Consider the following 57,671-nt stretch of genomic DNA (forward strand, 5'->3'; position numbering starts at 1 on the left):
CATCGCCGCCATGTTCGCGCGCGTCTCGGCCGGATCGACCTGGCGCAGCACGTCATTGCCGCCAAGACCCAGCATCACCAGGTCGGGCTTGGTCTTCATCCGGTCGAGCGTATAGGCCAGCCGCCGCCGCCCGTCGGCGCTGGTATCGCCCGACACACCGGCATTCACCACTGTCGCATCGATACCCTGGCCGCGCAGCCGCGCCTGGATCGCATCAGGCAGGCTTTGTCCGCGCTGGAGGCCGTAACCCGCATAAAGGCTGTCCCCGAAAGCGAGCACGACGCGCTTCGGCCCGGACACCGGCACGCTGGGCGACGTCGGGGTAGAGGGCACGGGCGTGGCGGCATTGGTCGTGGGCAATGGCTCATCGTTCCGGCTGTTGCACGCCGACAGCAATGCGGCGGCTTGGAGAAGCGCGGCCCCGGCCACATATGGCATCTTCATCATCTCTGGCTTGGAATCCCCGCAACTATGGTCGCAGGCAATATGGTCATCCGGGCCACGGATGTAAGGCTGACGCTGGGCGGGGCCGCGCCGGTCGAAATCCTGAAGGGCATCGACCTGGAGCTGGCGGATGGCGAAAGCCTGGCGCTGCTGGGCGCCTCGGGATCGGGCAAATCCTCGCTGATGGCGGTGCTGTCCGGGCTGGAGCGCGCGACCTCGGGACGTGTCGAAGTGGCGGGCACCGATTTCGGGGCACTGGACGAGGACGGTCTGGCCATCGCACGGCGCGGCCGGATCGGCATCGTCCTTCAGGCCTTCCACCTTCTGCCTACGATGACCGCGCGCGAGAATGTCGCGGTGCCGATGGAGTTGGCCGGGGAAACCGACGCCTTCGCCCGTGCCGAAGCCGAACTGGCGGCGGTCGGGCTGGCGCATCGGCTCGACCATTATCCCGCCCAGCTATCGGGCGGCGAGCAGCAGCGGGTCGCCATCGCCCGTGCGCTCGGCCCGCGTCCCCGGATCGTCTTCGCCGACGAACCGACCGGCAATCTCGACGGCGCCACGGGCGTGCGCGTGATGGACCTGCTGTTCGATCGCCGCGCCGCGACCGGCGCGACCCTGGTCGTCATCACCCATGACCCTGCGCTCGCGCGACGCTGCGACCGGGTGGTCGAACTCGCCGATGGTCGGATCGTCGCGTGAGCAGTTGGGCGCTGGCCTGGAAGCTCGCCCGGCGCGAGCTGTCGGTCCGCTTCCGGGGACTGCGGCTGTTGTTGCTTTGCCTGTTCCTGGGCGTCGGCGCGCTGGCCGCGATCGGCAGCCTGGGCGATGCGATCGGCGGCGAACTGGCGGCGCGCGGGCGAGTGCTGCTGGGCGGAGATCTGGAATTTGCAGTGTCGCAACGCCGGGCCGATCCGCCCGAACTGGCGGCGATGCGGGCGGCCGGACGCGTCTCGGAAACCCAGCGGATGCAGTCGATGGCGGTCACGGCGAAGGGGACGACCGCGCCCGTCCAGTTGAAGGCGGTCGACGCGGCCTACCCGCTCTACGGCCAATTGACCCTGACCGATGGGCAGGTTGTACGAGCACCGAACGCCAAAACCGTGTGGATCGGTCGCGGACTGGCAGAGCGTCTCTCGATCAAGACGGGCGACATGCTTCGCTTCGGGACGGCCCCGTTCCGGGTCGGCGGGATCATCGCGGACGAGCCCGATCGGCTCGGCGAGGGCTTTACGCTGGGGCCGGTGGCCATCGTGTCGCGCGGCGGGCTGGACCGCACCGGGCTGATCCAGCCCGGCAGCCTGTACGAGAGCAGATATCGGCTTGCCACGACCCATGATCCGTCGCGGATCGCCAAGGCGTTCGAGCGGCGCTTTGCGACCGCCGGATGGGAAACGCGGACCCGCGACCGGGCCTCGCCCGGGGCCAGCCGCTTCGTCGCGCGCATGGCCGAGTTCCTGACTTTGGTCGGACTGGCCGCACTGGTCATTGCGGGGATCGGGGTCGGCAATGGCGTCAGTTCGTATCTGGAGGCGCGACGCTCGACGATTGCGATGCTGAAGGTGCTGGGCGCGACATCCAGGTTGGTAGCGAAAGTCTATCTGCTGCAACTGCTGGCGGTCGCCGGGGTCGGCATTCTGCTCGGCCTGATGGCGGGGATCGTCGCGGTGCCGCTGGTCGGGATCGCCGTCGGAGCCGTGTTGCCGGTATCGCCGGGGCTGACCATCGCGCCGGGGCCGCTGGCGCTGGCGGCGGCCTATGGCCTGCTGATCGCGCTGGCCTTTTGCGCGCGGCCTCTGGTCGCAGCGGGCAGGGTTCCGGCCGCGGCCCTGTTGCGCGGCGTTCTGGGCTCGCGGTCCGGTGGGGGATGGCGGGGAAGCCTCTGGGGTATGGCCGCGGGCCTTCCTGTCGTGGCACTGGCGCTGTCGACCACCGAACGTCCGGGCTTTGCCGCCGCCTTTCTGGGCGCGACCGCCGGGACGCTGGGCATGCTGGTCGCGATCGGCGTGGCGGTCCGCGCCGTCGCACGTCGCCTCCCCCGGCCGCGCCGCCCCTTGCCGCGACTGGCGCTCACCGCGCTCTATCGCCCCGGTTCGCGGACGGTATCGCTGGTCGTCGCCCTCGGCCTCGGCCTGACCCTGTTCGTACTGCTCGCCAGCATCCGCACCAGCATCGACGGCAATATCCGCCGTTCGGTGCCGGCCCGGGCACCCGCCTTGTTCGCGCTCGACGTGCCGCCCGAGCGTGAAGCTGAATTCCGCAACACGGTCACCTCGGTCGCCCCCACGGCCCGCATCGCCACGGCTCCATTGATGCGCGGCACGATCACCGCCTATGGCACGACGCGGGTCGCCGACCTCAAGTCGATCCCCGACGGCGCATGGGCACTGCGGGGCGAGCGTGGGCTGACCTTCGCCGCGACCCCGCCCCCCGGCAGCACGCTGACCGCCGGGCGGTGGTGGAACGGAGCGGAGCAACGCCAAAGCCTGGTGTCGATCGACGAACGGCTGGCCAAAGCGCTGAACCTGCGGATCGGTGACCCATTGACCGTTTCGGTACTGGGGCTGGAGCGCACGGCGCGGATCGCATCGTTCCGGCGGATCGCATGGGACACGCTCGGCTTCAACTTCGTGATGGTCTTCTCGCCCGGCGCGCTACAGGACGTGCCGCACAATCTGGCGGCGACCATCGACATGCCCGCCGCGCAAGGCTCGGCCGTCACGCGTGCCTTGCTGCCCCGTTTTCCGTCCACCTCGGTCGTCGAGGTCGGCGGAGTGCTGAAGCAGATCCAGGACGTCGTCGGGCAGATGGCGACCGCCATCACCGTCGCGGCCGGGATCGCGGTGCTGGCGGGGATCGCCGTGCTGCTCGGCGCGATCGCGGCGGCGCGGGCGCCGAGGACCTATGATGCGGTCATGCTGAAGGTACTGGGCGCGACACGGGCACAGGTGCTGGCGATGCAGGCGATCGAATATGCGCTGCTCGCGGCCATTGTCGGGCTGGTGGCGCTGGTGCTGGGCGCGGGCGGCGGGTGGTTCGTCGTCACCCGCATCTTTGAGTTCGAATGGCTTCCCGACTGGAGCGTCATCCTCGCCACGCTGACGACCGGCGCGGTGGTGACGGTGGGCATCGGCGTGGCCGGAACCCTGCCGGTGCTGCGGGCAAGGCCGTCGGCGGCGCTCCGCGCGCTGTGAGGCCTACCAGCCCATGCTGCCCGGCCCGCCCTTGAACGGCCCCGCCAGATCGGCCGTGATCCAGCCGCCATAGAAGCCGCCCGGCTGCGGCCGGACCTGCTCGCCATCGATCGTGCAACGGTCGAACGGCGCGGCGTAGAAGGCGAGATGATCGCGCAGGATCGCAAAGCCCGGCGTCGGGTTCGGATAGCTCCACGCGACATCGCGGAGCAGCGTGCCGCCCAGATCGACATGCCAGTAGATCGCCTCGCCCTTCCATTCGCAGAAGGACCGCCGATATCGACCGGCGCAGCACGCGCCGGTCGATATCGGCGGGCGGCAGATACCAGCTGGGCGGGTGGCTGGTCTCCAGCGTCCGGACGGCCGCGCGGGTATCGGCGATCACGATACCGCAATGCGCGATCCGGACATGGCGCGCGCTCGGCTGGGCGATGGCGGGGCGCGGATAGGTCCAGACGCTTTGCTGGCCGGGGCCGACGGGATCGGGCTTGGGCTTGGTCATGGCACGATAACGTGGCGAAACACCTCCGGCTCCTCGACGGACGGATCGACCATGCCTCCCTATAGCGTGGCGGAATAGAGCGCATGATGGGTCAGGATGAACAGCCGGCCCGGCTTTCCTCCCGCCTCTTCCTTGCCCAGCACTAGTTGCAGCGGCCTTTCGGGCCCATCGATCCGGCGCAACAGCGAGCCGTCGGGATTGTAGACGAAGACCTGCCCGTTCGCGACATAGAGCCTGCCCGCCGCATCTCGGACCGCACTCTCGCCGCCGCGCTCGGCCAGCACCCGCAGATCGGTGACGCGCCCGCCCTCGCCGACCCGTCCGGCATAGGTCCGGTTCTCCGAGCCGTTGGTCAGCACCACCTCGCCCCCGACCGGCGCGGGCGCAAAGCCATAGGCGTCGAGCGTGTCGGACCAGCGCCAGCCCTGATGATCGTCCGGCCCCTGGTTCCACACACGAAAGGCGGGCAGCACCAGCGATCCGTCGGGCGAGACATATTCCTGCGTCTTGGCCGCGCCCATCTTCGCGGCGAACATCTCGGCCATGGTCGGATAGCTGTAGCTTTTGGGATCGATCCGGTCGGCAAACTCGCCATTCTCCCAGACATTGACCGGCAGCAGCGTCTGCGCCCCCGAATGCGCCCGGACGGGGGTCGGCGAAATCACGGTCACCGCCGCCGGAGCAGACGGGTCGATGCTGTACACACTGCCGTCGCGTCCGGCCGAGGACTGGACCAGCAGATGGCCGGACCGATCAACCGCCAGATTGACCGCATCCAGCGGGGCATCCGCGACGATGTTCAGCCCCTTCGCCTCCGACCAGGTATGGATACGCTGGAAGAAGCGATCGATGAAGTACAGCGTGCCCGTCGCATCGACGGCCGCCCCGGCGACCGAGTAGAAGCCGTCCGCCAGCTTGCTGACACCGGGCGACACCGGCACCGCCGACGCCGTCGCCGCGCTGGCGGGAGCGGGCGGCACGTCGAGGCGGGCGAACTCGCGCTCGCGCACCTCCGTTTGGCGCGTCATATCCTTGATCGCATTCTCGAACGGATATTTGCTCGCGCGGACAAAGGTGCCGCAGCCCTTGGCGTCGCAGCTGGCAAAACCGCTCTCGGCATTCACATGGACGTTGCGGAAACGGATATCGCCGGAGTCGTACAGCTTCACTGCCGCATCCATCGGCTTGGCGGTGCGGGTGACACGATAGCCGTGATAGTTGGCGAACAGGATGTTGCGGCTGTGGCGGAATTCGGTCGACACGGCGTTGACGCCGTCGCGCACCTCCTGCTCGGTCTGCGGGGCCAGGAATTCCCAATTGGCGACATGATCGAGCACGATCTCGGCACGGTAATGATGCTCGGCCGACAGTTGATAGACATGCCCCGGCGTCGTCGTGTTCGAGACGTAGAACCCCGCCGAGGCCAGCGTATTGGGCGACCAGAGCGCATTGAACGTGCCGCCGCCGCCGTCCGTCACCCAGATGCTGGGATGTTGCCCGTCGAACCGCGCCCGCTGGTCGCCAAAGCCGATCGGGCTGCCCGGCGTCAGCACCGTACCGCCGCCGCCCTGGATCTTTACGTCATCGACCAGCGATGCCTCGCCCGCCTTCCACAACAAGGCGGTGGCGCGCGGATTGACCCCGCCGGTCCACAGCCCCATGCCCGAGACGATCCCCGCTCCACCCTTCGCACTTTCGATCAGCGCCTTGGCCGATCCGACCCCGCGATAGCCGGGGGCATCGTCCGCCAGATAGATATGCGTCAGGCTGGGGTGCAGCGCGATAAGCACCGTGTCGGGGCGCAGCCGCAGCGTGTCGCTGACCCGGTAGCGCCCCATCGGCAGATAGAGGACGCGGTGCGTGTCGATCGCGCGTTGCAAGGCAGCGGTGTCGTCGGTGGTGTCGTCGCCCTTTACGCCTAGATCGCGGACATTCACCCAGGCGCCAACCGGCGGAAGCGCGGGGATGGCAGGCTTGGCTCTCGCAGGCGTCCGGCCCAGCGGGCTGATCTTCACATCGGTCGCGAAGTCGCCCATCTGCCCCAGCTCAGGCAGTTTCAGCCCATAGCCGAAATCGGCGACGCGGTAGCGCGGCCCCGCGCCCGCCACCACCCGCCCGCTGTCGCGAAACTTCGCGAAGACCGGCGTGGCGATGCCGATCGCGTCGTCGAAGCCGATCTGGGTAAAGACGCTCTTTTCCGAGGAGATGACCACGCCCGCATCGCGGACATTCTCGAACCGCACCTGCTTGCCCCAAAGCGAGTCCGAATAGCCTCTGTCGATCTCGATCCCGACCGGCGTGTCGCGGATGGCGACGTTGACCAGGGTCAGGTCGACCTCATGCTCCCGGATCGCCGCCTCGCGCTGGCCGGTGAAGTCGCTGTCGATCAGCGTGAATTGCCAGGCGGGCGAGGTCTTCTCGGTAACGATACCATATCGGCCGCCGAAAAAGCGCAGATTCTGCGCGGCATTGCCGGCCTGATAGACACCGGCAAAGCCCGATCCGATATGAAAATCGACATGGCGGATATAGCCATGCTGGGCGACGCGAAACCGCACCCCGACCGCACCCGCATTGCCCTCTCCGATGCGGAAATTGACATTGGCGAGCGCGGAATAGAAGGTCGAAGAGGTGGCGTCGTACAGCGTCGGATCGAACGGCACCGTCGTCGGGACAGGCACCGGCGGCTTGCCCGATCGATACTGGTCGTCGCCTGCAAAGGTCATCATCGCCGCGATGCCCGAGCCGAAGCCTGGCGTCGCATCGGCCAACAGGATCTCGGGCCGGGTCGGACCGACCCCGAACAGGCGAACGCCCGACCGCACGATGATCGTGCGGCTGATCCGATAGCGGCCAGAGGGCAGGAAGACGATGCCGCCATGGCCGCCCTTGGCCGCTTCGTCGATGCCCTGCTGGATCGCAGCGCTGTCATCGGCGCGCCCGTCGCCGACGCCGCGAATGGTGATCGCGCGCGGATCGGCGGGGGCGGTGCGATAGATGGAGGTCGAGGATCGGGCGGCAGCGGGGGCCGCCATCAGGGGTGCAGCGGCCATCACCACCGCCGCGCTCAGCAGCCAGTTCGTCTTCATTGCCCTCTCCTTGTATCGGTGGGCTTCAGCGTAGCGGCACGGCGACCTGCGTCGCCAACCTGGATCAGGCGTGGAGGCTGAGCGCCTGCGCCGCGATCGCCACCTCTGTCCGGTTGCGCACGTTCAGCTTGCGCATCAGCGCGGTCATGTGGGCCTTCACCGTCGCCTCGGCGATGCCCAGATCGAACGCGATCTGCTTGTTGAGCATCCCCGAATGGACGCCGCGCAGCACCTTCATCTGGGTTGGGGTCAGCCGCGCGAGCGAGGGCGCTTCGGCGCTCGCGCTCAGGGGTTGGCAGGCCGTCGGACGTGTCCCTTCCATCGTCATCCTCCACTATGCGGCCCGGCTGGGCCAAAGGCTGTCGGTCGTGTGCGCCGACATGATCCCGCGTCCTGCTCGATCCAATCTATGTGGATTCGGTTGGACAGGTTTTCATCATGCTCCCGCCGATTGCCCCGGATCAAGCCCTTTTCTATTGCCCAGACCCAAAAACCTGTCCTACAGATTACCGGTAAAGTCCGGCAGGTGAAAACGCCGCCATGGACCATGGAGGGGTGTCGATGCGCGATCCGCAGAGCTTGAACCACATCACGCGCTGGAACCAGATGACGTGCGGAGTCCGCCCGTGACCGGCGAGGATATCCGCCTGATCGCGTCCGCGCTGGCGGGCATCTTGCTCGCCGTCCTGATGATCGTGAAGGGGCGGCTGCATCCCTTTATCGGCCTGCTGTGCGGCGCATTCACGGTCGGACTGCTCGCCGGGCTTCCGCTCGCCGATATCGCCAAGGCGGTGCAGAAGGGCGTGGGCGACATCGTCGGCGGAACCGGCCTGGTCGTGGCGCTCGGCCTGTCGCTGGGGGCGATGCTGCACCTGTCCGGTGCGGCGGCGGCGCTGGCGCAGAGCGCATTGCGGCTGACCGGCGCTAAGGCGGCGCCCTGGGCCACTTTGGGCATCGCAATCCTGATCGGCCTGCCGCTGTTCTTCGAGACGGGCCTTGTCCTGCTGCTCCCGATCGTCGTGGCGGCAGCGGAGGCGATGAACACGCCCGATGGCGAGGCCCGCGATGCCGCCAAGCTGCGCCTCATCATGCCCGCGCTCGCCGGACTGGGCGTCGTCCATGCGCTGGTGCCCCCGCATCCCGGCCCGCTGCTGGCGGTCGAGGCGCTGGGGGCCAATCTGGGGCGGACGATGCTCTACGGCATCCTGATCGCCATTCCGACCGCGATCATCGCAGGGCCGGTGCTGGCGCGGATCGTCACGCCGGGTGTCCGCCTTGCGCCGCCCGTCCTGGGCGACCACCGGCTCGACATCGCGGTGCCGGGGCGCGGGGCCGCGTTGTTCATCGTGCTGCTGCCCGTGCTGCTGATCGCGACGGGCGAGTTGGGACAGCTTGCCACAGGCTTGAAGGGCGCCGCCTGGCTGGTCGCGGCGAGCAATCCGGTGATCGCGCTGCTCGTCACCAACCTGCTCGCCCTGCCCCTGTTGTTCGGGCGGCGGCTGCGCGAGGCGACGATCCAGGACGCGGTGTGGCATGAGACGATGGGCGCGGCGGGGGCGATCCTGCTGGCGATCGGCGCGGGCGGCGCGCTGAAGCAGGTGCTGGTCAGCGCAGGCCTGTCGGATCTGCTGGCCCGGCTGGTCACCATGTACGCCATCTCGCCGCTGTTGCTCGGTTGGCTGGTCGCGGTCGGTATCCGGCTGGCGGCGGGGTCGGCGACGGTCGCGACCATCACGGCGGTCGGCATCATGCCGGGGGTGGTCGCCGGGTCGGGCGTGTCGCCCGAACTCGTGGTGCTGGCCATAGGCGCAGGCTCGGTGTTCTTCAGCCATGTCAACGATCCGGGCTTCTGGCTGGTCAAGAGCTATGTCGGCACCAGCACCGCCGACACGTTCAAAACCTGGTCGATGCTGGAGACGGTGATCTCCGTCGTCGGCCTCGCGCTGGTGATGGTCTTGAGCCATATCGTCTGAAGCGGGGGCGACGATGAACGAAGGGCGGCTGGCGGACCGGGCCTATACGGCGATCGTCCGCATCATCAATGACGAGGGGCTGGCCATCGGCGACCGCCTGCCCTCCGAGGCGAGGCTGGCCGAGACGTTCGGCATGTCGCGCACCATCGTGCGCGAGGCGCTGGCCCGACTGGCATCGGACGGGATCACCGAGGCGCGGCGCGGCGCGGGCTCCTATGTCAAGCGCCGCCCGTCCGAGCGGCTGGGCACCCATATGCCGATGGACGAGCTGGCCAAGACGCTGGGCACCTATGAGGTGCGGTTCGTCCTGGAGGCGGAGACTGCACGGCTGGCGGCATTGCGCCGGTCGAGCGAACAGATGGAGGCGATCGAGCAGGCGCTGGCCGCACTACGCGCCGCGCTCCTGTCCGACGCGCCCGCGCATGACGAGGACTGGGTTCTACACCGCGCCATCGTCGAGGCGACGGGCAATTCGGCCTTCATCCCCGTCTTCGACCATTTGAAGGACGAGGTGATGCACATCCTGCGCGCCGGGGTCGACATCTCACGCTCGCGCCCGCCCGAGGTGATCGGCGCGATGATGGACGAGCATGACGCCATCGTCGAGGCCATCCGGGGCCGCGATCCCGACGGCGCGGCCCTGGCGATGCGCTGGCATTTGTCGCAGGGGCGCAAGCGGCTGATGCCGTGAGCGTCTCAGGCGCCCTTCACCCACCTGAGCGTCTGGGCGACCAGCGTTTCGGGCGGCAGTCCGGCATCCAGCCTCAACGCGCATTCGTCCGCCGTCGGCCGCTCCAGCGTCGCCAGCTGGCTGTCGAGCAGGCTGGGCGGCATATAATGGTCCTTGCGCCCGTTCATTCGCCTGGCAATCTCCTGGGCGTCGGTGTCGAGGAAGACGAAGTACAGCGGCACGCCTGCCGCTGCCCGCAGACGCTCGCGATACACCCTGCGGAGCGCGGAACAGGCGGCGATGGCCGTACCGCCGTTCCTCGCAGTCTTGCCGATCGCCGCGCCGAGACGATCCAGCCAGGGCCAGCGATCCGCGTCGGTCAGGGCATGACCGGTGCGCATCTTCGCGACATTCTCGGCCGAGTGAAACGCATCGCCCTCCAGCACCGGGCAATCGAGCCGAGCGCCGAGCCGCTCGGACAGGGTGGTCTTGCCCGTGCCGCTGACGCCCATCACCACGATACCATGGGCGCGTGCGCCTGTGCCGTTGCCGTCTTTCGCCTTCACCCGCACCCCTTGTCGTTAGCATCGGCACTGTCGGCCATGCCCGTTCGACCCTCGCTATCGCGCCTTGGACGACAAAGGCCATTACGACCTTTGTCGCAGTCGTGCCGAAGCGTCGCCTTGCCTATCCCAATTGCCCTGCCCCCAATCCGTTCCGCCCGATGAGGATGACCGCCATGACGCGCCCGCTTTCCCTTGCCGTTCTGGCGCTGCTCGCCGGAACCGCTGCGTCGCCGGTTTGGGCCGGTCGCCCTGCCTCCGTCTTCACCCGCGCGCCCGCCGATCCCCGCGCGGTGACGGTGCAGGCGAGCGGTAACGGTCGGAGCGACGACGGCGCGGCGATCCAGCAGGCGATCGACCAAGTGGCGGGTCAGGGCGGCGGCGGGATCGTCTTCCTGCCCTCCGGCCGGTATCGGCTGACCCATACGCTCTACATGCGGCCGGGCGTCCGCCTCTTCGGCGTGGGCAAGACACGCCCCGTCTTCGTCCTCGCCCCCGCCACCCCAGGGTTCCAGCAGGGCGTGGGGACCATGGTCTTCTTTACCGGCACGCTGCCCCCCGAAGCGGGCAAGGCCGCAGCACCGGTCCCCGTGCCACCGCCGACCAGCGTCCCCTTCGACAAGAGCATCGCCGACGCCAATTCGGGCACCTTCTATTCGGCCATGGCCAATGTCGATTTCGAGATCGGGGCGGGCAACCCCGCCGCGACCGCCGTCCGTTTCCACACGGCGCAGCACAGCTATCTGGCGCATATCGACTTTCGGTTGGGCGATGCGCTGGCTGGCATCTATCAGGTCGGCAATCTGGGACAGGATTTGCACTTCCATGGCGGGCGCTACGGCATCCTGACCGAGAAGCCGTCTCCCGCCTGGTCCTACACGCTGATTGACTCCAGCTTCGACGGACAGCGCGACGCGGCGATCCGCGAGCATGAGGCGGGGCTGACCCTGGTCAACACGGTGATCCGCAACGTGCCCGTCGGGATCGAGATCGACCAGGGCTATGGCGACTGGTTCTGGGGCAAGAAGGTCCGGTTCGAGCGGGTGGCGCGAGCAGGCATCGTCATCAGCAACGAGGACAATGCCTATACGCAAATCGGCTTCCAGGACGCGACCGCGAGCGACACGCCGATCTTCGCGCAGTTCCGCGACAGTGGGCGGACGATTACCGGCCCCGCCCGACGCTACCGGATGCGCGACTTTTCTTACGGCCTGGCGGTGCCGTCACTTGGCCAGACGGGGCGCTATGCGACCAAGGCGGATGCGGTACCACTGTCCGCGTCGGTATCCCGCGAGGCTCCCGCGATCCGCGCCCTTCCGCCGGTCGAGCGCTGGACCAATGTCCGCGACCTCGGCGCCAAGGGCGACGATGCGACCGACGACACCGCCGCGCTGCAACGGGCGATCGACACGCACCGCGTCCTCTATTTCCCCGCCGGCTTCTACCGCGTCAGCGACACGCTACGCCTGCGCACCGACAGCGTGCTGATCGGCCTCCACCCCAGCCTGACCCAAATCGTCCTGACCGATGACAGCCCGGCCTTTCGGGGCGTCGGCAGCGCGAAGGGACTGATCGAGAGCGCCAAGGGGGGCGAGGCCATCGTCTCCGGCCTCGGCCTGGCCGCAGGCGGGCGCAATCCGCGGGCCACGGCGTTGCTCTGGCGCGCGGGCGAAGGTTCCTTGGTGGATGACGTCAAGTTCCAGGGTGGACACGGCACCTTCCGCACCGATGGCAGCCGCTTCGATCCCTATAATGCCGACCACACCGGCGATCCTGACCCGAAGCAGCGCTGGGACGGCCATTATCCCAGCCTGTGGGTGACGGACGGCGGTGGCGGTACGTTCAACGGGCTGTGGACGCCAGACACCTATGCCTCTGCCGGAATGCTGGTGTCGAACACCGAGACGCCCGGCCATGTCTATCAGATTTCCGCCGAGCATCATCGCCGCGCCGAGATCGTGCTCGACCGGGTCGCGCATTGGGAGTTCCTGGCCCCGCAGACCGAGGAGGAAGCGGGCGAAAGCCGCGATGCCGTCGCCTTCGAACTACGCAACGTGCGCGACGTGCTGTTCGCCAATCTCCACGCTTACCGCGTCACCCGTTCGCTTCAGCCCGCCAAGGCCGCGATCGCGCTGTATGGTCGGAACGACATCCGCTTCCGCAACGTCCATGTGAATGCCGAAAGCGGCTTTGCGACCTGTCAAGCGGATGGCTGCGGCACCTATTTGCGGGCGAGCAAATATCCTTACGAAAATGCGATCCGCGACATGACGCGCGGGGCGGAGGTCCGCGAGCGCGAGTTCGCGACGCTGGACGTCACCCCCGCCGCCCTGCCCGCGCCCTCGCCCAGCCTGACGCCCGTCCGGCGGCTGGCGGACGGTTTCTATTCGCTCGGCGGCGGGGCGACCGATGCCAGCGGCAAGCTCTATTTCGTCGATCGCTATTTCCAGCGCATCCATGGCTGGAGCGAGGCGGAAGGCCTGTCGGTCGTATCCGACGCGCCGCTCGACCCGGTGAACCTGGCGGTGGATGGCTCGGGCAAGCTGCTGGTCCTGTCGTCCGCAGGGCCTGCCGCGACGGTCTACAGCATCGATCCCAAGGCCCCTGCCGCCGTGACGCTCCTATCGCCGAGCGCCGCGACACCGCCGGGCGCCCGGATCGCCCTGCCCGGCAGCCTCTGGGTCAATGGCGAGTTTCGCGATCAGTACGACCCCGCCACCGACCGGTTCACCACCCTGGCCGAGATGTTCGCTCGCGACATCGGCCAGCCCAAGCCGCTATCCTATGTCGCCCCCGATGGCAGCATCGCCCTGCCCGCCTTCCGCGTGTGGCAACAGGGGCCAACCGATCATCGCGGCTGGCGCTTTTCGGACACGCTCGACACCTATGGCCTGATGGCGGCGCGCCCCGGCACCCGGATCGCCATCGCCAACGGGTCGGAGGACCGGACCTATACCGGGCTGGTCGGTGCGGGCGGCGCAATAACCGAGCTGAAACCCTTCGCCCAGCGCGGCGGCGAGAGCGTCGTCACGGACACGGACGGGCGGGTCTATGTCGCGAACGGACAGGTCTTCGTCTATGACGCAGCAGGCACCGAACTTGGCCGGATCGACGTGCCCGAGCGCCCCTTGCAGCTGGTGTTCGGCGGCAGCGACGGGCGGACGCTGTTCATCCTGACCCATCACGGATTGTACGCCGCAAAGCCCTGACCAACCCACGATACCGACTATGGTCGTAGATGCCGCCCCTTCGTCCCTGCGGTAAAGCGGGCGGGAGACGGAGGGGCCAAAGATCACCGGCCACGCTCTGCGATTCGAGTGAGGGGATGGAGTGATGAGCATCGGCAATCGGCGCAGCCGCGCCTCGTGGAAATCCGGTAACGCTACCAGTGTTGCGGCCCTGGCGTTGGCGCTGATCGCCAGCCCCGCAATGGCTGCACCGGCACAGCAAACCCAAGCTCCCGACGTTGCGACGGGCGCTCAGGAACAAGCGGCCAGCGAGCGCGATATCGTCGTCACCGGCACCCGCATCACCGCCAATGGCTATAACGCCCCCACGCCGACCACGGTCATCGGCGAGGAACAGATCCAGGCCAACGCCCAGCCGAATATCTTCAACACCGTGGCCCAGTTGCCGTCCTTGCAGGGATCAACCGGCGCGACGACGGGCACCTTCAGCACGTCAAGCGGGCAGCAGGGCCTCAGCTCCTTTTCGCTGCGCGGCCTCGGTACCATCCGCACCCTGACGCTGCTCGACGGGCAGCGGGTGGTGGGCGCGAACGTCACCGGCGTTCCCGATATCAGCCAGTTTCCGCAATTGCTGATCAAGCGGGTCGATGTCGTGACCGGCGGCGCCTCGGCCTCCTGGGGTTCGGACGCGGTCGGCGGTGTCATCAACTTCATCACCGATACGCGCTTCACCGGGTTCAAGGGCAATCTCCAGACCGGCGTCACAACCTATGGCGATAACGGCCAGGTGCTGGCCCAGGCGGCGTTCGGCAAGGCGCTGGCGGGTGACCGGCTTCACCTGATCGTCAGCGGCGAATATGCCAAGGATCAGGGCGTCGGGCCGGGCAATTTCGGCGAGGATCTGGCGGGCAGCCGCGACTGGTACCGCGCGTCGACGCTGGTCGATACCGGCATCCGCAACGGCAGCACGCCGCAATTCCTCTACCGCGACCATGGCCAGGCCTATCAATACACCAAATACGGCCTGATCAGCGCCGGGCCGCTCCAGGGCACGGCGTTCGACGCCAACGGCAATCCCTTCCCCTTTCAATACGGGTCGAACGGCGTTCCCGCCAAGAACGCCGCGGGCAACGTCATCGGATGCTATGTCGGTTTCTGCGTCGGCGGCGACCAGTCGGGCCATGTCGGCTCGGGCACCTCGCTGCAATCCGCGCTGGAGCGGGTCAACGGCTATACCCGTATCGGCTATGATATCGCGTCCGACATGGAACTGTATGTCACCGCCAATATCGCGCAGGTGAAGACCAGCAACCAGCCCAATCCCGGTGCGTCCAAGACGGGACTGACCATCCAGTGTTCCAACCCCTATCTGCCCGCATCCATCCAGCAGCAATGCGCCGCCAACGGGATCACCCAGTTCAGCTATGGGTTGAGCAACGCGATCCTGCCGAACATCAAGGTCAACACCGATCGCCGCCAATATCGCTTCGTCGGCGGTCTGAAGGGCAAGGCGGAGGTGTTCGGCGGCAGCTGGACCTATGACGTCTATTACGAGCATGGCATCAACGTCACCGACATCGATGTCGACAATATCAGCCTGACCGGACGCTATAATCAGGCGATCAACGCGACGACGCTGAACGGCCAGATCGTCTGCGCCGATGCGGCCGCCCGGGCCAGCGGGTGCCAGCCGATCAACATCTTCGGCGGCGCGACGCCCTCGGCCGCCGCACTGGCCTATATCGTTCCCGCCAACGGTCCGTTCCAGCATACCCGCCAGACCCAGGATGCCGCGGCGGGCAGCATTTCGGGCAATCTGATCGACCTGTGGGCCGGGCCGCTGTCGATCGCGACCGGCGTCGAGTATCGGCGCGAGGCGTACCGGGTGAACGCCGATCCTTATGGCGCGGGGGTCTCGGCGATCAGCCCCAATTTGGCCGCCTATCCCGCCGACCCGTTCCTGAATTCGGCGACCGGCAGCAACTGGTATGCGGGCAATTACAAGAACGGCTCGGGCAAATATGACGTGTATGAGAGCTTCCTGGAGCTCAACCTGCCGCTGATCAATTCGGAGAGCCTGGGCCGCGCCAATCTGAGCGCGGCGGGTCGTGCCACCCATTATTCGACCTCGGGCGCGGTCTATGCCTGGAAGCTGGGCGGCACATGGGACACGCCGCTCGACGGTTTCCGCCTGCGCGCCGTGACCTCGCGCGACGTGCGGGCGCCGAACCTGTCCGAGCTGTTCGCCGCCCCCACGACCACGACGGTGCCCAACTTCACCGATCCGTTCCGCAATACCCAGGTGCTGATCATCCAGAACTCGCTGGGCAACCCCAACCTGCGCCCCGAAATCGCGCGCAGCACCGAGGCGGGCGTGGTTCTATCGCGGCCGAGCTGGGCACCGGGGCTCAGCCTGTCCTTCGACTATTACACGATCAAGGTGAACGACGTCGTCTCCAGCCTGTCGGCCGCACAGATCGTCAACCTGTGCTTTCAGGGCAATACCGAAACGTGCGGCGCGTTCAACCTTCAGAACACGGCCGGGCCGAACTTCGTCAACGTCCAGGCGTTCAACCTCGCCTCGATCAAGACCAGCGGCTTCGATATCGAGGGCAGCTATCAATGGCGTAACCCGATGGGGCTAAACGGCAATCTGACGCTGCGCGCGCTGGCCACCCATGTCATCAAGTTCGTGACCGACCCCGGCCTGCCCGGCACGATCCCGATCGACAGCGCAGGGGCCAATTCGGGTGCGACCCCAAGCTGGAAGTGGCTGGCGATCCAGAGCTACGACACCGACAAATTCAGCCTGCTGGTACAGGAGCGCTGGTTCAGCGATGGCGTGTTCGGCAACCAATATGTCGTCTGCTCGACCAGCTGCCCGGTTTCGACCGGCAACAACCCGACGATCGACCGCAACTTCATGAAGGGCGCCTTCTATGTCGATATCGGCGGTTCGCTGAACGTCACGCCGGCGGTCAGCATGTTCTTCAAAGTCGACAATCTGCTCGACCGCGACCCCGAGCCGTCGCCGCAGACCAATACCGGTCTGGACGTCAATCCGGCGCTGTACGACACGCTGGGTCGCTCCTACCGGATCGGCCTGCGCGCCAAATTCTGAAATGGACAAGGGGTGGATTTCGGCCTCCCGAACTCCACCCCTTTCCGGTTCGGCTATCAAAGCTTCAGGCTGATACCCGCGAAGAAGGTCCGGCCGAGTGCGTCATAGACGTTCGGGAAGGTATTGCCCGAATTGGCCCCGCTGCTGCCCGCCGAGCCGCCGACGATCGGCGGATTGATGTTGAACAGGTTGCTGACGCCGACGCGGAACGTGTACTGCTTGTTCACGTCGAAGCTGATGTTCGTGTCGATATAGGAATAGGACGGAATGCGGCTGGCCAGGATCGGCGTGCCCGCATCCGCGCTGACCGGCCCGACATAACGCCACCGCCCCTGGATCGCGATCCCGTTCAGGTCGAGTACGGCCGAGGCCTGATGCTTCCAGCGCGGGATCGGGTTGATCGAGACCGCCGCACAGCTGTTGCCGAACTTGCCCGCGCAGTTGATCGGGGTAGCCTGCGCGCCCAGATTGAAGGTGTAGCTGTCGACATAGGTGCCCGCCATGTTCAGCGTCAGGCTGTTGCCGTCACCCGGCAGGGTGAAGCGATAATCCGCCGATACGTCGATGCCGCTGGTTTTGAGCGTGGCGACGTTGATCAACTGCTCCGTCACGCCCGGGAACTGACCGTTCGCATTGGGCGAGCCCGACAGTTGGCCGGAGATATTGTTCCGTACGATCAGCGAGCAATAGGCCGAGATATTGTTGTTGAAACACTGGTTCACGATGTCCTGCGAACCATCGGACGCGATATAGTTGTTCACCTTCATCCGGTAATAGTCGACGGTGACGTTCAGGCCGCGCAGGAAGCGCGGCGAGAACACCGCGCCCGCCGTCAGCGTGTTGGCGGTTTCCGGGCGCAGCGCAGGGTTGCCCCCCGCGTTGATATTGGTCTGGTTCGCGGTCACGTCCTGAATGACGCCCGAGTTGACCAGCGTGGCGGGAGCCCCCTGGGCGATACATTTGGCGGCCAGCGTCGCATTGCCCTGCGGACTTCCATTGGCGCAGGGGTCGGTGGCCAGGACATCGGTGCCCGCCTGGGTGATCGGGCTGTTCAACTCGGCAATGTTGGGATCGCGGGTCGCCCGGTTGAAGATCGCCCGGAAGCGCACGCCCTCGACCGGGCTCCAGTCGCCGCCCAGCTTGTAGGTGACGGCATCCAACTTGTTGCGGCCCGCCACCGTGTTGTTGGTGTAGGAGGAATAGCGGACGCCGCCCTCGAAGTTCAGCGCGCGCACGAAGGGCCGGTCGGTGACCAGCGGCATCTGCAACTCGCCATAGATTTCCTTGACGTCGAAGGACGCATTCGGAACCGCCGTGCCCTGGCCGTAATAGATCAAATTGCCCGAGCCGTAATTGGCGTCGACCGACTGACTGCCCGTCTCCCGGCGATACTCCGCGCCCAGCGCAACCGCCGCGGGCTTGTCGGCCAGCGGGCTTTGCAAGAAGTTCAGGTCGCCCGACAGGCTGCCGCCGGTGACGAACTGGGTATAGCGATTGTCCTGCGCGCCGTTGGCGGTGATGAACGACAGCGCCGCCGCCGAAATCGGCTGAGACGTGAACAGGTTAACGGGGACGCAGCCATTGGCGGGATTGGCGCAGACGGGTGTGCCGTTCGCACCCACCGTCGCATTGATGGCCTGGGCGGTCCTGTTATAGTCGAGGTCGTTCAGCAGCGCCTCATGCCGCTTCGCCAGGCCATATTGCGCGAACACATCGTAATGGAAGCTGTCGGCGAAATCGCCACGCAGGCCCACAATGCCGAAATAGGTATCGTTGGTAAATTCCTGGATGCGGCCGCCCGTCTCCGTCACGCGGCGACGGATGCCGACATTGGCGGTGCCGTCGGCATTCAGGTTCTTCGGATCGCCAAAGATCAATGCGGAATTGGCCGCGTTGAGGAACGGGTTGTTGGGCGAGATAGTGAAGTTGAATCCGGCTGTCGCCGTCGGTGCCAGGATCGCGGTCACGTCGCTGCGCGTATAGCTTCCGCGTGCATAGAGTTCGGCCGCGTCGGAGAATTTGTAGCTGGCCAGCGCCGTCGCATTGTACCGCTCCAACGGCACCTGCAGATAATTGGCGGGATTGAAGTTGTACGGCTTGTAATAGGGCACGAAATTGTCCGTGCCGCCCGCCTGGTTGCCGTCGTTGACCTGGTATCGGCCGGAGTTGATGTCGATGACCGTCGGCGTCGCGTTGCTCGACCCGCTGGGCTTCAGGTTGGCGTCGAGATTCTGCGCCGAATAGGCCCGCGCCGACTGATAGACGCCGTCCCGCTTCGTGTACTGACCCGCGATGACGATATGCCCGGCATCGTCGTTGCCGAACTTTACGCCCGCCGCCAGGCCCGCATTATACTGGGCGGCGTCACCATGCCCGGTGACCTGCGAGCTGGCATCGGCGCGCACGCCCTCCAGCTTGTCGTCGAGCACAAAGTTGACCACGCCCGAAATGGCATCGGCGCCGTAGACCGCCGAGGCGCCGCCGGTCAGAACGTCGACGCGCTTGATCAGGACGGTCGGGATCGCGTTGATGTCGACCGCGCCGCCGATATCCGACGGCACCATGCGGCGGCCGTTCACGAGCACCAGCGTCCGCTGCGATCCCAGGCCGCGCAGATCGACCGTCGCGGTGCCGCCATTGCCGTTGTTCGTCGTGCTGCTCGCGGCGGGCACGAACTGCGGCGAGGACGAGAGATAGGACTCGGCGGTGACGGTGTTGGTCGCCTTCAGCTCGCCCGCGCTGATCGTGGCGACGGGGCTGCTGCTCTGGAGGTCGGGTCGCTGGATGCGCGATCCGGTGACGACGATATCGCCGGTCGGCGCCGGGGTGGTGGTCGCTGTAGTGGTGTCCGTCGCCGCACCCTGCACGGCCTGAGCCGACGCCGCCGTCGCGAAACTCGCCATGCCGAGGCCCAGGCCAACCAGCGTCAGGCTCTGAAGGGCGGTCCCGATATGCAACCGGCGACGGGCAGGCGTGGAATTCTTGATCATGACGCGTCCTCATTCTGCCGAGGATCCGGGCCATCCGATCCTCTGGCGAAAAAATGCCGCCTCCTGCCCCATCACGAGGCCCGGAAGCGTGGCGTCATAAAATCGACACAGAGAAACGCTGTAAATTTACGGAAATGTCATGTTGATCTATTTGGGCGAATGTAACCACAAAAACACAGTTGACCGGCTCCGATGCAATAATGGATCAGGGCACACCCGATATACGATAATTATATTGTCTTTAGACGATGAAATGCATGTCACAATTGGTTCATTTCTGGCGCGCTGACACTGGCGACGTCCAACATCACACTAAACCTTACGGCATCTGTTAATCATGAGCAGGCCATGGTCCCCGTCTCGCGGGCGTTGACGGTCACGCGACGGCTTCGGCCTCCACGATCCGGGGCCGCAGGCTCGCTACCCGTCGCACATGGTCGGGATCGGCCAGCATGCGCGACGGCCTGCCGATCAGATAGCCTTGGACAGCGGCGCAACCCTCCCGGGTCACAATGGCCAGCTGGGCGGGTTCCTCCACCCCCTCGGCCAGTACCGGCATGTTGAGCGTCGCACCCAGCGCCGCGACCGATCGCAGGATCGACACCGCCTGTTCGTCATGCTCGATCTCGGAGACGAAGGACGCATCGAGCTTGATCCGGTCGAAGGGGAAGGAGCGCAGCACCTCCAGCGAGGAATAGCCAACGCCGAAATCGTCGAGCGCGATGGCGATGCCCATCGCCTTCAAGGCCTTCAGCTGCTCCAGCGCGAAATGCTTGTCGTGGATGATCGCGCTCTCGGTCAGCTCCAGCGTCAGTCGCTCGGGCGGCAGGCCACTGTCCGCCAGGGCCGAACGCACCGTCTCGACCAGCTGCTTTTCGGCGAGATGCATCGGCGACAGGTTGACCGACACGGGCTGCGGATCGGCCCAGCCCGCCGCCTCGTGGCAGGCGCGCCGCAGGACCCAGTTGCTCAGCGGCACGATATCGCCGCTCTTCTCGGCAAGCGGGATGAATCGGGCCGGCGGGATCATGCCACGGACCGGGTGGTTCCAGCGGATCAACGCCTCATAGCCGCAAATCTCGCCCGACGGGATGGCCGACTGCACCTGATAATGGAGTTCGAACGCGTCGGCATCGAGCGCATGGCGGAGATCGGCGATCAACTCGCGCCGCTCGCGCACGGCATCGTCCATATGCGCGTCGTAGAAACAAGGTTCCTTGGAGTGGGCCGACTTGGCCCGGTACATGGCCAGGTCCGCCTTGGCGAGCAGCGCATCGGCATCGGAGCCGTCCCGCATGGCCAGCGCGACACCGATATTGGCGCCGATCGAAGCGGTGAACCGGTCGAACAGGAACGGTGCCTCGGACGCCGTGGTCAGCCGATGCAGGAAATCTTCGAGCTCGGCTGGATCGTCATAGGAAACGACGGCCGAAAACTCGTCGCCGCCCAGCCGGGCGATGCGTTCGCCTGGCCGCAGGATGGCGGAAAAACGCGCTGCCAGCGCCGCCAGCAGCTGGTCGCCCGCCTGATGGCCATAGGTATCGTTGACCACCTTGAAGCGCGACAGGTCCATCATGACCACCGCCATACGCTGATACCCGCCGCGGATGCCGAAGCGCGCCTCCAGATCCTCGATGAAGCTGATCCGGTTGGGCAGGTCGGTCAGGCTGTCGTGCAGGGCCATATGACGCAGGCGGCGATAGGTTTCCGACTGGGTATGTCCGTCGATCAGGGCGCTGATCGCCGCGCATCCGACGATGATGAGCGTGGCGACCGTCGTCGTGGTCGCCAGCGTTGCCATGGTCATGCCCGACAGGCCCTGGCCGAGCTTCAGGACGGTGATCTTCATCGCCGTCATGCCAGTGAAGTGAAGCGCCGCGACGGCAAGGCTCAGCCATGCCACCGCGGTCTTGTTCCTCCAGCGCCCCCGCCCGGCCAGAACGTGGAAGGCCATGGCGGACAGGCCGCTCGACAACAGGATCGAGGCCACGACATAAGGCTCTTTCCAGGTGACGATGCCGTCGACCCGGTACGCCGCCATGCCGATATAATGCATGACCGAAATGCCCGTGCCGATCACGGCCCCACCGACCGCCCCCGACCAGCGCCGCCGCCCGGCGGCCAGGGCCAGTCCCGGAGCAGCGATCCCGATCACCGCCAGCAGTGAGATCAGCGTCAGGATCGGATCGAGAATGACGGGCGCGGTCGTCCGGAACGCCATCATGGCGACGAAGTGGGTCGCCCAGACCATCGTGCCCGCACCGACCGCACCGAGTATGATCCAACCATAGCGACGATAGCCACGGGAGGCCCGGACCCGGCTGAACAACTGAACGGTCGCAAGCGACCCCGTAACGCAGATCAGTAGCGCCAGCGCGACGAAGCGCAGGTCATGCTGTTGCGTCAAGCACAGGACGACATCGATCACGCGGCCCCCTCCATCTGGAGCAGGTCCGCCCGGCTTTCCAGGGCGACCACCGCCTGCCGGGCCAGCGCGATGAGATAGGCTTTCTGGTCCGACGAAGCGGGGTTCCGTCGCTGCGTGTCGAAGACGCACAGCGCGCCGACATCGATGCCCCCGGTGACGCGCAACGGCACGCCGATATAATAGCGGACGAACGGCGCGGCGTTGACGGCTGGCAGTTCGGCCACGCGCGGATCACTGCACGGGTCGCAAATCTCCAACACGTCGGGCTTGTCGAGCGCGAAGGTGCAGAAGCTGCGGTGGCGCGGATTGCAGACGATGTCGACGCCACGGGTCGCCTTGAACCATTGCTGATTGCCATGGATCAGGGACAGGAGCGCGATCGGGGCGTTGAAGGATATCGCGGCCCGCTCGACGAAACGGTCGAAGCTGGGTTCGGGCGGCGAGTTCAGAACGTTCAACGCATGTACGGCGCTGGTACGTCGCCTTTCCCGGAACAGGCTCTTGAGCATCGTCTCTCTTCAGTACTGAGTGCTCATTCTGGTCGCACCTGAACCTTAAAACTTGATTTACCGGCATAAATTAATCCGACGGCTTCGGAGTCTTGTCCGCTGGTTCGCAGGCCGATCCTCGGCCAGCCTCGCCCGAATAGCGAAAGAAGCAACCGTGCCGAACGGTGCTCCGCCAAACAGATGCCAGTATCCTTGGCAAAGGATTCCCCAAGACGCGCCGACGCAATTTTACGGTCACCCCAGAAACGACCAATATCGTCACAGCCATGCTTACCTTTAACCACCCGGTAACTTCACGGGTGATAGGCGGCCGGTCATCGCAGCGCCGGTTCTTGGCGAGTGGAACACCGGCGACCACAGTCGCTGCTGCGTCAGAGGGGGAATTGCTAAGTGACTTCGATGAATTCCGCATTTGGTAAACTGCGTCTTGGGATTTCGACGGCGGCCTTGCTGACCGCGATCGCGACCCCGGCCTTTGCGCAGGAGGCAGCACCGGCCCAGCCCGCCGATGCCGCCGACCAGAGCGCGACCGCAGCCGCCGCACCCGCCACCGCCGAGCAGGATGTCCAGATCAAGCGGGCCGCCCCCGCGCCCGCCACGGCCGAAGGCACGACCGTCGTCGTCACCGGCACGCTGTTCCGCGATTCCAACGCCAGCTCGATCTCGCCCGTGACCGTGGTGAACTCGAACGTGATGCTGCGCGCCAACATCACCACCGCACAGGACGCCATCCGTTCGGTCTCCGCCGACAGCGCAGGTTCGATCTCGACCGGCTTCCGCAACGGCTTCTCGGCCGGTGGCGCGGCGGTGTCGCTGCGTGGTCTGGGCGTCTCCTCAACCGTTGTCCTGATCGACGGCCTGCGCAATGCGAACTTCCCGCTGAACGATGACGGCCACAACGCCTATGTCGACCTGAACTCGATCCCGTTCAGCACCATCGAGCGCGTCGAAGTGCTGAAAGACGGCGCATCCTCGACCTATGGCGCCGACGCGATCGGCGGCGTGGTCAATCTGATCAGCAAGAAGAACGTCCAGGGCATTTCGGGCTCGGTCCAGGGGGGCACCACCGAAAAGGCCGACGGCGCGCACTATCGCGCCACGCTGACCGCCGGGTTCGGCGACTATCGCGAGCAGGGCTTCAACTTCTACGTCAATGGTGAATACACCTATGACGGGTACATCACCAACAACTCTCGCGGCTATCCGTTCAACACGCTGGACCTGAGCCCCAGCGGCCTGCAGGATCGCAACCGCAACGACGACTCGCTGCTGGCGGCCAATCCGCAAGCGGTCGTCACCCGCGTCCGACAGACCGACCTCAACAATCCGCTGGCGGGTCAGGTCGGCTCGCCCCTGACCAACCAATATGTGCTGCTCAACCCGAATGCGTGCCCCTTCGGCACCTTCACCGTGACATCGGGCTCGGCGCAGGGCACCGGTTGCAAGCATAACCTGCCTGCCGAATATTCGATCATCCAGCCGCGCCAGCAGCGTTATTCGACCACGGCACGCCTGAACGTCCGCATCGCCGAGGGCTGGGAAGCCTTTGCCAGCGGCAGCTATTCGCATTCCGAAGTCGATATTCGCGGCACCCCGTCGGGCATCCGCCAGACCCAGCCGTTCGGCGGCTCGGCGGCGCTCGCGTCGACCAGCCCGGGCATCGTCCTGCCCATGTATGTCTGCGCTGCCGGCGTGAACTGCGCCACCGCCGCGGATCGCCGTCTGAACCCGAACAACCCCTATGCCGTGGCCGGTGCCGACCCGACCCAGAATGCCGCGCGCATCTATTATCTGTTCGGCGACATTCCCGCCGGCAGCCACCGTTATGTCGACGTGTTCCGCGCGACCTATGGCATTTCGGGCGATCTGGGCGATGGCTCCAAGTTCCGTCTGAACGGCGTCTATGCCCGTGACAATTTCGCGGTCACGCAGCGCGGCTTCATCAACATCCAGGGCCTGCTGAACGCGGTCAACACCGGCGCGTACAACTTCGTCAATCCGGAGCAGAACACGCAGGCCATCCGCAATCAGATTTCGGCGGAGCGGACCACCCCATCCTATTCGACGGTGGCGACGATCGGCGGCTCGCTGCTCAAGTCGCTGATGGAGCTGCCGGGCGGCGACCTGAATGTCGGCGGCGGTTTCCAGGTCCGTCGCGAGACGCTGATGAACCGCAACCAGAATGCGGATCTGTCCTATTACGGCCTGAACACCTCGTCGGCCCAGGGTCGTCAGACCGTGACCGCCGGGTTCTTCGAAATCGACGCGCCCTTCGCGCGCTCGTTCGACCTGAACGTGTCGGGCCGTTACGATCACTATTCGCAGGGCTATAGCCACTTCTCGCCGAAGGTGGGTGCCAAGTTCACCCCGGTCCGCGAGTTCTCGCTGCGCGCCACCTATTCGCAGGGCTTCCGCGCGCCGACCTTTGCCGAATACAACCCGGCGAGCAGCTATGCGGGCTTCTCGTCCTTCACCCCGCCCGCCAGCTTCATCGCGGCGCATCCGGGCAGCCCGGCCTATACGACCTCGTACAACATCGGCAGCGGCGCCCAGGGCAATCCGGACATCCTGCCCGAAGTGTCGCGCAGCTTCACGGTGGGGACGATCGTCAACCCGACGCGCTGGCTGAACGTCACGGTCGACTATTACAATATCCGCAAGTCGAACCTGATCGTCAGCGGACCGCTGCGCGCCGAGGCGATCAACGCCTATTACGGCCAGACCAATGCGGCCGCAGGCTGCGCGGCACTGGCGGCGGTGGGTCCGGGCTATAAGTGCAACGTCCTCGACGGGGTCGACCCCGTGAACCCGAATGCCCTGCCCCGCCTGCTGGTGTTCGACGTTCCTTACGTCAACGCCAACTACATGGTCAGCTCGGGCATCGACATGCAGGCCAATGCGAACTTCCAGTTCGACAATGGCGTCAAGCTGATCAGCCGCGTCGACGTCACCCGCGTCCTTCGCCTCGACCTCGTCACTCCGGCGGGCGTGGTTCAGAAATATGCGGGTACGCTCGGGCCGTACGAACTGTCCTCGGGCGGCGGCACGCCGCGCATCCGTGGCAACTGGCAGAACACGATCGAAGTCGGCAATTTTTCGCTGACCAGCACGACCTATTATGTCGGACGGATCAAGCAGGTGGCGGCCGATCGCATTCAGCCGACCAACGGCGTGATCGACCTGTCGTGCAAGAACACGCTGGTGCCGATCATCGCGGGCAGCGATGTGAACAACCAGTGCTTCATCCGCCCGTTCATCTACACCGATCTGAACATCGGCGTTCGGGTCAATGACGACTTCCGCTTCTTCTTCAACATCCAGAACCTGACGAATGCCCGCGCTCCGCTGGCGGCGGGGGCCTATGCCAGCAACCCCAACTATCTGAGCAGCTGGCATTATGCCGGTCTGGTCGGTCGCAACTTCAGCGCCGGTGCGAACTTCAACTTCTGATCCGGCCTGACTGGGTGATGCGCGCCGGGACCGACTTCGCCGTCGTCCCGGCGCGTATTGCCATCCTACCTATTGCGGCGTCATAGGCGACCGATGCAGCCGGAGCGTTCCAAGACCATGTATCCGGGATCGGACAATCCGACCGCCCAGCCCAGCGAATTGTACCGACAGTCGCTGGTGATGCGGGCGATCGGCACGCCCTTCGTCGCCGACCTGCTGGCCGCAGTGGACCGGCAGCTCGACAAGGCACCGCTCAGCGCCGCGTTGATCCGCTCCTGGGGCAGCACCGCCGCCTCCTCCGCGATCGCGATGCGGATCAACGCCGCCCTGCACGCGCTGGCGAGACGCGGTGTCGAGCCGCAATTGGCCGCCCTCTATGCCGGGGACCATGACCGCTTCGACGAAGCGGTCGCCCTGGCGCTGGCGGCGCATGACGAATTTCTGGTCGACTGGTTGCTGCGGGTGCCGCAGACCAACGAGATCGGCCGCGCGGCGGCCTTGTACGCCGCCCTGATGGTCCTGGCGCAGGATCATGGCCATGATTTCGACCTGTTCGAAATCGGCGCGAGCGCCGGACTGAACCTCAACCTGTCCCGCTATACCTATGATCTGGGTGGCGTCCGGACGGGTGCGCCGGACTCGCTGGTGCGGATCGCGCCCGAATGGCGTGGCCCCCCGCCCCCCGATGCCGCCGTGACCGTCCGTCAGGCGCTGGGCGTCGATCTCCACCCGCTCGACGTCAATGATCCGGCGGCCTGCGAGCGGCTGGCATCCTTCATTTTCGCCGACCAGCCCGAGCGGGCCGAGCGCCTGGACCGGGCGCTGGCCATCGCGCGACGGCATCCGCCCCGGCTCGATACCGGCGATGCCGCATCCTGGCTGACGGCACAGCTTGCCGCTCCTGCGCCGGACGGCCGCCACCGCGTCGTCCTGCATTCCATGGTCCTGCAATATCTCAGCGCCGAAGACCGCGCCCGGATAGAGGCGACCCTGAACGAAGCCGGGGCGTCCGCGACCGCGACGAGGCCGTTCGCCTCGATCGGTTTCGAATGGGACCTGGCGCGCGAGCGGGTCGAGCTTCGCCTGCGGTCCTGGCCCGACGGTCAAGACCGCGTGCTGGCGCATTGCCATCCTTATGGCGCCTGGATTCACTGGCTGACCAACTGACGAACTATTCGTCACGATAATGGTTACACGCTTCACCCATCCTTAACTTTGCGGTTCTAGCAATTGTCCGACGAAACCAATGTTTCATGTGGGACCGGGGGGATTGGACATTGCGCGACGACGACTGCGCCAGTGTATTTGGCGACACTTTTCAAAGCCGAATCCATGACCGCGACTGATCCTCTCGCCGTCCTGTCAGCGCCCTTCGATGCGCCGCGTGATCGGCCCAGTCCGCCTGTCCTCGATAACGATAACTCAATGAATTCGCGCTTATCGTCCCTCGTCCGACCTGTTGAGAGAAACGCATAATGCTCACGAACATGAACATCCCCAAGAAACTGGGTGTATCGTTCCTGATCGTCAGCCTGTCGGCCGCGGTCATGACGATCGTGTTCTTCGTGAACATCTGGGAAATCAAGAACGCGACGGCGCGCAACAACCACGCCCAGGAAGTCTATGCCAAGGCACTGACGCTCGAGACATCGATTCTGCGCGAGAACAGCCAGTTGCGCGGTTTCCTCGTCACGGCGGACAAGAGCTATCTCAAATCCTACGAGGAAGCCCGCAAGGAATATGACACCACCAGCCGCGAATTGAACGCGATGCTGGACGACTCGGCCGAGCTGGCGTTGCTTGCCAAGTCCAATGCCGAAAAGGCCAAGTGGCGGCGGACATGGAGCGACCGTCTGACCGACTGGGTCAAGGACGGGCGGCGCGACGAGGCGCAGCAAGCCGTTCGTGACGCGGGCAAAGCCGTGCTGACCAGCGACATCGTGCTGCCCCTCCGGGCCATTCGCGACCAGGAAACGGCGGCGATCGCCAGCAATGCCGCATCGCAGGAAAACGCGATCAGCACCGCCATCATCGCCCTGATGCTTGGCGGCGTGATGCTGATCGGTGTCGTCATCACCCTTCAGATGCTGCTCAGCCGCAGCATCGCACGGCCGATCACCACCCTCACCCGCCTGATGGCCGAGCTGGCGCGCGGTCGCAACGACATCGACGTGCCGGGCAGCGAGCGCGGGGATGAACTGGGCGACATGGCCCGCGCCGTCGTCGTCTTCCGCGACGCGGCCAAGGCCAAGGTCAGCGACGACCGGGAGCGCGAGCTGGCCTTGCAGGAAATCGGCTCCGGCTTGCATCGCCTGTCGGAAGCGGACCTGACCGTCCGCCTGACGGACCTGCCGTCCGCCTTCCACCAGCTGGCCGCCGATTTCAATCGCGCCGTCCAGAACCTTTCGGGCCTGACCAGCGACGTTCGCGGCAGTGCCGGGTCCATCCGCTCGAATATCGAGGAAATCCGCCAGGCCACCGACAATCTGTCGGCGCGCAGCGAGCAGCAGGCGGCCAGCCTGCGCGAAACCGCCGCGGCGGTCGGCGAGATCACGCAAGGCGTCCGCGAAGGGGCGGCCAGCGCCAGCCAGGCGAACCGCGCCGTGACCGAGGCCCGCGACGAAGCCGAAAAGGGCGGGCAGATCGTCGCCAAGTCGATCACCGCGATGAACGGCATCGACCAGGCCAGCCGCGAGATCGTCGATATCATCACCGTCATCGACGGCATCGCCTTCCAGACCAATCTGCTCGCCCTCAACGCGGGCGTCGAAGCGGCGCGGGCCGGTGATGCGGGCAAGGGCTTCGCCGTCGTCGCCTCCGAGGTCCGCGCGCTGGCGCAGCGCTCGGCCGATGCGGCATCCGACGTCAAGGCACGCATTCTCTCGGCCATCGAACATGTCCGTTCGGGCGTGGTACTGGTCGACGAGACCGGCAATGCCCTGCAACGGATCATCGGCAAGGTGTCCGACGTCAGCACCGTGGTCGACGTCATCGCGCGCTCCTCCGAACAGCAGGCCCACAGCCTGGGTCAGGTCAACATCGCGATCGGCGAGATCGATTCGGTCACGCAACAAAATGCCGCGATGGTCGAGGAATCGACGGCCGCCGCCAGCCTGCTGGCGCAGGAGTGCGGGACGCTGATGGCCTCGGTGATGCGCTTCAACGTGGATGCGGCCGCGCAGCACGCCTCTGCGGCCTCCCCGCAATACCGGACGGAGTATGGCCACGCGTCCCGATACGCCGCCTGACAGAGCGCGAGCGGCCGCCCACCACGGCTGATTTGCGTTTCCTGATCAACCCCATGACGGCAATGCCGTGTTAACCTGCATTTGCAACTGATGCGGGGATCGCGCAGGAGAAGCTCACAGGAGGACGTGGACGGCATATGGACGCGAAGCGCCGGATTTTAGAGCAATTGCCGCTGCTTGGCGAGCGCAGGGCGCTGGCCTATTCCGTGGCGCTGGCGCTTTCGGCGGTTGCCTGGTGGATACGCTGGACACTGGATCCGGCCTTTCCGCCGGGATTTCCCTATCTAACGTTCTTCCCGGCCGTCATCATTTCATCCTTCCTGTTCGGGCGCGGCCCGGGAACGTTGTCGGCCATCGTCTGCGGCCTGCTCGCCTGGTATTTCTTCATACCGCCCGCCAACAGCTTCGATTTTGAGCCGCGCACGCTCGTCGCCTTGGGCTTCTATGCGGGTGTCGTGGCGGTCGATATCGGTCTTGTCGACGCCATGCAGCGTGCCAACCAGCGATCGTCGCGGCTGGCGGCGGAACAGCGACAACTGGCCGAACGCACCGAGTTGCTTTTCAGCGAGTTGCAGCACCGGGTCTCGAACAACATCCAGATGGTCGGCGCCATGCTGTCGCTGCAGCAGCGGCAGGTCGTCGATCCGATCGCGCGCATGGTTCTGGCCGACGCCTCCACGAAGCTGCAACTCATCGGGCGCATCCAGCGGCAGCTCTACGCGACGACGGGCGAGCAGGTGCCGCTGGACATCTTTCTGCGCGACCTGATGGCGGACCTGTTTGCCGCCGACACGAAACCCGGCATCATCCACCGGATCGAGGCCGTCCCCGGACTGCGCCTCTCACCGGATGCGGCGATCCCGCTTGCGCTCATCATGGCGGAGGGCATCGCCAATGCGATGGAACATGGCTTTGCCAATCGCGAGTTCGGGCAGTTGGTCGTCACCCTCACCCGTCAGGACGACGTCATCGCACTCTGCGTGATCGACGATGGCGCGGGCCTGCCGCCGGGATTCGACCTTCAGGGCTCGAACAGCCTCGGCCTGAAACTGGTGCGAAGCCTGGCCAAGCAGATGGGAGCGGATTTGAGCGTCGAAAACGGCCCCTCGGCGGGGACGATCCTGCGCCTGACATTGCCCGATGGCCAGAGCGGACACCCATAATCACACACTCGCACGGATGACCGCCAACATCCTGCATCATCGCGTTACGCGCCGAACATGGCACTGAACGCTGCTTCCTGCGCACGCCAGTCGAGCCCGCGCGCATCGAGCCACTGGTCATCATAATAGGTGCAGCCGTAACGCTCGCCGCCATCGCACAGGATGGTGACGATCGAACCGACAACTCCCCGCGCCGCCATGTCCTCCATCAATTGGGCCACGGCGACGAGATTGGTCCCGGTCGAACCACCCACCCGGCGTCCCAGTCGGCGGGAAAGCGCGCGCATCGCACCGATGCTGGCGGCATCCTCGACCGCGATCATCCGGTCGATCACCGAGGGGATGAAACTGGGCTCGACACGCGGCCGCCCGATCCCCTCGATACAGCTGCCGCAACCCTCGGGCAGCGACAGTGCCCGGCGGTCGGCGAAGTGCCGGTGGAAGACCGAATGGACCGGATCCGCGACGCAGAGCCGGGTGCCGTGCCGCTGATAGGCGATGTACCGGCCGATCGTCGCGGAGGTGCCGCCGGTTCCCGCGCCGCAGACGATCCATTCGGGGACGGGATATTCCTCCGCCGACATCTGTGCAAAGATGCTCTCGGCGATATTGTTGTTGCCGCGCCAGTCGGTCGCCCGCTCGGCATAGGTGAACTGGTCGAGATAAAGACCGCCTGTCTCCGCCGCCAGAGCGTTGGAGACGTCGTATACGGTGCGCGGATCGTCGACCGTGTGAATCTCGCCGCCATGGAAACGGATCGCATCCAGCTTGGGCGCGGCGGTCGAGGCGGGGACCACCGCGATGAAGCGCAGGCCCAGCATCTTGGCGAAATAGGCTTCGCTCACCGCCGTCGAGCCGGAGGACGACTCGATGACGTAGGTATCTGGCCCGATCCAGCCATTGCACAGCGCATAGAGGAACAGCGAGCGCGCCAGCCGATGCTTCAGGCTGCCGGTCGGATGGCTGCTCTCATCCTTCAGATAGAGCGTGATCCCCGGATAGCGCGGCAGGTCGACCCGGATCAGGTGCGTATCGGCCGAACGGTTATAGTCCGCCTCGATCCGGTGGATCGCATCGGGCCGCCAGCGCCGGACGGCCTCGGCATCGCGATCAGCGCGCACCGGTCGTCAGCCCGTGGCGCGCCAACATTGCCCGCAGATCGGCGTCGCGCCCGCGAAAGGCGCGGAAGATCCAGGCGGCCGGGCGGCTGGCACCGTGCGAAAGGGCCTCGGTGCAGAGCGCCCCCTCGATCAGCCTCGGCGACAGCGCGGCCCGGCGGCATAGACACCTGCCATATTGCCCGCCGGGCCCGAGCCGATGATGAGGACCTTGCTGTGCCGCATATCCACCCCCTGCCCCCCTTGCACGTTACGCCTCCACGGCCTGGGCCGCGACGACCGGAGCGGCCTCGATCATCTCGATCGCCGTCCAGCCCGCCGCGACATAGGTCTCATTTGCTTTATCCAGCCGGTCGCATCGCTGGCGGAAGCGCTCGGCGAGTTCGGGATGGTCGGCGTCGAGAATCGCATAGACCCGTGCAAGCCCCTCAAACTCCGCCTTATATACGTCCTTCTCGGCCTGATCGCGAATTTGGAACACGCGACTTTCTTCCTCCGGCGTCCAGCGAATTTCGGCCAGTGCCACGCGCAGGTTAAGCGCGCCCGTGGCGTTCAGCGTATCGCGGAGCACCGTCCGCATCGTGCCGGGCCAGGCCGCCGACTCCACCGTGCTGCCCGCCGAGCGGTCCAGCACGTCGTCGCCAAGGGCATCGGTCGCCGCCACCGCAGCGAGGCGAGCCGCCTTCCATTGCTTGCGGTCCGGTTCGTCCCCCACGACCGCGCTACGATGCAAGTCGATGATGGCGAGGCGGCTTTCTTCCATTGCCGGATGGCGTCGGGTGATCTCGCACAGGCGCGGCTTGGCCAGCAGGTCGAGGATCATCCGCGACACGACGGCGGACAGATCGCCGCCGACCGGCGTGCGTGCCAGCCAAGCCTCGGCAAAGCGGGCGGCCTCGGGAAGCGGCCGGAAGCCGTTGATGATCATGGGCAGGGTTTCGACCAAGGCAATCGGATAGCCGAGCCTGGCCGCATAGGCGGCCGTGTCGTCCGCCTCGACCACGGCACCGATCGCATTGGCCTTGCCGTCTTCCCAGGCCGGAAAATAGACGAAACTGCCCGCCGCGACATGCTGCCTCAGCTGTGCCTGGGCCCGCGCCTTGATCGCCGGATCACCATGGAAAGCGATAGCGTCGGCCATCACGCCGCGCTCACATTCGCATCGACAAAGGCGTCGAGACGGCTGCGCGACATGGTGCCGAACGCGCGCGCGGCTTCCGCACCGTCCTTGACGATCAGCAGCAGCGGAATGCCGCGCACCTCGAACCGTTCGGCGAGCTTGGGATTTTCGTCGATATTGACCTTCACGATCTCGATCTCGTCGGCATATTCCTCCGCGAGTTCGTCGAGCGTCGAGGCCAGCGCCTTGCAAGGCCCGCACCAGGGGGCCCAGAAATCGACCAGAACGGGCTTGTCGTTCTGCATGACGATCTCGTCGAAATCCTGCTCGGTGGCATTACGCATCATCACTGTCCTTGTCTGGAATTGGGGGGATCAGCCGGCCTGTCCGCCGACCATCATGCGGTCGATGCGGAGCGTGGGCTGGCCGACGCTGACATGCAGCGACTGGCCCTGCTTGCCGCAGGTCGCCATGCCGGTATCGAAGGCCAGATCGTTGCCGATCATGGAAATGTGGCGCAGCGCTTCATGCCCGACGCCGATCAATGTCGCACCACGCACCGGGGCGACCAGCCGCCCCTTCTCGACCAGCCACGCCTCAATCGTGGTGAAGTTGAAACGGCCGGTGACGATATCGACCTGCCCGCCGTCGAATTCGGTCGCATAGATGCCGCGATCGATGGAGGCGATGATATCGGCCGGATCGGCCGTGCCGTTCGCCAGGAAGGTGTTGGTCATGCGTGGCATGGGCAGATGCGCATAGGACTGGCGACGGCCATTGCCCGTCGAGCGCGCGTTCATCAGCCCGGCGTTCAGCCGGTCCTGCATCAAACCGGTCAGCACTCCGTTCTCGACCAGCACGGTGCGGTCGGGCGTCGTGCCCTCGTCATCGATGCCCAGCGATCCCAGCCGCCCGGAAAGGCCGCCATCGTCGATCACCGTCACGCCGGGTGCCGCAATCCGCTCGCCGACCTTGCCGTCGAAGGCAGAGAGGCGCTTGCGGTGATGATCACCTTCCAGCCCGTGGCCGACCGCCTCGTGGAACAGCACGCCGGGATAGCCCGGTCCCAGCACCACCGGCATCTCGCCCACCGGCGCAGGGATGGCATCGAGATTGTTCAGCGCCATATTGGCCGCGGCTGCGACCATCCGGTCGACCGATGCGGCGTCGAACCCGCCCAGTCCGGCGCGCCGCCCCAGTCCCGCCTGTCCGCGCGTGCGGCGACCATCCTGTTCGGCGATGACGACCAGCGACAGGATCGTCATCGGCCGCACGTCCCCGGCCAGCAGCCCGTCCGCCTCGGCGACCAGGATCGTCGTGTCGGTCGCCCGGACATTGGCGTCGACCTGAACGATGCGACCGTCCTGCATCCGGGCGAGTTCGTCGATCCGCGTCAACAGGGCGATCCACGCCGCCGCATCCTCAACCGCCACCGTCTCGATCGCCGGATAGAGATGATGGACAGCCGGGGTCCGGGTCAGAGCGATGCCCTGCCCATGCCGCCCCGCGTCGCCGTGCCGCGCCAGCGTGCGGACCGCGCGTACCGTGTCGAGCAGCGCCCCCTCGCGCATGTCGGCGGAGTGGGCGAAGCTCACCTGCCCGCCATGCGCCGCTCGGGCGCCGACGCCTTGCCGCATCGAAAAGCCGCCCTGGGTGACCCGACCGCCCTCCAGCCGCCAGCTGCGCATCGCCGTCGTCTCGAAATACAGGTCGGCCAGATCCGCGCCGCCGCCCGCCAGTTTGCCCAACGCGCGGCCGATCGCCGCTTCATCGAGCCCCGCCGGACCAAGCAGCACGGTACGCGCGCGGTCGAGCGCCAGTGCGCCGCCGTTCATGCCTTTCCTCCCACCTGCATCTCGTCGATCAGGATCGATCCGGTGCGCAGCGCGCCCTGCCGCTCGACATCGTCGCCGACCGCGCGGATGCCGTTCAGCATCGCGGGCATCTGGCCCGCCAGCGTCACGTCGGTGACGGCATGGACGACCTCGCCCCCCTCGACCCACAGCCCCTTGATCGCCTGGGTCCAATTGCCGCTGGCCGGATCGGTCTTGCCGCCCTGAAACTCGGTTACGACCAAGCCCGTACCCAGCATCCGCAGCATCGCCGGCCAGTCGCCGCCCGGCGCGCTGCTGGTCAGCCGCAGATTGTAGAAACCATCGGCATTGCCGGTCGACGCCATGCCCAGTTTGCGTCCCGAGACGCTTGACAGGAACAGCCCCTCGACCACCCCGTCGCGCAGGATAGGACGGGCCGATCCGGCAATCCCCTCGCTGTCGAACGGACCGCTCGCCAATCCCAGCGGCTCGAACGGGTCCTCGGTCAGATTGAGATGAGAGGCCGCGACGCGCTGGCCGAGCGGCGCGCGCAGGAAGGTCATGCCGCAAAACTGCGCTATGCCGGTCAACGCCCCTGCCAGGTCGGAGACCAGCGACATCGCCGTGCGCGGGGCGAACAGCACCGGGCAACGCCGACTGGCGATGGCCCGTGCCCCCAGCGCCGCGCGGGCGCGATCGGCGGCGGTGCGCACCAATTGCTCGGGCGGGGCCAGGGCGTCGACGCTCCGCTCCTGCGACTGGCAGAAAGCCGACGTGCTGCCACCCTCGTCCTGCGCCAGCATCACCGACCAGCGCCCGTCATTCGAGCGCCGGATGCTACGGCAGAAGCCGTCGCTGGTCGCCAGCGCCCACAGTCCTTCGGTCGCGACCGCCACGGACTCGCCGACGCGAAGCCGGGGATCGGCCCCTGCCACCTCGCTGGCGATCCGATCGGCCAGCATCGCGGCGGTCAGCAGCGTATCGGGATCGCGCGGGCTTTCGGCGTAGAGCAAGGGCGAAATGCCCGTATAGGCAAGGCTGTGCGCTGGCGGCAGACCGCCGTCCGGGTCCGGCTGGACATGCTGGGCGATCATCATCGCCTCGTCGACCAGTCGTTCGATCGCCGCCGGATCCAAGCTGGCGGTGGAGGCCACCCCGCGCCGTCCCTGATGGAAGACGGTCAGCCCCAAGACTTGCGTCCCGCTGCGCTCGGCAGTCTCGACCTTGCCGTGCCGCACGGCGATCCGGGCAATGCCCTCATGATGCGCCGAGGCGCGCGCGGTCGCCCCACGCCGCGCCGCGCGTTCGATGGCCCGCGTCGCGGCATCGCGCAAGTCCGCCTCGTCCTGGGTCAGGAGCGCGCTCATGCCTCGCCCTCGGTGATGGCGGCCACCGTCGCATGGCCATGGTGCAGCCGCAGGCGATGCGTGTGATAGGCGGCAAGCTTTTCATTGTGTACGACGCTGACGATGGTGGCGTCCGGCATCGCGTCGAGCACGGCCCGGTAGAAGAAGGCGGCATTGTCGGCATCGAGCGCGCTGGTCGCTTCATCGACGATCAGCAGGGTCGGGCGCTGCAACAGGATGCGGGCCAGCGCGACACGCTGCTGCTCGCCGGGCGACAGCTCTTCCTGCCACATGCGCAATTCGTGCAGGGCGGTCCCGTGGGCCTTCAGCCCAACCTTTTCCAGCAGGGCGAGGACGGTCGCGTCGTCATGCTGTTCGGGCCGGTCGGGGAAGCAGACCGCCCCCTTCAGCGTGCCCAGCGGCAGGTATAGCCGTTGCGGCACCAGCATCGCCCGGCCACGGCGGGTCATCGCCACCTGGCCCGCTCCGTCCGGCCACAGGCCCGCAATCGCGCGCAGAAGCGTGGTCTTGCCGGTCCCGGACGGCCCCTGGATCACCCAGCGCTCGCCGTCGCGGACCGTCCAGTCGGCGACGGCCATCAAGGGCGCTCCATTGGGGCGGCGCAGTTCCAGCCCTTCGACCCGGATCGCCACGCCGTCGGGTGTACCGCCGGGCGTGAAGGCGATACCGCGCGGACGCTCGTAATCGATCGCATCATCCAGCGCCTTCAACCGGTTGATGTTGGCGACCTGCCGCGCGATGCCGGGATAGGCCATGACGATATAGGACAGGCTTGCCGAGAATTGGGTGAAGGCGTCGCGGGCGGCCTGAACCTGACCGAAGGTGATCGCACCGGCGAAATATTTTGGCACGGTCAGGAACAGCGGCACGACCGTCATCGTGCGCTGATAAATGTCCTGCCCGGCGCTCAGCCCGGCATTGGCCAGCATCAGTTGATAGAAGTTGCGGCGGATATTGGCGAAGGCCGCCTTCAGCCCGTCCTGCTCGATATTCTGCGCATGAGAGAAAGCGATCTGCTCGCCATTGCGGCGGACGTGGAGCAGACCGGCACGGTAATCGGCTTCATAATGCTGTTCGCGCATCTTGCGACGGACGAACGGCTTGCCGATCCAGGTAATCACGGTCGTACCCAGGACGACATAGGCGATCGAGAACCAGATCAGGTCGCCGCCGGGCAGCGGGATACGATAGCCGAACAGCGGGATATCGAGCGGCGACGAGGTTTGCAGCAGGATCGTGGCGAAGGCGATCGCCCGCACCAGGCTGAAGATCAGCGAGATGGCGATGCTGAGCGGCGACTGGCCATATTCCAGGCCCATCGAGGTAAAGGCGCGCACATCCTCGGCGACACGCTGATCGGGGTTGTCGATCATGCGCAACCGCTCGATCTCGTAGAAACGGTCCCGCGCGAACCAGCGACCGAGATACCAGTCGTTCAGCCAGTGCCGCCACCGGATCGACAGGGTCCAGCCGACGATATTGTGCAGGAACTGTGTCCCGATCGCCAGCCCGGCGATCATCATGAACATCACGACCAGCGACACGAATTGCGCCCCCTGCCGCCGTTCGATCGCATCGTAGAAGTCCCGCTGCCACGTATTGGACAACAGGAAGGCATAGGTCGTCCCGACCTCGACCGCGCAATAGCATGCGACCAGGAACCACGCCCATTTCCAGTCCTGCGACACGAAATACCGCGTGCACAGCCGCCAGGCATGCGCCCAGCGTGCACCGGCTGGCTGGACAGGCTGGAGACCCGCTTCGCGGCGGGTCTCCTCGGCATGGGCAGGGGGTGGCATCATTGGTGGGAACCCCGATCAGAACAGGCGCTTGGAAATGGTGAGCCGCACGTTGCGCGGCTCGGCGACCGGAACATAGGTAAAGACCGACGCCGACCCGTAATTGCGCCGATCGAAGATGTTGCGGATGCCGATATTGATGTCGAAACCCCGGACGGTCAGAAAGCCGTTGACGTCTACCTGCCGCGACGGCGGCACGACATATTGGCCGAGGAGATTGGCGTAGGAACTGGAGCGTCCATACAGACCGGCCGACAGGCCCCCGCTGACGCCCTCCGCGATCCTCGATCGATAGGAGGAGAAGAGGCTGTACGTATCGCGCGGCTGCTGTGCGACGACCGTCTGAAGCGCATTGACCGTCAACAGCGCATATCTGGTCCGCGTCAGCGACGCCAGCACCGACCAGCCCGGCAGCAACTGCCCGGCGATGTTCAGGTCGATCCCCCGCCCGCGCTGGCCCGGCCCAGGGGAAAGATCGGTCGGGTCCGCCGGATTGCGGATGATGATATTGTCCTGCTGTATGTCGAAATAGGATGCGTTGATCGTGGCGCGCTTGTGGAACAGGTCGAACTTGACGCCCGCTTCCTTGTTGGTGGTGATGATGTTCGGCAGGATGCTGCCATTCTTCGCCACCGCGAAAGACGCCTGCTCGCCGCGTGAGTAATTAGCGAAGAGCGACAGGTTGCTCGTGGCATCGAAGATCAGGCCGCCACTGGGCGACACGCCGTTCTTCCGCTGGACGTTGATGGCCGAAGGCCCCGCAAAGAAGGTCTGCGACGTGGTTTCGAACCAGTTCTTGCGAACGCCGCCCAAAATCTTCAATTTCCAGAATTCGATCAGCGCCTGGCCATAGATGCCTTCCTGCTTGCCGCCCGAACGGATCTGGACGTTACCGAACGGCGACCAACGAATGTCGGTCAGCGGCCCGCTGGCGGTGAAGGACGGGTTCAGGATCCGGGTATAGACCAGGCCACTACGCTGTTCGGCGGCGCCGTCACCGTAATTATAGCCGACATTGAAGCTGGCCTTCACATCGTCGGCGATGTGCACCTTGACCCGCAGGAAGCCGTCAATGGCATTGGCCGAGCCCTGTTGCCGCGATCCCTGAAGGTCGATGACGGGCACACCTTGACGACTATAGCCCGAATTCCCTGCGCGGGTCGTGAGCAGGGTCTGGTCATGCAAGCCACGAACGACCAATTCGATGCCCGGCACGATCTGTCGCGTCGCATCGAAATAATAGCGTTTGGTCGCGATCCGGATGCCTTGGTTGGCGGCGTAGATCGGCACGGACGGATCGCGATCGATGATCCGAAACGTCTTGTTGTCGAACAGCGTATAGGAGCCGATGCCGTTGACGGCCTCGTTCATGCTCGCACCGATCACGATATCGGTGAGGCGATCCTTGTACCGAAGCGACGGCGCGAACAACCAGTCCTTGTTGCCCGTATAGCCGCCATAGTTTCGATCCATCGTCTGGGCACTGCCGATGAAGCGGGCCGACAGCTTCTTGTCGCCGGTGATCGCGTTGTTGGCATCGATGACGCCGCGCGCCAGACCGAAGGAGCCGGTATCGAAGCTGACCGCCAGGCGCTCCTCGGCATTCGGCTTTTTGGTGACGACGTTGATGTTGCCGCCCAGGTTGCCGAACCCGGCCAGGATCGCATCGGGCCCCTTCAGGATTTCGACCCGCTCGATATTGGCCACCGGCTGGTCGGCCCCCGCCGCCACGCCATATTGCGACGATGTCGTCAGGCCGTTCACCAGCCCTCCGGCTCCGAAGCCGCGAATGGTATAGGATGCGCCGCTGTTCGGGTTGTTGCCCAGCACCGACACACCGCCCGCGTTGCGCAGGATGTCGGTGATGTTCAGCGCCTGCTGTTCCTCGATCGTCTTGGCGGTGATGACTTGAGTGTTGCGCGGCTGATGGCGCAGGCCCAGGCCGTTGCGGTCCGAGGTGGTCGCCTGACGCACCAGCACGCTGGTTTCCGCCTCGTCGCGCCGTGCGGTCACGACGATATCGTTGACGACGACCAGGCCCCCCTGCACCGCCGGAACGACGGTCAGGCTCGTTCCGCCGATGACCCTCCTGATCGCATCCGCCGCCGATCGCGCACCGCGCACGGGGCGTGAAGTCAGCCCCTTGACCGCGTCGGGATCGAAATTGACGTTCACACCTGATTGCCTGCCGATCATATCCAGCGCGCGGTCCATCGGCATGGCGGGCACGGTGATGTCCCCTGTCCGCACGGCCTGCGTAGCGGCGGCGCGGCTTGGGACGCTCGCGGCCAGAAGGCCGATGACACTCAGGCTGGCAAATCCCAGCACATGACGCCCACTCCCAGTCAGATTCAGCATGCAATCCCCCCTTCACAGGGCGCACGCCATCCCCCACGGCAAAGCCGCGCTCGGATAGAAAGCCATCCCTGTCGACAAACGGTTGGCGCCTCGCGGCGGATAATGCGGTGGCGATCCTCGAAGGAAGCTACCGCGGCCGTATTCCTGCTGACGACAGCCCGTGTCTTGGCGATGCGAGATGCCAGCCGGACCTTCTGTCATGGGAGACGCTATGCTTCAGTCTTGTGACAGGCAAATTCGAAATGTTCATGGGGGCATGAACCCATTCGATGATAGCCCTCAGACCTCATAATATTGCTCGAAATACGCCCTTACTTGCAGAATGAACCATTTCAGCACCGGATCGTGGCGGTTACGCGGCCACTGGGCCACGGTGACGATCCCTCGGCGGGCGAACGGCGCCTCGAACACCTTGAACGGCATCAACGCCGCATAATGCTGGAACACCCATGAATTGCCCGTGGCGACCAAATCGCTGCCGATCACGATCGCGGGCAGCGTCGCCTGGGACGTGGCCCGGACGCAGATGCGCCGCGCACGCAACATGTCCACGCCGTTCTGGTCGAGCGCGAAGGTCTGCTTCTCCTCCCAGCGGGCGACGATATGCCGCGCGGCCCGATATTGCGCTTCGGTGATTTCGACGCAGTTCTGGAACTCCGGGTGGCGATCCCAGACCAGGCAGCTCGGCCAGACGGTCAGCATCGGCATCGTCTCCAGCCCGTCGAGCGCCATATGCTCGGGCAGCAGCAGCAGATCGGCCCCCTGATCGAGGGATCTGTCCGGCCGCTCGATGTCCAGGGGGATGACGTTCACCTGCAAACCGGGAGCCAGGGTCGAAAAGCTGCGCAACACTGGGCCCAGCAGCATCTGCTCGTTCGCATCGTCGGCGGCGATGGTGATGCTCTCGGTCGTCGTCAGGGGATCGAAGGCGATGGAATAGTTGAAGGCGCCCTCCACCTCCCGCATGATCCGGCGCACTTCGGGCCGCAACGCATGCCCCAGCGGCGTCAGCTGCGGCTCCCCCCCTGCATGGACCACCAGGTCATCACCGAAATGATCACGCAGGCGCCGCAGCGCATGACTCATCGCCGATTGGCTCAGGCTGACGCGACGTCCCGCCTCGGTCAGGGTCGGGGCGTGGAGGATGGCGTCGAGCGGATAGAGCAGGTTGAGGTTGAGCCGACGGACCGTGCCGCCCTGGAGAGAGGCTGACGCACCACCTTGACCATCCGACGATTGACCCGAAGCCGTCATTGCCCGCCCTTCCCCACCCAAGGCCGAAAGGCCTAGCGGTGCATAACAAGAGCGCAGCCGGGTTGGTAGATCGACCGATCGGGTTCGCCGCCGCCGGGCGGATCTGGCGGGCGATGTTATTATGCCCCGACCGTGACCTCCATCGTCACACGACGGTTGGCGGGTGCGACCTCGTCGTCATCGTTCATCTCGAGCAACGGACGGCCGTCGGCTGCCCAGTGAACGCGACGAAGGCGCGCATCCCGTCCGTCCTTGCCGACGCCGTTCCCCCAGCTGTGATAGACATATAGGTCGTTACCATCCTCGTCGGTCGTGAACGAGCCATGGCCCGGCCCCTGTTCGTAACGCCGATAGTCTTCGTCGCCCTTGGGCATGGCGACGCTTTTCTGGAGCGGAGCGGACCATTTGCGCCACGCGTCGATGCGGGTCAGGTCGCTATCGAGCGAGGCGGACGTGCCGTTGACGACATAGGTCGGGCTGACCCCCGAGCTGGAATAGACAAGCGCCACGCGATTGCCCCGGATCAGCGCGAAGGCCCCCTCGGCGAGGTTTTCCTCCACCGAGGTATCCGGCGCGATGGCGGGCGACGGCAGACCGGCGAGGCGCGTCGGTCGGGCGGGATCGACCTTGGCGATCCACGTCAACGGATCGCCGAGCGGCCCGGATGTCGGCAGGTATCGCTGGGACCAGGTGTAATAGCCCTGACCCCGCACCTCGAAATAGGACATGTCGAGACTGATATTGGCGGGCATGTCCGGCCGCCCGAGCGGGGTACCATCCGCCTTGCGGATCGCGGCCGGTTTCGACCAGTCGGCGGGATTGGCGGGATCGCCGCCGTCGCGAAGCTGCATGATGTGCGACTCCACCGTCGACCATGCGCCGCCCTCGTTGAACTGCGGGTCGGTCGGATGGAAGCAGGGCGCAAACAGGATCGACAGTCGTCCGCCGATTTCATGAATTTCAGGTGCCCAATAGCATCCCGCAATCACTCGGCCTTCCGCCGTCCGATCGCGGCGGATCCGCCGATTGAGCAGGTCGACTTCCCGTGCGCGGCCGCCCTTGTCGTCGGCCAGATCGGCGATCGTATCGGCGATACGGAGCGGCAGATGGGGCGAGCCGACATTGTCGTTATTCGTGTCGTCCGTCGCGACGAACAGATAGCGGACCCGGCCCTCATGCTCCCAGCGATAGATATTGGGATCGGCGCGTTCATATGCAAAGATCGCCGGATAGCGGCGCTGGCGGACGGTGCCATGGACGAGATACCGTCCCGGCTTGCCCAACTGCGCCAGATCGGCGGCGTCCCAATCCACCGCGCGCGTCGCGGTGGAGCCGTCCGAATAGCTCAGTTTCACCGGCACTGCCGCGAGCCCACCGGCACCGCCCGGTCGGATTGTCTGCGGCGTCACGGTCGCCGCCGTGTTGACGATGCGGCCGAAACGATTGCCCAACGCTGTCGCGGTGACGTCGTCGACGGGCAGCGTATCAATGGCCGTGGTCGTGAGATCACCGATGCGGGCGTCCCCCACATTGCCGATGGAGGCGATCCTCGCGCGGCGCCCCCCCGTCTCGGGATAAAAGGGTGTCTGCTGCCATTCCTGACGCGTCAGATCGGCCACGGTCGTCCAGCGCGACTGTCCCCAACGGTCAATCCACGAGACGACGTAACGCTGGGCGGCGCTGTCCCAGATGGCGTGCGGATGGTCGATGCCGTCATTCGACCTGAGGTCCAGCGTGCCGAGCTCGACGAACTCCGCCGATTGCGGATCGCGGCGGAAGATGACGATGGCGGACGGTGACGGGTCCTGCTTGCCGTCCATGTCCACGCGTGCCGCGATGACGCCGATCGTGCCGTCGGCGAAATGGAACAGCGAGGGATTCGACACCCCACGAAGGGCGACGCGATCGACGCCGATATAATCCCCACGGGCGAACATCACGCCATAGTCGTCGTTGAGCGGGGTCATCGTGCCGTCGCTCCCCGACATGGCCAGATGGACGCTTCGCGCGACGGTCGGCTGGTTCGCATCCTGCGACGTGGTCGGCATTCGCGCATAGGCCTCCAGCTGACGTGCGGACTTGCCGAGCAGCTTCACTTTGAACCGCTTGGTCAGGGTCTTGCCGTCCGGCCGGGTCAGCCTGCCCTCAAGGCTGACGACGCGGGCGTCCGCCGTCATGTTGGTCAGGATGCCGTCGGGTACGTCGCGGCCATCGGCGCGCCAGGCGGCGGTATGCCCCACCGGCACCGGCAGGCGCGTTCCCGATGCCAGGATCGGGGCGGCGATCCAGCGATCGGCGACGGTCGCGAGATCGGGCGCGGCCCGGTTCCAATGCGCCACCAGAGCATCGCGCTCTGCCGCGGTGATGGGAAGCACCGTACCGTGTCGTGGGGACTCGGGCAGGTGGAACCGGCGCGGATAGGTCCACGCGATCTTGCCCTCAAGCGAATGGGTGGCGAGCGGAATATAGCCGACGCCGCCATAATTATCGACCCACAGGAAATATCGAAACCCGCTGGTATCGCCCGGATTGGCGCGAAACGCGGTCGGTCCTTCCACCTCGGGCGTGCCGGCGCGACGACCGATGCAGCGGTCGATGATCTTCCACGCACCCGACGCGCCATCGGCCCGGAGCGAGGACGACGTCTGCGCCAGAATATCGCTGGACGGGCAACCGGCCGCATCGCTGATCTTGGTGAAACGATAATAGCGATCGCCGTCCCGCAGGACCGTCGCATCGATCATCCCTTTCGCCTTGACGGCACCGGGAACATCGGCGGACCGGAACCATGGCTCGGGCGTGGTAAAATTGCGAAAATCGCGTGTGGTCGCACGCAGGATCTGCGGGCCGTTGCCATCCTCCACCTTGTGCGCCGCATCCTTGTAGCGGGTGGAGGTCCAATAGACGACATAGGCGCCGATCGTCGGGTCATAAGTCGCCTCCGGCGCCCAAGTCATGCCCGCATCGGGCAGATTGACGAGGACGTGCCGTTGCTTCCCCCAGTGGATGAGGTCGGTCGACTCCCAGACTTCGAGATATCGGCTGCCCTGGCTGGTCGAATCACGCCACCCGGTGCGCCCGGTCGAAAGATCGGTTGCAAGCAGGAAAAAGCGGTCCCCTTCGGCAGAGCGCATGATGAACGGATCGCGCAGGCCCCGCGTACCCTCACGCGACTCCAGGACCGGCTGCGCGTCGTTCAGCGTCTTCCATTGCAGGGCGTTGTTGCCGTCCGACACGGCGAAACGCAGCTTCTCCCCGTCGATGCTATTGCCGGTGAAGTAGACGAACATATAGGCCGAAGGCGCAGGAGCGGCGGCGGGCGCGGCCAGCACGGTGACGTCGATCGGGACGGACACGGGCCGGTGATCGGGTAGCGCGACGGTTGCGGTCAGGCGAATGCGACGGTCGCCGGTGCCGCGCGTGACGCGACCCTTGCGTATGACGTCAGGGCCGTGCCCCATATCGACGTCCGAAATAACGGCAGGATTGGAGGATCGCCACGTAATCCGCGCCTTGCCGATATTCGGCACATTGCGAAGCCCCGACAGGGCCGAGGCATCGTCGGGGAGCGTGACGTTGCCTCGGAGCGGGGCTGCGAATACGGGATCGGAGCGCAACGCGTTCGCAACGGCGTCCGTCAGCGGATCGGCGGCCGGTGCCGCCCCGACCAGCGCCATGCCCGCCAACGCACATAACAAATTGCCAAGGGGATGCGATCCGCCATTCATCCTGTATCTCCCGGTAGCAACGATGGCGAATGCGTCGCCTCGCAGCGTCATTATGGCGCCATTATGTCCGACATTTGCGTGACGGCAAGAGGGTGATCCAGATTTTTTCTACGATGGTCGCCAGATGACGGCTGCGGCGAGTGGCAGCGCGAAATATGGCTGAAAACTGGCGATCCTAGCGGGAAAGCGCTTTGTAATCCATCAGGCGACGGAAGGGAATATCGCCGCGGGAGCCGTGCCAGATCGCCTTCATCCCGCATCCAATTGATTGACAAAAGAATTTTGAGCTTGGCATCCGGGATTGGCGGCGTGGAGCGCATCTTGGGATGAAGCCTGCTCCCACGAAGACCCAGGCTACGGTCGAACCCTGAAAACGACGGCTGCAGATATGCCGCACAGGCCTATCGGCTCTGCCCCGTCCACCATTCACTGATCATATCCGAGTGTCGGGCGTCAGCGCTGCTTCTTGCTGATGGTCGCGGTGAAGTCCGGATCCTTCTTGGCGACCCAATCCACGAATTTCCGCACGTTCGGGTGATCGAGCAGGCCAGCCACATTCATCCCATGCCGCTGCAGTTCGGAATTGCTGAAATTCACGGTCAGGGTTTGCTGGCATATAGGATGCATCGGCACGACATCCCGGCCACCCCGGCTTTTGGGCACTGGATGATGCCAGACGATAGTCTTCCCCGTCGGCCGACCGCAGAGCCAGCATGGCACCGGTGCGGCCGGGACCTCCTCTTCCGGCGGAAGATGATCATAGGGATCGTGTTTGGAACGTCTGGCCATGGATGGAACAACTGCCTTATTTCCGACGGCCTGTAGCAAAGCGATCCACCCCGTCATATGGAAAGCTGCAAAAGGCCCCCACCCCGCCGGGCCGATGGGGGCGAAGATGACGAGTTCGGCGAAACCCTGGGATGCGGCACTGGCCCGCAAATGGCTGGAACGCCGCTATGAGGCGGCGCGGCTGGATCAGGCCGCCGCCGATCGGCGCGGCTACGAAGCCCGCGATGACTTCGACAAGGCCGCTGCTGAGGAATGGGTGTGTCGTACGCTGAAAAGCGCCGAATGCGTTGACGATCAAGCTGCGCTCATAATCCGCATCAAAGAGCTGATCGGAGAGGACGAGTATCCCGCAACCGGCGTGAATGACGATATGCGGTTCGAACGGCATGTTCGTACCTATCTGCGAAAGCTCGCCAAAATGGCGAAGACGAATGAAGGCTTTGAAAAGACCCTTCGCCATCAGTGAGGATGGCGATACGCCGACCAAGGCAGGCCCACAGGCAGTGGCCGAGGCCCCCAGCCCGCATTCCCGCTTCGCTCGTTTGCAATAGCCCCTTCGAGGGGCCAACGCCGTGATCTCGAACGGGCTGGCCGCATGCTCGCCCGTAAAACGACAAACTGCGGTCGGCCCGGCAGTAGCGATCTGCCATCGCCGACGTGCGCAATAGCCCAAGCTTCGGCGAAACCATCTTGTCGGACTTGAAGCCCCAACGTGTCAGGAGGCCTTCCGGCCGATCAATGCGGCCTCGACAGACATCCAAACCCAACTAGCGCGATTCGTAGAAAAACTTTAAGTCTGCCGGGATTTATTGTTGGATTGTTGCGCCTTCAAGTTCAGCCACCTATATTTCTTAAGCTATTATAATATCTCGATAATTACCAGATATTGGCGAGACAGCCAATCCCCGCCCGAATGCGCGGAGTCAACCATCACCAAAAATACCCCATAAAATCATTATGTTGCGCAAAAGCGGAAAATTGCGCTTTTTCCTTTCAAATGTATTTGTCAGGCATTTTCCTTTGTGCCATGTAAGGCACGAACCGCAACTTAGCGGACATACATTTGGGGGGAGGATATATGCGAGATATTGCATCGCGCTGGCTGTTCGGCGCGTCCGTCGTTGCGATCGCAACGGGCGGCATTCACAACATCGCCCATGCACAGACCGCCGTGGCGCCGCCGAAGCGCGGTGCCGAGCTTCGCGTGGAGCAGGGCCGCGATCCCAGCCAGCCGACCGGCGCGCTCAATGCCTCGCAGGTCGCCGAGCAGGGCGTTTCGGATCAGGACATCGTCGTCACCGGCGTGCGCGAGTCGCTGCGCTCGGCGCAGGCGTTGAAGCGCAACGCCAATCAGATCATCGACTCGGTGCAGGCGCAGGACATCGGCAAGCTGCCCGACGCCAACACGACCGAGGCGTTGCAGCGCATCACCGGTGTCCAGATCCAGCGCCGCTATGGCGAAGGCGCGACCGACTTCGATCACCGCACCTCGCCCGCCATCACGGTGCGCGGCCTGACCCAGGTGCAGAACTTCCTCGACGGCCGTGCCATCTATTCGGCATCGGGCGGCCGCGCCTTCGATCTGGAGGGGATTCCCCCCGAATTGCTCGGCGGCATCGACGTCTACAAGAACGCCCCCGCCAATGTCATCGAGGGCGGCGTCGGCGCGGCGGTGAACCTGCGCACCCGCCTGCCCTTCGACCAGCCCGGCCAGACGATCAGCGGCACACTGCGCGGCAACTATTATGACCGCGTCGACAAGTTCGGCTATTCGGCCTCGGGTCTGTACAGCAACCGCTTCGACACCGGCATCGGCGAGATCGGCGTCCTGTTCAACGCCGTCTATTCGACCGCGCATTACCGCCAGGACGGCATCCTGGCGAACCCGCAGCAACCGATACCGGCCGGCAGCATTCCCGGCGCGCCTGCCAATGCCCGGGCACCCATGGGGATGCAGGTCTATGACGATCTCGGCGACCGCCGCCGCCTGGGCATTGCCAGCGCGGTGCAATGGCAGGCCGCCGACAATCTGCTGATCACCGGTCAATATCAGCTTGCGAAATACTGGTTCAATCGACGCGGCGCTTATTACTACACCGTCAATGGCGGCAGCCAGTCCAATCCCCTGCCCGGATCGACCTTCACCTTCAACAACGAAGGCTATGCAACCTCCGGCTCGCTGCGTGGTCAGAATTTCGAAACCGGGCGTTTCGACCAGGAGTTGTGGAGCCAGAGCCAGAACTTCACCCTGGCCGCGGACTGGCAGGCGACGGACCGGGCCAAGGTCCATTTCGATGCCCAGTATCTGAAGAGCTATTACAACGCCGACCGTAACGGCCATGTCCTGTCGCTGTTTACCGCCGCCGGACAGAACACGCCCACCGGATCGCCGCACCCGTCGACCATCGACTTCGACCTGCGCGGCAGCCGCCCGCAATGGGACGTGCGCGACAAGGCGCTGCTGAGCAATCCGGCCAACTACAGCACGCCGTTCATCGCCGACGCCTTGCAGCGCAACGACGCGGACACGCTCGCGCTGGCCTATGACATCGAATATGATCTCGAGGGCGGCTTCCTGCAGAAACTGCGCGGGGGCGCACGCTATTCGGACAATTCGATCGATCTGCGCGGCACCTGGAATGGCGTCTGCCTGTATGCGACCGGACCCGATCCGTCCTGCTCGGCCAAGGACGGCACGCCCCTGATCCCGCTCAGCCGCAATCCCCAGCTGGCCATGCCGGGGCCGTCCAAAAATTTCTTCGACGGACGCAGCGTGACCGGCGGCTTCCTCTATCCCGCCTTCCCCGCTGGCGACGGAGTCTGGGCGCAGACCAAGGCGCTGTACGCGCTGTTCGGGGCCCAGACGAAGGATGCCTTCACGCCGGGCGATCTGAATTCGCAGACCGAGAAGACCTATACCGCCTGGGGCGCGGTCGATTACGCATTCGAAGGTGCGGGCCTGCGCTTCGATGGCGGCGTCGGCGTCCGGCTGGTGAAGACCGACCTGACCTCCTTCGGTACGCAGTTCAACTCCAACGGGACCAGCTCGCCGCTCTCGATCCAGAACAGCTATACCCGCGCGCTGCCCAGCGTGAACCTGCGGGCGCGGATCACTGAAGAGTTCCAGATGCGCTTCGCCTATTCCAAGGGGCTGGCGCGGCCGAATTTCGACCAGTTGTCGACGAACCTGACGCTGAACAATCCCAATCAGATCAATCCGATCACCGGCCGCCCCAGCGCCAATTCGGGCAATCCGCGCCTGCGGCCGATTTCGTCGAACAATTTCGACCTGACGGCGGAATGGTATTTCGCCTCCACCGGATCGCTGACGGGTGGCCTTTTCTACAAGAAGGTCGACGGTTTTCTGGCCAGCGGCGTGATCGTCCAGAATTTCCAGGGACGCGCCTATGACGTCAACACCGTACTCAATTCGGGCAAAGGCACCGTCAAGGGTGCGGAGATCGGCTATCAGCAGTTCTTCGACTTCCTGCCGGGCCTGCTCAGCGGCTTCGGCATGCAGGCGAACTACACCTATGTCGACTCGAACGTCACCAACCCGTTCGCCATTGCCGGGTCCGGCAACACCCAGCTGCCGCTGGAGAAGCTGTCCAAGCACAATTACAATCTGATCGGGCTGTACGAAAAGGGGCCGCTGACCGCACGCCTCGCCTATAACTGGCGGTCGAGCTATCTCGACCAGACGTTCGGCGCGGGCACCAATCAGCCGCAATATGCCAAACCCTATGCATCGCTGGATGCGTCGGTCAGCGTCAATGTGAACAGCCATATCGCGGTCTCCGCCGATGCAGTGAACCTGACCAATCGCATGAACGTCACCTATATCGGCACCATGGGGCAGCCGCTTCAGTATCAGCTGAACGATCGCCGCTTCGGTCTGTCGCTCCGCGCGACCTATTGATCCCCGCCTGCCGGCATGGTCTGACGATCGGACCATGCCGGCTTTTTTCGTCAGGGGTAGGAATAGTCATGGCCACGGCGCCCGCGTTGGAATTTGCGACCGATGCCGTCGCGACCGTTCGCCATATCGGCCACGAGCGCGAGCCGGTGGTGATCCTGGACGGCGCGACCGGATGGGTCGATCATTTGCGGGACTTCGCCGCGACCAGATCCGTCTTCGCTCCCGCCGCCGCCGCCGTCGGCAGCGCGTATCCCGGGCTGCTCGGTCCCGCCCCCGTCGCCTATGTCGATGCGATGGTGCGCCGTGTCCTGCCGCTGATCGCGACGCATTTCACCGGCGTGCCGGTCCGACCCGCCCGCGCGCGTGGCAATTTCTCGCTGGTCACCACCGATCCCGCCGCCTTGAGCGAGGATCAACGCGTGCCGCATGTCGACACCGCCGATCGGCTGCAATTCGCCACTGTCCATTTCCTGTCGTCCGACAATGACGATGGCACCACCTTTTTCCGGCACCGCGCCACCGGCTTCGAGACATTGGATGCGGAGCGCCTGCCCCGATATCACGCCGCACGCGCGGACGATCCACCACCGCCCGCTGGCTATTGCACCGATGGCGACACCGCCTTCGAGATGATCGACGTCATTGCCGCCAGGCCTGACCGGCTGATCCTCTACCGCGCGAACCTGCTGCATTCGGGACGGATCACCCATCTACCCGCCCGGGCTGAGGACCCTAGAACAGGGCGGTTGACCGGCAATCTGTTCCTCCAATGCAGGCTGGCGGCATGAGCGACGATGCGCCCATCAGCCGGATCGCGATCATCGGCGGGGGGACGGCGGGCTGGATGGCCGCCGCCGCGCTTGCCCGCGTGCTGGGACCGGAAGGCCCCGCAATTACCCTGGTCGAGTCCGAGGAGATCGGCACGGTCGGCGTCGGCGAGGCCACCATCCCGCCGATCCAGGCCTTCAACGCGCTGCTCGGCATCGACGAAGACGATTTCGTCCGCGCGACCCAAGGCACCTTCAAGCTGGGGATCGAGTTCGTCGACTGGCTGCGCCCCGGCCATCGCTATTTCCATCCCTTTGGGGTTTACGGCATCGACAAGGGCGCCATTCCGTTCGAGGCAATGTGGCAGCGGCTGCGGCTGGCAGGCGAAGCCCTGCCGCTCGAGGCCTATTCGATCTGTGCGGCTGCGGCCCGTAGCGGGCGGTTCATGCGGCCCCAGCCCGGCAACACCCCGCTCGCGCATATCGGCTATGCCTTTCATTTCGACGCCGCGCTCTATGCCCGCTTCCTGCGCGGCCATGCCGAAGCCGCCGGTGTTCACCGCGAGGAAGGTCGCGTCATATCCGTCGAACGCGGCGGCCCGCGAGATTTCATCGAAGCCGTCCTGCTGGCCGATGGGCGCCGGATCGCCGCCGATCTCTTCATCGATTGTTCGGGCTTTCGCGGCCTGCTGATCGAGGATGCGATGGGCGCGGGCTTCGAGGATTGGGGACATTGGCTGCCCAATGACCGCGCGGTCGCGGTGCCCACCGCCAATGTCGGGCCGCCGACCCCGTTTACCCGCTCGACCGCGCACGGCGCGGGCTGGCAATGGCGCATCCCGCTTCAGCATCGCACGGGGAACGGCCTGGTCTATGCCAGCCGCCACCTGTCCGACGGCGAGGCGGCCACAACGTTGCTCGCCCATCTCGACGGCGAGCCCCTGTCCGATCCGCGTCCCTTGCGTTTTCGGACCGGACGGCGCGACCGGTTCTGGATCGGCAACTGCGTCGCACTGGGGCTAGCCGGGGGGTTCCTGGAGCCCTTGGAGTCGACCAGCATCCATCTGATCCAGGCGGGGATCGCGCGCCTCCTGGAGATGCTACCCACCCGGGCGTTCGAACCGGCGGACACACGCCGCTACAACCGGCTGATGGCGGCGGAGTTCGACAGCGTCCGCGACTTCCTGATCCTGCATTTCCATGCGACTGAGCGCCGCGACACCGCCTATTGGCGGAAATTGGCCAGCATGGACATTCCGGAAACGCTGGCCGAGCGGCTGGCCATCCATGCCCGCACCGGCCGGGTCTATCGCGAGGCGGACGAACTATTCACCAAAACCAGTTGGCTGGCGGTGATGGACGGACAGGGACTGGTCGCCAACGGCCACGATCCGCTGGCGCAAGGTATGCCGATGGACGAACTCCGCGCGCGCCTGAACCGGATCGCCGCGGTGACGCAAGCGGCGGCCGGGCACATGCCCGCCCATGCGGACTTCCTCGCACGCCATTGTTCCGCCCGGCGCTGATCCAGGCGCGAGCCAGGGCAACCTCACGCCTTTCGAACTACGAGGCAGACGAAATTCGTCTGCCCGTCATTCCCCGCCCGCATCTGCCTTACCCTGACCCACGCAGCCACCGTTATCCGAACGTCGTGATCAACGAGCTCCAATTCCAATATGTCTGGCCGTCGCGTGGTAAGATTCCAAGGCCTTGGTACAAACTCCAGCTGAATATGGGATCCGATATAGTCCTATTTTGCTGCGACCACCTCTATCTCCACAAGGTACATCGGTGCGGCCAGAGCGGCCACCTGAACCGTCGATCGGGCGACGGTGTTCGGGTTGTCGGCCGTGCCGAAGAATTGCTTGAACCCATCATTCATCCCGGCAAAGTCCATCTTGCCCCCCAATTTGGGGTCGCCGGCGACGAAGACGGTCATCTTGATGACGTCCGCCATCGCAAAGCCTCGCGCGGCCAGGATCGTTTTGATCTTGTTCAAGACGCTCACTGTCTGCGTCTTCGTGTCGCCGAAGTCCTCAACGGTCAATTGCGCGGGCGGCTTCTTGCTGGCGGCATCGAGTGGAGCGGCCAACTGCCCCGACAGATAGAGCGTCGTCGCGCCAGGCTTTACCGTCACGCCCTGCAATATCAGGCCTGGCGGCGTGTTGGAATGGCGGATGACGGGTCCGTTCTGCCCCTGCGCGCCTGTCGCGGCGGCAAGAGCGAATAGGGTTGCAGCGATCGGGCGGTACGGCATGGCATATCCTTCCGGTTCATGACTGGACGGCGGGCATCATGGAGACGCCCGCCGGGAAGTATCAGAAATAGACGTTCAGGCGCGCATAGTAATAGCCGCCATTGATACCATAGGGACTGAAGGTCAGCGGCGCGTCGAGCACGTTGCCGCCGTTCACCAGGGTCTGGTTCGACGTACCGGGCACCAGCGGGACGGTCGGCGGCCGCTTGTTGAACACGTTGTTCGCGCCCAATGCGATGCCGAGGTTGGGTGTAATATCGTAGTTCAACTCGATATCGCCGATGAAGGTCGCACCAATCTCCTGGTTGTAGAATGTGCCGCCGTCCGGGCTAAGCTGCGCCGAGCTTTTGCCATAGACGGTCCCGCGTAGCATCATCGAGAATTTGTCGATGGTGTAGAGGACCGAGCTGATGACCTTCACGCGCGGCGATGCCGTCTCGATATTCGACTGGGCGCCGAGATTGAAGAGCGGAATGATCTGCCCCGTGGCGGGGTTGGTCAGGGTTGAGGGTGCAGCAATCAGGCGCGTGAGCTTGGTTTCATTGTAGTTGCCTGAGATGGTCCAGTTCGCGCGGCCATAATCTCCAAAGTCCGACATGTACGTCATTACCAGATCGACGCCGCGTGTCCGTGTGTCCGCGCCGTTTGTGAAGATGTTGATGCCGGTCTGGTTGACCGTCGGATCGAGCACATTGCCGTTGGCGATGATGGCGCGCGTCACGACCGGAAAATTGACGGCACCGCCACTGCCGAAGATCGACCCCGTGCCCAGAATGCGGTCGCGGATTCGCACTTGATAGGCGTCAAGCGTGATGGTGAAACCGGACGCGGGCCGGATCACCGTGCCAAGAGAATAGTTCGTCGATTTTTCCGGCTTCAGATTTTGAAAGCCGATCAGCTTTGCAGCCGCCGAATTGGCGGGCAACTGGACGAACGCGGCGGTCGGCGAGACGTTGGTGGCCGAATAATAGGATTCTGCAAGCGTCGGGGCGCGGAACCCGGTCGAGAAGGTGCCGCGCAGTGCGAAGGCATCCGAAAAGTCGTAACGCCCCGTGCCCTTGTAGATGAAACGGCTGCCGAAATCGGAATAATGCTCGTAACGTCCGGCAACGTCCAACTTCAATTCGTCGATCGGGTTGGTGGCGACATCGACATAAAGCGACTTACCCGTCCTTGCATTGACGCCCGCATCGGATGGGCGAAAACCCGGATAGGACTGTCCGCCCTCCTTGTAGATCGAGCCGGCGTCGCCCGATCCGATCTCATAGACGTTGCGGCGATATTCCGCACCGAAGGCCAAGGTGATCGGAGCCGCCAGGCCCGCCTCGATCTCTCGCCGAAGGTCCGCATTGACCGTGAATTCCGTCGATTTGAAAAGGCCGTTATAAAAGCTCGTCGGTGTGAAGCCGGTATCGGCGTATAGTGAGGCATTGGCCGAGTCTATGGTGTAGATCAGGGCCTTGTCCTGCCCGAATGTCGTCGACAGATCGTAATGGAAACCACCGGCGTCGCCGCGCACGCCGCCGGTGAAGGCCATGTCATCTTCGCGAATTTTCTGGCGCGGATTGAATCCGTTGGGCGGATTGTCGCCATCCGGATCGAAATAGGTCGTAACCCCGGCAACCGTGCGCGCGACCCGCGTCGGGACACGAACATTTTGATACGCACTGGCGATACGTTTGGAATAGGTGCCGAAACTATAAACTTCGACTTCACCGAATTTATAGGCGGTGTTGTACTGCAGGTTGGTCAGCGAGGACTGGGCATCGCCATTGATCCAGTTCACATAGGGAAAACCGGCCATCAGCGGATAAAGCTGTCGCTGCGTCGCGTTCAGTGACGGACTGGACGTCGCGGTCAGCAGCGTGCCGTTGATGTCGGTAACGCGGCGATCCAGCCCGCCTACCCGTGTGAAGTCATGGAAACGGTGAAAGCCTGTCACGTTCAGAAAGCCGCTATCCCCCAGCTTCGTCGCCAGGTGCAGCGTGCCCGCGAGCGTGTCGCCGCCGACGCTGTAGTTGCGCCCGGCCGTGATATATCCGTCACCGCCCTCCGCATCGTCCTTGAGGATGATATTGATGACGCCCGCGATCGCGTCCGAGCCATATTGCGCGGCTGCGCCGTCCTCGAGAACCTCGATACGCTTGATCGATGACGGGCTGATCAGATCGAGGTCAGCAGTCGCCGCGCCTTGAAATGGTCCGCCCAGAACGGCCAGGTTGGAGGTGCCGTGACGCCGCTTTCCATTGATCAGCACCAGCGCATGGTTCGGGCTGAGACCCCGCAGGCGCGCAGAGAGGGTGAGATTGGCGGTATCGCCCCCAAAGGCTTGTGCCGTGAAAGATGGAACGAGCTGCGTCAGCACCTGGTTCAGGTTCGGCTGCCCGACATGGCTGAGCGTTTCCTCGCCCAGCACCTTGATCGGGGCAGCGCTTTCCACGGCGGTCATTCCCGTGGCGCGCGTCCCGGTCACGATAATCTCGCCACCGTCTTGCGGGGGCGACATGGATCCGGTCAGGGCAGGCTCCGGCTCTACCGTTGTAGAGACCGGCGTTAAGGAAGGCGCTGCCTGCTGCGCAAAGGCGGGATGGGCCAGACCCACCACATAACAAGCAGTCAACGCTATATAGGACACACGATCACGTCGAGTCATAGCAATCCCCCTTGTTTACAATAAACAGACAGGATCCTCACCCGATTATTTATCGTTATTTTCTATGCATTCCTCCGGATTGACATTATCATTTGCTATCAGCTTATTATTTGCAATCGTTATTTCTAAAGTATCATGAATTTGTTCAATTATCTGACATTGAGACATTTATTGCAAAAATGACGCAATATCGGCACCGAAGCTGGCTGCCATCATCCAGGACACGGTCGAACGATTACTTATACTTTGCCCTGATTGGCACAGTAGTAGCCTTTCCGCCCCATAGGCATTCATGGCAGCTCCTACGGGTCACGTCTTGACCAAGTCCGTGGAATGATTTGCGCATCACGCCGCCGGGCCGTACTGTCGGAGCCGAAGTTACCGACGCCAATCATGTCCTGCGCAATGCCCGCGCAGCCCCCTCGCTCGCGACACGGCGCCCGAGCATAGTGACTTGGCGACGCGCCGACTGAATGCCGCCTTCCTGCCATCCCGGCGTCTGGCTAAGGGCGGCTCCCGCGAAATAGATCCGCCCTTCCGGCTCCTGCAAAAAGCGGAAGGCAGGCGTATCTATATGCCCCTCTTGGCGACCATTTGCGCTGCCCGCATTCCAGTCGGGCCATGGCCCCAGGCTGAAGGGGATTTTGTGCCAATTGACCGCAAGGCCATTGACGCAGTCCGCGCCATGTCCGGGATGTAAGCGGTCGATCACGCCACGCGAAAAGGCGATTTGCTCCGCGATCGGCCGCTTTTCGAATTCTGCGGCGACCGGCCCGGAGCTGTAGCAGCCGAGAATCATCCCGCGCTCGCTATGCAGGCCTGCGGACGGATACCAGACCAGGGTGGTCGGCCCACCGACAAAGGACAGCCCGCCATAGATTTGCTCCTGCTCCCAAAAGCGCGGACTTTCGAACGCTACCTTGTTGGAATAATCATATTTTACGCTTTCTACCGTCTGCTTCAGTCGCGGTGAAAAGTTAGTGTCGATCTTGGCCAGTACCGGGAACGGGATAGTGCAGATCAGGTAATCGGCGCTGACCCGGCTCACCACAGCGCTGCTGCGATCGCGATAGACGACCTCGACGCCCGCAGGCTGCTGACGGATTTGCGTGACTTCGGCGCCCAGCAACGGGGGGCGATGAAGATGGCGGGCGAAGCCGGCATGGATACGATCCATGCCGCCCACCGGCTCGAACATCGTTGCCTGCATGTAGAGATTGTCTTCGAACAGCGTCATCGGCAGGCGCTGATTGGCCAGCAACTGCTCCAGCGGCAGCGCCGTCGAGGGTGATGCGAACGTGACCCCCGCCCCCGGTGCATTTCCGAAACCGGAGCGCTCCGTCCCCTTGAAGCCGCCGGTCGCGTCCAGATCGCCATAGGCCTTGAGGAAAGGCGTCAGCCGCTCGCGATCGGCCGCCGTCAGCTCACGATCGAGCGACCCCTGGTTGATCGCCTTGGCCAACAGTTCCGCGATCCGGCCGCGCATGTCGTTGATCGCGGTGCGCATCCGGATTTTCGACCCGTCGTCGCCCATGATGTAGGCGGAACGGCTGGAATTGACTTCCACCTCCATCGGCACGCCGAACCGCTTGGCATAGCCGAGCAAGCCCTGATGAAAGCTTGGAATCCGCGCCGGGCCGGCATTGAAGTAGATACCGTCGGAGAACCGAGCGGTCTGCGTAGCCTCGCCGATCATTTCGATCCGGTCGCCGTCGCGAACCGTCCAGGCGCGCCCCCCGACTCGATCGCGCGCTTCCAGCAAGGTGACGAGGAAACCGGCCTGTTCCAGTTCATAGGCGGCCACCAGACCCGCGATACCGGCCCCCAGCACCACCACATGCCGGCCGTGACCAACCTCCGTCGGCAAGGGCACCCAATCCTCGGCATGGGCGAAACCTGCCATGCCCAAAGCCTGCATGGCCCCCATCATGGGGCCAAGCCCCGCCAACATTCCCAGCTTACCGAGTACCGTGCGCCGTGTCGCCATAGCTACCCCATTCCCCTTGGCTCGAACGCTGAACAGGGCGACGGTATGAAACCGTCACCACGCCATCAGCATCCTCTTCAGCGTCAGGATCACAGGTCGCGGGCAGCCACCCAAAGGGTAGACACGCAACTTTCGGTCACTCACTCGATCGGTGAGTGATTCGAAATGAAAACTAATCTTCATGAAACTGCAACTTGTTTATGAATACG

34 protein-coding genes and 1 pseudogene (1 of these 35 only partly in view) are annotated in these 57,671 nt (G+C 64.9%); 14 read left to right on the forward strand and 21 right to left on the reverse strand.

Translation table 11 applies throughout. The features are described 5' to 3' along the window. Positions 1 to 447, reverse strand: the 5' portion of a protein-coding gene (locus tag ASF14_RS12150) for an arylesterase (protein ID WP_056435072.1). The gene continues 270 nt to the left of window position 1, outside the view; only the first 447 of its 717 coding nucleotides appear in the window; it begins with the start codon at positions 445 to 447; its stop codon lies off the left edge, out of view. 24 nt (positions 448 to 471) lie between these two features. Between ASF14_RS12150 and ASF14_RS12155 the strand changes: the two genes are divergently transcribed. After that, on the forward strand, positions 472 to 1,146 hold the full coding sequence (locus ASF14_RS12155) for an ABC transporter ATP-binding protein (protein WP_056435074.1): 675 nt from the start codon (positions 472 to 474) through the stop codon (positions 1,144 to 1,146). After that, the gene (locus ASF14_RS12160) at positions 1,143 to 3,638 is read left to right on the forward strand and encodes an ABC transporter permease (RefSeq protein WP_056435076.1); all 2,496 of its coding nucleotides are present in this window, start codon (positions 1,143 to 1,145) and stop codon (positions 3,636 to 3,638) included. The genes ASF14_RS12155 and ASF14_RS12160 overlap by 4 nt, the downstream gene beginning before the upstream one ends. Positions 3,639 to 3,641: 3 nt before the next feature. Here ASF14_RS12160 and ASF14_RS20850 read toward each other — a convergent pair. The 3 genes and pseudogenes from ASF14_RS20850 to ASF14_RS12170 all read right to left on the reverse strand — a co-directional run bounded on the left by ASF14_RS20850 (position 3,642) and on the right by ASF14_RS12170 (position 7,551). Then, positions 3,642 to 4,140, reverse strand: a pseudogene (locus tag ASF14_RS20850) (DUF427 domain-containing protein). Positions 4,141 to 4,199: 59 nt separating this feature from the next. After that, positions 4,200 to 7,229, reverse strand: coding sequence for a glycosyl hydrolase family 28-related protein (locus tag ASF14_RS12165; RefSeq protein WP_201780580.1), 3,030 nt, complete (start codon positions 7,227 to 7,229; stop codon positions 4,200 to 4,202). Positions 7,230 to 7,293: 64 nt separating this feature from the next. Then, positions 7,294 to 7,551: a helix-turn-helix domain-containing protein gene (locus ASF14_RS12170; RefSeq protein ID WP_056435431.1), complete on the reverse strand. Its 258-nt coding sequence runs from the start codon at positions 7,549 to 7,551 to the stop codon at positions 7,294 to 7,296. 304 nt (positions 7,552 to 7,855) lie between these two features. Here ASF14_RS12170 and ASF14_RS12175 point away from each other — a divergent pair, with 304 nt between their 5' ends. Together ASF14_RS12175 and ASF14_RS12180 are read left to right on the forward strand one after the other, a co-directional pair. After that, positions 7,856 to 9,202, forward strand: a complete 1,347-nt coding sequence (locus tag ASF14_RS12175; protein WP_056435078.1) for a GntT/GntP/DsdX family permease — start codon at positions 7,856 to 7,858, stop codon at positions 9,200 to 9,202. Between the two features lie 13 nt (positions 9,203 to 9,215). Further along, positions 9,216 to 9,893: a FadR/GntR family transcriptional regulator gene (locus ASF14_RS12180; protein ID WP_056435080.1), complete on the forward strand. Its 678-nt coding sequence runs from the start codon at positions 9,216 to 9,218 to the stop codon at positions 9,891 to 9,893. 5 nt (positions 9,894 to 9,898) lie between these two features. On the opposite strand, the gene ASF14_RS12185 is transcribed toward ASF14_RS12180, so the two are convergent. Further along, entirely contained in the window at positions 9,899 to 10,438 is a 540-nt protein-coding gene (locus ASF14_RS12185; RefSeq protein ID WP_330218786.1) for a gluconokinase, read from the reverse strand. A 164-nt stretch (positions 10,439 to 10,602) separates the two neighbouring features. On the opposite strand from ASF14_RS12185, the gene ASF14_RS12190 reads away from it, so the two are divergent. After that, positions 10,603 to 13,644, forward strand: coding sequence for a glycosyl hydrolase family 28-related protein (locus ASF14_RS12190; protein ID WP_056435439.1), 3,042 nt, complete (start codon positions 10,603 to 10,605; stop codon positions 13,642 to 13,644). A 124-nt stretch (positions 13,645 to 13,768) separates the two neighbouring features. Continuing rightward, positions 13,769 to 16,744, forward strand: coding sequence for a TonB-dependent receptor plug domain-containing protein (locus ASF14_RS12195; RefSeq protein WP_056435082.1), 2,976 nt, complete (start codon positions 13,769 to 13,771; stop codon positions 16,742 to 16,744). A 56-nt stretch (positions 16,745 to 16,800) separates the two neighbouring features. On the opposite strand, the gene ASF14_RS12200 is transcribed toward ASF14_RS12195, so the two are convergent. The 3 genes from ASF14_RS12200 to ASF14_RS12210 all read right to left on the reverse strand — a co-directional run bounded on the left by ASF14_RS12200 (position 16,801) and on the right by ASF14_RS12210 (position 22,671). Further along, positions 16,801 to 19,734 (reverse strand): TonB-dependent receptor domain-containing protein, encoded by a 2,934-nt coding sequence (locus tag ASF14_RS12200; RefSeq protein ID WP_056435084.1) that lies wholly within the window; start codon positions 19,732 to 19,734, stop codon positions 16,801 to 16,803. Between the two features lie 376 nt (positions 19,735 to 20,110). Beyond that, entirely contained in the window at positions 20,111 to 22,162 is a 2,052-nt protein-coding gene (locus ASF14_RS12205) for a putative bifunctional diguanylate cyclase/phosphodiesterase (RefSeq protein ID WP_056435087.1), read from the reverse strand. Further along, on the reverse strand, positions 22,159 to 22,671 hold the full coding sequence (locus ASF14_RS12210; protein WP_056435089.1) for a GAF domain-containing protein: 513 nt from the start codon (positions 22,669 to 22,671) through the stop codon (positions 22,159 to 22,161). The genes ASF14_RS12205 and ASF14_RS12210 overlap by 4 nt, the downstream gene beginning before the upstream one ends. A 399-nt stretch (positions 22,672 to 23,070) precedes the next feature. Here ASF14_RS12210 and ASF14_RS12215 point away from each other — a divergent pair, with 399 nt between their 5' ends. The 4 genes from ASF14_RS12215 to ASF14_RS12230 all read left to right on the forward strand — a co-directional run bounded on the left by ASF14_RS12215 (position 23,071) and on the right by ASF14_RS12230 (position 30,532). After that, positions 23,071 to 26,121 (forward strand): TonB-dependent receptor domain-containing protein, encoded by a 3,051-nt coding sequence (locus tag ASF14_RS12215; RefSeq protein ID WP_056435090.1) that lies wholly within the window; start codon positions 23,071 to 23,073, stop codon positions 26,119 to 26,121. Positions 26,122 to 26,214: 93 nt separating this feature from the next. Further along, entirely contained in the window at positions 26,215 to 27,288 is a 1,074-nt protein-coding gene (locus tag ASF14_RS12220) for a DUF2332 domain-containing protein (RefSeq protein WP_082442212.1), read from the forward strand. Positions 27,289 to 27,596: 308 nt separating this feature from the next. Continuing rightward, entirely contained in the window at positions 27,597 to 29,369 is a 1,773-nt protein-coding gene (locus tag ASF14_RS12225; RefSeq protein WP_236697043.1) for a HAMP domain-containing methyl-accepting chemotaxis protein, read from the forward strand. A gap of 137 nt (positions 29,370 to 29,506) precedes the next feature. Beyond that, on the forward strand, positions 29,507 to 30,532 hold the full coding sequence (locus ASF14_RS12230) for a sensor histidine kinase (RefSeq protein WP_056435092.1): 1,026 nt from the start codon (positions 29,507 to 29,509) through the stop codon (positions 30,530 to 30,532). 44 nt (positions 30,533 to 30,576) lie between these two features. Here ASF14_RS12230 and ASF14_RS12235 read toward each other — a convergent pair whose 3' ends face one another. The 10 genes from ASF14_RS12235 to ASF14_RS12280 form a co-directional block, all read right to left on the reverse strand. After that, complete coding sequence (locus ASF14_RS12235; RefSeq protein WP_056435094.1) at positions 30,577 to 31,653, reverse strand: PLP-dependent cysteine synthase family protein; 1,077 nt, start codon at positions 31,651 to 31,653, stop codon at positions 30,577 to 30,579. Between the two features lie 247 nt (positions 31,654 to 31,900). Next, on the reverse strand, positions 31,901 to 32,791 hold the full coding sequence (locus ASF14_RS12240; protein ID WP_056435096.1) for a hypothetical protein: 891 nt from the start codon (positions 32,789 to 32,791) through the stop codon (positions 31,901 to 31,903). Continuing rightward, positions 32,791 to 33,117 carry a thioredoxin gene (gene trxA / locus ASF14_RS12245; RefSeq protein WP_056435098.1) on the reverse strand — a complete coding sequence of 109 codons (327 nt, stop codon included), beginning with the start codon at positions 33,115 to 33,117 and terminating at the stop codon, positions 32,791 to 32,793. The genes ASF14_RS12240 and trxA overlap by 1 nt, the downstream gene beginning before the upstream one ends. Before the next feature lie 27 nt (positions 33,118 to 33,144). Beyond that, positions 33,145 to 34,605, reverse strand: a complete 1,461-nt coding sequence (locus ASF14_RS12250) for a metallopeptidase TldD-related protein (RefSeq protein WP_056435100.1) — start codon at positions 34,603 to 34,605, stop codon at positions 33,145 to 33,147. Further along, complete coding sequence (locus ASF14_RS12255; protein ID WP_056435102.1) at positions 34,602 to 35,951, reverse strand: TldD/PmbA family protein; 1,350 nt, start codon at positions 35,949 to 35,951, stop codon at positions 34,602 to 34,604. The genes ASF14_RS12250 and ASF14_RS12255 overlap by 4 nt, the downstream gene beginning before the upstream one ends. Continuing rightward, positions 35,948 to 37,753 carry an ABC transporter ATP-binding protein/permease gene (locus ASF14_RS12260; RefSeq protein ID WP_236697044.1) on the reverse strand — a complete coding sequence of 602 codons (1,806 nt, stop codon included), beginning with the start codon at positions 37,751 to 37,753 and terminating at the stop codon, positions 35,948 to 35,950. Before ASF14_RS12260 ends, ASF14_RS12255 begins: the two co-directional genes overlap by 4 nt. Before the next feature lie 15 nt (positions 37,754 to 37,768). Continuing rightward, a complete protein-coding gene (locus ASF14_RS12265; protein ID WP_082442213.1) occupies positions 37,769 to 40,108 on the reverse strand; it encodes a TonB-dependent siderophore receptor in 2,340 nt (779 codons plus the stop codon). A gap of 279 nt (positions 40,109 to 40,387) precedes the next feature. Next, positions 40,388 to 41,362 carry a LysR family transcriptional regulator gene (locus ASF14_RS12270; protein ID WP_056435106.1) on the reverse strand — a complete coding sequence of 325 codons (975 nt, stop codon included), beginning with the start codon at positions 41,360 to 41,362 and terminating at the stop codon, positions 40,388 to 40,390. A gap of 119 nt (positions 41,363 to 41,481) precedes the next feature. Next, entirely contained in the window at positions 41,482 to 45,090 is a 3,609-nt protein-coding gene (locus ASF14_RS12275) for a family 43 glycosylhydrolase (RefSeq protein WP_082442214.1), read from the reverse strand. A 453-nt stretch (positions 45,091 to 45,543) separates the two neighbouring features. Continuing rightward, entirely contained in the window at positions 45,544 to 45,879 is a 336-nt protein-coding gene (locus tag ASF14_RS12280) for a hypothetical protein (RefSeq protein ID WP_056435107.1), read from the reverse strand. 106 nt (positions 45,880 to 45,985) lie between these two features. Between ASF14_RS12280 and ASF14_RS12285 the strand changes: the two genes are divergently transcribed. The 4 genes from ASF14_RS12285 to ASF14_RS12300 all read left to right on the forward strand — a co-directional run bounded on the left by ASF14_RS12285 (position 45,986) and on the right by ASF14_RS12300 (position 52,091). Beyond that, positions 45,986 to 46,345, forward strand: coding sequence for a hypothetical protein (locus ASF14_RS12285; protein ID WP_201780582.1), 360 nt, complete (start codon positions 45,986 to 45,988; stop codon positions 46,343 to 46,345). A 612-nt stretch (positions 46,346 to 46,957) separates the two neighbouring features. Next, positions 46,958 to 49,798, forward strand: coding sequence for a TonB-dependent receptor (locus tag ASF14_RS12290; protein ID WP_056435109.1), 2,841 nt, complete (start codon positions 46,958 to 46,960; stop codon positions 49,796 to 49,798). Positions 49,799 to 49,866: 68 nt separating this feature from the next. Further along, the gene (locus tag ASF14_RS12295; RefSeq protein ID WP_056435111.1) at positions 49,867 to 50,586 is read left to right on the forward strand and encodes a DUF6445 family protein; all 720 of its coding nucleotides are present in this window, start codon (positions 49,867 to 49,869) and stop codon (positions 50,584 to 50,586) included. After that, positions 50,583 to 52,091, forward strand: coding sequence for a tryptophan halogenase family protein (locus tag ASF14_RS12300; protein ID WP_056435456.1), 1,509 nt, complete (start codon positions 50,583 to 50,585; stop codon positions 52,089 to 52,091). Before ASF14_RS12295 ends, ASF14_RS12300 begins: the two co-directional genes overlap by 4 nt. Before the next feature lie 224 nt (positions 52,092 to 52,315). Here the strand turns inward: ASF14_RS12300 and ASF14_RS12305 are convergent, their stop codons facing one another. From ASF14_RS12305 to ASF14_RS12315, 3 genes are all read right to left on the reverse strand, one after another. Further along, positions 52,316 to 52,822, reverse strand: a complete 507-nt coding sequence (locus tag ASF14_RS12305; protein ID WP_056435113.1) for a RidA family protein — start codon at positions 52,820 to 52,822, stop codon at positions 52,316 to 52,318. 61 nt (positions 52,823 to 52,883) lie between these two features. Continuing rightward, positions 52,884 to 55,295, reverse strand: a complete 2,412-nt coding sequence (locus ASF14_RS12310) for a TonB-dependent receptor plug domain-containing protein (RefSeq protein ID WP_236697045.1) — start codon at positions 55,293 to 55,295, stop codon at positions 52,884 to 52,886. Between the two features lie 571 nt (positions 55,296 to 55,866). Continuing rightward, positions 55,867 to 57,462 (reverse strand): flavin monoamine oxidase family protein, encoded by a 1,596-nt coding sequence (locus tag ASF14_RS12315; protein WP_156361161.1) that lies wholly within the window; start codon positions 57,460 to 57,462, stop codon positions 55,867 to 55,869. Positions 57,463 to 57,671: the final 209 nt, after the last annotated feature.

The sequence above is a fragment of the Sphingomonas sp. Leaf257 genome, assembly GCF_001422185.1.
Classification (GTDB): Bacteria; Pseudomonadota; Alphaproteobacteria; order Sphingomonadales; family Sphingomonadaceae; genus Sphingomonas; species Sphingomonas yabuuchiae.

Coding starts and splice junctions, on each gene's coding strand:
- ASF14_RS12155 (WP_056435074.1), top strand. CDS start 472: ATGGTCGCAGGCAATATGGTCATCCGGGCCACGGATGTAAGGCTGACG.
- ASF14_RS12165 (WP_201780580.1), bottom strand. CDS start 7,229: ATGAAGACGAACTGGCTGCTGAGCGCGGCGGTGGTGATGGCCGCTGCA.
- ASF14_RS12170 (WP_056435431.1), bottom strand. CDS start 7,551: ATGGAAGGGACACGTCCGACGGCCTGCCAACCCCTGAGCGCGAGCGCC.
- ASF14_RS12180 (WP_056435080.1), top strand. CDS start 9,216: ATGAACGAAGGGCGGCTGGCGGACCGGGCCTATACGGCGATCGTCCGC.
- ASF14_RS12190 (WP_056435439.1), top strand. CDS start 10,603: ATGACCGCCATGACGCGCCCGCTTTCCCTTGCCGTTCTGGCGCTGCTC.
- ASF14_RS12195 (WP_056435082.1), top strand. CDS start 13,769: ATGAGCATCGGCAATCGGCGCAGCCGCGCCTCGTGGAAATCCGGTAAC.
- ASF14_RS12200 (WP_056435084.1), bottom strand. CDS start 19,734: ATGATCAAGAATTCCACGCCTGCCCGTCGCCGGTTGCATATCGGGACC.
- ASF14_RS12210 (WP_056435089.1), bottom strand. CDS start 22,671: ATGCTCAAGAGCCTGTTCCGGGAAAGGCGACGTACCAGCGCCGTACAT.
- ASF14_RS12215 (WP_056435090.1), top strand. CDS start 23,071: ATGAATTCCGCATTTGGTAAACTGCGTCTTGGGATTTCGACGGCGGCC.
- ASF14_RS12220 (WP_082442212.1), top strand. CDS start 26,215: ATGCAGCCGGAGCGTTCCAAGACCATGTATCCGGGATCGGACAATCCG.
- ASF14_RS12225 (WP_236697043.1), top strand. CDS start 27,597: ATGCTCACGAACATGAACATCCCCAAGAAACTGGGTGTATCGTTCCTG.
- ASF14_RS12230 (WP_056435092.1), top strand. CDS start 29,507: ATGGACGCGAAGCGCCGGATTTTAGAGCAATTGCCGCTGCTTGGCGAG.
- ASF14_RS12240 (WP_056435096.1), bottom strand. CDS start 32,791: ATGGCCGACGCTATCGCTTTCCATGGTGATCCGGCGATCAAGGCGCGG.
- trxA (WP_056435098.1), bottom strand. CDS start 33,117: ATGATGCGTAATGCCACCGAGCAGGATTTCGACGAGATCGTCATGCAG.
- ASF14_RS12250 (WP_056435100.1), bottom strand. CDS start 34,605: ATGAACGGCGGCGCACTGGCGCTCGACCGCGCGCGTACCGTGCTGCTT.
- ASF14_RS12255 (WP_056435102.1), bottom strand. CDS start 35,951: ATGAGCGCGCTCCTGACCCAGGACGAGGCGGACTTGCGCGATGCCGCG.
- ASF14_RS12260 (WP_236697044.1), bottom strand. CDS start 37,753: ATGATGCCACCCCCTGCCCATGCCGAGGAGACCCGCCGCGAAGCGGGT.
- ASF14_RS12265 (WP_082442213.1), bottom strand. CDS start 40,108: ATGCTGAATCTGACTGGGAGTGGGCGTCATGTGCTGGGATTTGCCAGC.
- ASF14_RS12270 (WP_056435106.1), bottom strand. CDS start 41,362: ATGACGGCTTCGGGTCAATCGTCGGATGGTCAAGGTGGTGCGTCAGCC.
- ASF14_RS12275 (WP_082442214.1), bottom strand. CDS start 45,090: ATGAATGGCGGATCGCATCCCCTTGGCAATTTGTTATGTGCGTTGGCG.
- ASF14_RS12280 (WP_056435107.1), bottom strand. CDS start 45,879: ATGGCCAGACGTTCCAAACACGATCCCTATGATCATCTTCCGCCGGAA.
- ASF14_RS12285 (WP_201780582.1), top strand. CDS start 45,986: ATGACGAGTTCGGCGAAACCCTGGGATGCGGCACTGGCCCGCAAATGG.
- ASF14_RS12290 (WP_056435109.1), top strand. CDS start 46,958: ATGCGAGATATTGCATCGCGCTGGCTGTTCGGCGCGTCCGTCGTTGCG.
- ASF14_RS12295 (WP_056435111.1), top strand. CDS start 49,867: ATGGCCACGGCGCCCGCGTTGGAATTTGCGACCGATGCCGTCGCGACC.
- ASF14_RS12300 (WP_056435456.1), top strand. CDS start 50,583: ATGAGCGACGATGCGCCCATCAGCCGGATCGCGATCATCGGCGGGGGG.
- ASF14_RS12305 (WP_056435113.1), bottom strand. CDS start 52,822: ATGCCGTACCGCCCGATCGCTGCAACCCTATTCGCTCTTGCCGCCGCG.
- ASF14_RS12315 (WP_156361161.1), bottom strand. CDS start 57,462: ATGGCGACACGGCGCACGGTACTCGGTAAGCTGGGAATGTTGGCGGGG.